Source organism: Acidithiobacillus sp. AC3, from assembly GCF_050261095.1.
In the GTDB taxonomy this organism is placed as follows: Bacteria; Pseudomonadota; Gammaproteobacteria; order Acidithiobacillales; family Acidithiobacillaceae; genus Igneacidithiobacillus; species Igneacidithiobacillus copahuensis.
In genome coordinates this window covers 896054-953724 of record NZ_CP189838.1, presented here as the reverse complement: position 1 = coordinate 953724, position 57671 = coordinate 896054, and the positions used below count along the sequence as shown (strand labels likewise).

Here is a 57671-nt window from a genome sequence, read left to right as displayed (position 1 = left end):
GCAGCATGGGGAGCACTCCGCGCTCCCGCCAGATCTCGGCATAATGCCGAAATTGCAGCAGGCGCTCTTCGCGCAGGCGATCATCGTGCTGCAAGGCAGCAAGTTCTGACCAATCGAGACCGAGGAGCGAGGTAGCCAGAGCGGTGCCCACTGCCTGCTCATCGTCGTATGCCAGACAAGCCGTAAGCAATCGTTCCAGATCTGTGGCTTCCGGACTTTCGTATACCGACTGTTGCTCAGAGAGATAGACGCTGGCTACCCCGCGCTGGCGCAAAGCCGCACGCAGCACGTCTGCCTCCGTGCGACTATTGACGAGCACGGCAAGATCAGCGGGCTCCAACGCCCGCGCGCCTGACAAGGAACGAAACCCCGCCTGCCCGCTGCGCCCGGCCAACAACAGGGCGACAATCCGTTCGGCACAGGCAACGGCCATACAATCGGTATATTCGCCCTTTTTCCCTGCCGCGTCCTCCGCCAGAACGGCAAATTGCAGAGCGGGAGTCTCTTCTTCCGTCCAAAAAAACTCCTCCTGCTGCCCCGCAGCTTCTACGGGCAGATAGGGGACTGGATTTTCCTCTCCCTGACGCAGACCGAATACGCCCTGCGGGTGTCGCTCTTCCAGGGTCAGAAAGAAGGTATTCAGGGCCGTTACTAGCTGCTCGCTGGAGCGATAATTGCAGCCGAGACGATAAATTTCCGCGCCGCAGTCCTGCTGAGCGCGCAGATAGGTTTGCAGATCGCCGCCGCGAAAGCGGTAGATGGACTGCTTGGGATCACCAATGAGCAGGAGCCCGCCCTCTGCTTCCGCGCTCCCGTAAATGCTATCCAGAATGGCATATTGGTAGGGATCGGTATCCTGAAATTCGTCTACCAGGGCCCAAGGATATTGCTTGCCCAAATGCTCGGCGAGAACCTTTCCGACCTCCCCTTGCAGGGCATTGCGTAACCGCCGCAGGATCCCCTGAAAGTCGATCTGTCCCTGCTCCTGCAATTGCTGCTTGCGCTCATCCAGCCACCCCAAGGCATGGGTAAGCAGCGCCGCCCGGGTCTCTTCGCGCTGTCTTTCCAGGGTATCCTTGTAGGTGTGCAGCTCTTCGATCAGCAGCAGCGCCGGATGGCAAAGCTGCGCGTTGTCGCGAGCGACTTCCTGCATCCCCGCCAGACTCAGGCGCTGCCACGCCGAATTCGTCAGAGAGGGAGCAGCCAGATCCTGCTCTGCCGTCCAAGATCGTAGAATAGCGAGCCAGTTGCGATAATACCGGGACTGGAACTTCTTTCCGTCAACCTGCTTGCTGGCACTCAACTCGTCCAGCCAATTCTCCAGGGGGTCCAGTTGCTCCGCCAAGCGCTCGCGCAAGGATGCCAACTCGCTTGTGGCATTTTCCCAAAGGCGATGCAGCAGGACCGCGGGTTCCTCTCCGGGGACAAAGCCTTCGCTTTTATCGAGGTATTCCTGCAGCACGCCAAGGAGTTTCTCGGGATCGAGGAGCTCCTTCCCGCAACGCCGTAGTTCCTGCATCTCGGGGTAGGGCAAGGGATGCAGAAAGAGGCGCAGATAATCCTGCAGCAGTTCGCCAAGTCGCGTCTGAGCGTCGGTCAACACCTGCAGCGCAAAATCATTGCCCATGGCAAAGGCGTACTCTTGCAGAACCCGTTGTGCCCAGGCATGGATGGTGTAAATGGCTGCCTGGTCCATCCCTTCCGCGGCGCCATCGAGAAGGCGGGCCAGGCTCGGCCAGGCTTCTTGCGGATAACTCTCCCGTAACTCCTGCAGGAATGCGTCGGCGTTGTCGCTCTGCCCGGCAAAGAATCCTGCGGCCTCGTGCAGGCGGCGGCGAATGCGGGCGCGTAATTCGAGGGTGGCGGCATTGGTGAAAGTCATCACCAGAATCTCTTCCGGCAGGAAGGGACGGGCACAGGCATGGCCCAGCACCAGGCGCAGGTAGAGGGCGGCAATGGTGTAGGTCTTGCCGGTGCCGGCGCTGGCCTCGATCAGGCGTCGTCCAGCATGCAACGGAAAGGAGAGAGGATCGAGGAGGTCGCCGCCGCTCACGCCTTGCCGTCTCCCTGCTTGCGTAGCTCCGCGCCACGTTCCACGGCATCTTGCAGAGGCCGGAGAAACCGCCGGCAAAGCTCTGTCAGTTCCGCGGCGTCGTCTGCCAGCGGCGGCTGGGGCCAGACCCGTCGCACCTCTTCGTCCTTTTGCACGAGATCTGCATGTTGCCGGCGAACGAATTGGAGATCGATCGGCCCCTCCGCGTCCCCTTGCCAAGCTGCGGCCAGCAGGGGCAGCAGCAAGGGCAGCGGTCGCCGCCGCGCCTCCAGCGCGAGCTCGACGAGCTCCGCGAGATGCGCGCGCGCCCAGGCGGGCTCCATCGGCGCAAGAAGAATATCGCTATTGTCCCTGGCCAGGAGATGGGTGCTGACGGCCCAGCCATCGGTATGCAACGCTAAATGCTCGATCCAGTGCGGCCAGACTTTTGCCCATTCGATATTCTTGCCCCTGCCGATCTTGCTGGCCGACCAACGCAGCAGGGCATGCGCACCTTCGGCACTGCGACGCAGACCGCCAATCTCTCCTACCAGCTCCGTACCGGCGTGCTGCAGGCACAGACCCTGGGGTGGAAGCGCGTCTGCATACTGTGCCGCAAGTGCGAGATAGCGCTGCAGAGACTGTTCCAGGTCGTGTGCCAATTCTTCACCAAGCAAGCGGCCAACGGCTCCGGCAGGCAGGTCACCACGCCGCGACTGGCGCAACAACTGGCGCTGGAGGACCGCCATGGCGCCACCGGCATCCACTTCCTCCTGCTGCACCGCCGCGATCAGCTCGCTGCGGATTTGCCATTGCTGCAGGGAATCCAGGGCGAAGGGCTCACAGTCCTCGGCGATTTGTTCATCGCTGTCGCGCAGACGGACACCCAGCCCCTGCTGCAAGAAATACCGCGCGGGTCTTTTTCCCAACTCCTGCAGTTCGCGTAGGGTCAGATAGCGCCGTTCCGCGACCGGTAAGACCGTTTCTGGCGCTGGCACGGAGTCAGACTCCCACCATTCCCGCGCAAAGGTGAAGTACGAGGTATTTTCGCCGAGATACTGCTGACTGAAGGCCTGCAGGGGATAGCTGGTCGTCAGTGCCGCCAGCAGGTCTTTGCCATGCAACTCCTCACCACTTTGTTCCGCCCGCCAGACCCGTGCCAGGTGGTCACGCAGCTGCGCCACCAGAACGGAGGGCGGCTCCTCGCTATCGTCGCGCGGGCTGCGTCCCGACCAGAAGATCTGCAGTGCGTCGCGGGCGGACAGCAAGGCTTCGAGAAAGAGATAGCGATCATCTTCCCGCCGCGAGCGGTCGCCCGGGCGATAATCACCACGCAAGAGGTCGAATGCCGCCGGTATTTGCCGCCGCGGGTAGTCTTTCTCGTTCATCCCCAGCAGGTAGATCCGGCGGAAAGGGATGGCACGCATGGGCATCAGGGTGGCAAAGGTGAGACCACCGGAAAAGAAGGCGGAGCCGCGCGTTGCCTTGACAGCGATGGCGGCACGCCAGGCCTCGCCAACAATTTCAAGGGAGAGCGGCACCGTAAGGTCCGCTCCCGCGCAGTCTTCGACCCATGCCTGCAGAGCCCCTTGCGCCAGCAACAGTTCTTGCTCTTCCTCTCCTTGTGCTGCAAAAAAAACGGCCAGCAGTTCCTCCAGTTTGCCCTGCCAGATTTTCGGCGTGGCGGGGGTCTGCAGGCGCGTCTGCCACTGGGAAATGCTTGCCAACAACTCGATGAAAGGAGCGAGACGCGCTGCCGCATCCACCGGCAGATAACTGGGTTCCAGCTCAGCGCAGGCCTCGCCATGGGCCACAGCATAGCCAAGCAGGAGACGCTGGAGCGCAAACCACCAGGTGTGCGCTCCCTGCCCTTCCCGCCCCAGGCCCAGATTTTGCCGCTGGATATCGTCCAGCCCCCAACGGGCACCGGCGGTCTGCAGCCAGGAGCGCAGGAGGGGAACATCTTCGACGTCGATGCCAAAGCGCCGACGCAGGGCGGCGACCTCGAGCAGGTCCCAGAGCATGCTGGCGGGCAGTCGCGACTGCGGCAACCCAAGCAGCAGGTCCAAGGCGTGGAGGAGCGAGTTTTGCTGTACGGCTGGGGCATCGACAATGTGGTAGGGCAAATGCCGCGGGTCCGAGCCCAGATAGCGGCCAAAGACCGCATCGATGCGCGCCGCATAGGTATCCAGCTCCGGTACCATGATCAGGATGTCACGGGGACGCAGGCTGGCGTCCAGGCGCAGGGCTTCGAGAATCTGATCCTGCAGGACCTCGAGTTCTCGTAAGGGACCATGTGCCACATGAAAACGCAGGGAATCGTCGTGGGTGAGATCGATGGGCGGCCACAGCTTGCGACTTTCCGATGCCGGGCGCAGGAAAAGGATGTCATCCTGCAACTGCTGCAGGAGGGTGCGCGTTGCGCCGGGCCGGAACAGTTCGATACGTTCGTCCATCACCTGCAACTGCAGCTCGCTGGCGGTCATTTCCAAGGCGGCAAGATAGTCTCGACCGGTCTTGCCCCAGGCAGCCAGGAGCGGATGTCCATGTTCGATCGCGGCGTTGGCGTCCGCCACCTGGCGCGCACGCTTGCGGCCGCGCGCTTCTCGGCGCAGCAGATCATGCCCGGTAACGATGTCCCCCCAATAATAGGAACACGGATCAAGCACCAAGATCAGTACCGGCAAATGCTCCGCCAGTGCGGCCAGGGCAAAGAGGGTCTGCTGTGGCAGGGAAGAGATGCCGAAGACGACAAGACGCTGCGGCAATTCCGGCCAGGTTTCTGACTCCGCCAAACGATGGACGAATCGTTGGTGAATCTGGCCGCGCGATTCTCCGGGGCTTGCAGCTGCCTGCAGATCGGCGAGCAGAGCGCGCCAGAGTTGCGCCTGCCAGCGCTGCTGAGCAGGCAGAGGACGCGCCCGACCATCAGGACCGGGCAAGCTGTCGCGGCCAGCCTCCCAGGCCACCAGCCAGTCGGCGCGATAGACCTGGTACTGATCGTAGAGATCCGCCACCCGTTCGGCCAACTGAAAGCGCCTTCGCCCTTCCGGATCCCTCTGCAAATAGCGATGCAGCGGTGCATACACGGGATCGTGCAGCTCTGCCAACAGGCGAAAAAGTCGCCAACGCAGCCGCTCCTTGTCGAACGGCGAAGCGTCTGGAACTGCATCGCGTCCCAGCACGGCGCGGTAGGCTCGCCACAGAAACTGCGCTGGCAACAGGAAATCCAGACCCGCGGCAATCCCCTCGGCGGCAAAGCCCAACTTCAGCCACTCCGCCACCCCATTACTTTGCACCAGGATCGTCTCGCGGCTGAGGGGCGACAGGGGATGCTGGCTACACCATTGCACCAACAAGTCACGCAGATCCTCCGCGCGCTGACTATGGACGAGGGTGAGCTGAGGCGCTGCCATGTTATGAGTCAGCGACCCGTTTACCCATCAGGCTCGGCCAGGCGGCACGCAGATATTCGATCATACTCCACAAGGTCATCGCCGCCGCGAGCAGGAGCAGGGCTATGCCTATGTCGCGGGCGGCAATCCCCCAGGCCACCGGCCCCGCATACAACAGGAATACGATGGCTAGCATTTGCAAAGTCGCCTTGACCTTTCCCAGCCAGGATACGGAAACCTTCTTGCGCTCACCGAGCTCCGCCATCCACTCGCGCAACGCCGAGATGGTGATCTCCCGGCCCACAATGATGCTGGTGAGGATGCCCGCAAGGATCGCCGGCATCTCGCCACTGGCGCAAATCAGGATCAGGGCAGTGGCGACCATGAGCTTGTCGGCCACCGGATCGAGGAAGGTGCCAAAGGGCGAAACGCCGTTATAACGACGCGCGAGGTAGCCGTCCGCCCAGTCGGTGAGGGCGGCAAAAGCAAAAATGGCGGTCGCTCCGTAACTGCGCTCCGTGCCCCCCAGGAAAAACAGCAGGACGAAGACCGGGATGAGCAACACCCGCAGCATCGTCAGAAAATTGGGCAAACGCGCCATCATGGCCGGGCCCCCGGATGGAAATGGTCATAGATCCTTTCAGCAAGTTCGCGGCGAATCCCTTCTACCCGCTGCAGGTCATCGACCCCCGCATCACGAATACCCCGCAATCCGCCAAAACGCCGCAACAAGGCGCTACGCCGTTTGGGCCCAATACCGTCGATCACATCGAGCTCCGACTCCTGGCGTGCCTTCGCCCGCCGTGCGCGGTGGCCGGTAATGGCAAAACGATGTGCCTCATCACGAATCTCCTGAATGACCAGGAGAGCGGGATCATCGGCGGCAAGTTGCCGCGGCGCCGACCATTGCGGTGCATGCAGCGACTCCAGACCAGGGCGGCGACTGGTACCCTTGGACACACCACAGAGCTGAACACTGTCGATCCCCAGCTCGGCGAGCGCCGCCACAGCGCGCGCCAATTGTGCTGGTCCGCCATCGATGAAGACGATGTCGGGCAGGCTTTGGCCTTCGTCCTGCAGCCGCGCGTAGCGGCGCAAGACTGCCTGCTCCATGGCGGCATAGTCATCTCCCGGGGTGATCCCTTTGATGTTGAAACGGCGATAGGCGTCCTTGCGAGCGCCATCGGCATCGAAGACCACGCAGGAGGCCGTGGCCGCCTCGCCGCGGGTATGGCTGATATCGAAACATTCCAGACGCTGTGGGGGTTCTTCCAGAGCAAAGAGCTCCTGCAGGAGTTGCATGCGCCGCTGCCCCTGGCCAGCCTGCTGCGCCCGGGCGCGCAGGGCGAGGCGCGCGTTGGTTTCCGCCATCTGCATCCAGCGCTTGCGCGGGCCCCGTTGCGGCTGATCGATGAGCACCTTGCGCCCGGCGAGCTCGCTCAGTGCCTCCTGCAAGGCGGCGGCGCCCCGCGGCAGCAGATTGAGCAGCAGATTGCCCGGGATTTCCCGATCGGCGTAGTACTGTCCGAGAAAGGCGGCCATCATTTCCGGCCCACGCACGCCTTCGGCATGCCTGGGGAAGAGCGAGCGCCCCCCGAGCTGTCTGCCGTGACGCAAGAAGCTGAGATAGATGCACCACTGGCCATTTTCCTCGACGGCGGCCAGCACATCAAAATCCCCACCGCCAGACTGGGCGACGTACTGCCGCTCCTGCATCTTCGACAGCGCAGCTACTTGATCCCGCAGGCGCGCTGCCTCTTCGAAGGCCAGATTTTCGGCGGCGGTCTGCATGCGCTGCTGCAAGCCCTGCAAAACCTCATCACTGCGCCCCTGCAGAAACTGCAATGTGGCCCTGACATCCGCCGCGTAGTCCTCCTGACGGATATGCCCAACGCAAGGGCCACTGCAGCGGCGAATCTGATAGTGCAGACAGGCCCGGCTGCGGTTGCTGAAAACGCTGTCCTCACAGGTACGCAGGCGAAAGGCCTTCTGCAGCAACACCATGCTCTCGCGTAAAGAGCTGACCGCGGGATAGGGACCAAAGTAGTGACCTTTGGCCCGCTGCGCACCGCGGTGAAAACCCATGCGCGGAAACGCAGTATGGGTCTCGATCAGCAGGTACGGATAGCTCTTGTCGTCCCGCAGAAGGATGTTATAGGGCGGATGGTGACGCTTGATGAGCTGCGCCTCGAGGACCAGGGCCTCGGTTTCGGTATGGGTGTGAATGACTTCCACCCGCTCTACCTGCTGGAGCATGGCCTGGGTCTTGGGACTGTGGCGATTCTTGTGGAAATAAGAACTGACCCGACGCTTGAGGTTACGCGCCTTGCCCACATAGAGGATCTGCCCAGCGCCGGAAAACATTTGGTAAATGCCGGGGCCAGCGCTCAGCTGGCGCAAAAAGTCTGCGAGGACGAAGGGTTGCTCCGCCTCCCGCAGCAGCGTGGCCTCTTCCGACTCAGTCGGACTGGGTTTCATCGAGACGGCGCAAGTAGTCCCAAGTGTAGATACCGGTTCCATGTCCATCACTGAAGTGTAGCTGCACGGCATAATTACCGACAGGTTGGATATCCACGAGATTGACATCCTCTTTCCCGGTAATGACCTGTGCCTGATCTGGCGTATGCCCCTTACACTCGGCACAGGGGCACTCGACACGTAGGTGTTCAAAGGTCAGACGACTGGTGTGACCGTCGCCCCACTCAATCTCCATCACCTTGCTGAGCATGAGGGGACGAATTTCGATGGGCTGGGTACGCGCTGACATGAGGGCCTCGCTGGTCAGAATAATGGCCCTAGGGTACAATCCGCGCCCAGCAAAGGGAATGCCTTACAGGACTGCACATGAAAATCTCCGCTTTCGATATCCGCCCCGGCAACATCCTCGAATACGAGAAGGGCCTGTGGCGCGTACTCAAGACTGACTTCGTCAAGCCCGGCAAGGGTGGCGCCTTTGTGCAGGCGGAGATGAAAAACATCGAGACCGGCACCAAGACCAACCAGCGCTTCCGCTCGGAAGAAAAGATGGAAAAGGCCGTGGTCGAACCGCGCAAGATGCAGTACCTCTATAACGATGGTACTGGCTATGTTTTCATGGATAACGAAAGCTTCGAGCAGATGACCCTGAGCGAGGATCTGCTGGAAGGCCAGACTGGCTACCTGTTGCCCAATACCGAGATCCAGGTCAACCTGCACAACGAGCGGCCGATTGGCGTCGAGCTGCCTCCCGTCGTCATTTTAGAAGTGGTTGAAGCCGAGCCCGCCATCAAGGGGCAGACCGCCACTGGCTCCTACAAGCCGGCGCGCATGGAAACCGGTATCACCGTGCAGGTACCGCAGTTCGTCAACAATGGCGAAAAGATCCGCGTCAATACTGTGGACGGCACCTATATCGACCGCGCCTGAACGAGGCGGGGTTCCGACAACAGAAAGCCCGCCATTGGCGGGCTTTCTGCTTTCACGACTGCGGCTGCGGCAGGCGGCTCAGTTCGCCTTGGCAGGAATCACCCAGACAAAGACTTCGTTCTTACCTACCAGGCCAAGGTTCCGCCGTGCCAAGCCGGCAACCGCACCAGAATCATTTTGCAGACTGAGGACTTCGGCGGCGAGCTTGTCGTTCCGTTTTTCCAGTCTCTGTGCATCGCTCTGGCGCTGTTCCACCTGCGCATGCAGTTGCGCTACCGACCACCAACTACCGGCGCCGAACCACAGGAAATACTGCAGGCCCAGCAGGACCGCCAGCAGGAGCCAATCGACACGACTTAGCCCGCCGATGCGGGAAACCGCAGCGCGAGCCGAATCCAGAGAAGCATCCCAAACGACGGCCATGACATCCTTTGCTACAAAAAATTACAGAGTTGAATACAGTATTAGTCCAGATTGTAAAAAGCTGCAAGGCCCGGGAAGCGTGCGGCATCGGCAAGTTCTTCTTCGATGCGCAGCAGGCGGTTGTATTTAGCCACCCGATCGGTGCGCGACAGGGAGCCTGTCTTGATCTGCCCACAACCAGTGGCCACCGCCAGATCCGCCAGCGTAGTGTCTTCGGTTTCACCGGAACGATGCGACACGATGGCGGTGTAGCAGTGCGTCTTGGCCATTTCGATGGCCGCCAGAGTCTCGGTCAGGGTGCCGATCTGATTGAGCTTGATCAGGATACTGTTACCCACGCCGCGATCGATGCCCTCCCGCAGGATGCTGGTATTGGTGACGAAAATATCATCACCGACCAGCTGCAGGCGATCCCCCAAGCGGTCGGTGAGCTGCACCCAACCTTCCCAGTCGTTTTGATCCATACCATCTTCAATACTCAGGATGGGATAACGGTCGACCAAATCATTGAGGTAATCGACAAACTGGCCACTGTCCAGCGAGCGGCCTTCACTGCTCAGATGATAGTGCCCGTCGCGGAAAAATTCGCTGGATGCCGCGTCCATACCCAGCCAGATATCCTCACCGGGGGTATATCCGGCCTGACTGATGGCCTCGACGAGCAGTTCCAGAGCCGCCTCGTTGGAGGGCAGGTTGGGGGCAAAGCCGCCCTCATCCCCGACGGTGGTCGCCAGGCCCCGACCATGCAGCACCGCCTTCAGCCGATGGAAGACCTCGACGCCCATCTGCAGGGCCTCAGAAAACGACTCCGCACCCGCGGGAATAAGCATGAATTCCTGCATATCGATGGCATTGTCGGCATGGGCGCCGCCATTGATGACATTCATCATCGGTACCGGCAACTGGATCGGTCCCAGGCCTCCCATATAGCGATACAAGGGCAGTCCCAAGGAGCGCGCTGCGGCATGGGCGCAGGCGAGGGAGACGCTGAGGATCGCATTGGCACCCAGGCGCGATTTGTTGGCCGTGCCATCCAGGGCACAGAGCTCGGCATCGAGTTCCGCCTGATTCTCTACCTCCATGCCGAGAAGAAGATCCTGGATTTCGCCATTGACGTTCTCGACCGCCTTGCGCACCCCCTTGCCGCCAAAACGCTCGCCACCGTCACGCAGCTCGACGGCCTCGCGCTCGCCGGTGGAGGCGCCGCTCGGCACAATGGCACGACCCATGGCACCATTTTCCAGGGTTACTTCGGCTTCGACAGTGGGATTGCCACGGGAATCGAGCACTTCTCGGGCATGGATCTGGACGATGGCGGTCATGGTAGTAACTCCTCAGGATGGTCTTCAGGGAAATCTTGCGCTTTGACGACGTGATCGATTTGTTGCAGTACCCGCAGGAGTGCTTCCATCTGCCCCAAAGGCCAGGCATTAGGACCATCGGAGAGGGCACAGCGCGGGTCCGGGTGGGTTTCCATGAACAGGCCGGAAACGCCCGCCGCCACGGCTGCCCGCGCCAGTACCGGTACGAATTCCCGCTGCCCGCCCGAGCGGTCACCCTGCCCCCCCGGCAGCTGTACCGAGTGGGTGGCATCGAAGACCACCGGGCACCCGGTCTGACGCATCACCGCCAACGATCGCATGTCAGAAACCAGATTATTGTACCCAAAACTGACGCCGCGCTCACAGACGAGGATGTCCTCGTTGCCGGTTGCCTTGGCCTTAGTCACCACATTGGCCATATCCCAAGGGGCCAGAAACTGACCTTTCTTGATGTTGACGGGCTTGCCCGCCGCAGCGACCGCCTGGATGAAATCGGTCTGACGACAGAGGAAGGCAGGGGTCTGCAGCACGTCCACCGCCTGGGCGACCGCTGCTACATCTTCCTTCTCGTGCACGTCGGTGAGCACGGGCACACCGATCTCAGTACGCACTTTTTGCAGAATCCGCAGCCCTTCCTCCATTCCCGGTCCGCGAAAGCTGCCACCCGAAGAGCGATTGGCCTTGTCGTAGGAGCTTTTGTAGATGAGATGAATGCCGAGACGATCGCAAATTTCTCGCAAGGATCTAGCACTGCGCAGCGCCAAGTCCTCGCTCTCGATGGCGCAGGGTCCGGCAATCAAAAAAAACGGCTCGCGCAGCCCTACCGGAAATCCCAACAGTTTCATCAGCGGCCCCCCTGGGTACGGTAACTCTGTGCGGCACTGACAAAGGCATCGAAGAGCGGATGACCTTCGCGTGGATTACTGGTGAATTCCGGATGAAATTGACACCCCAGAAACCAGGGATGATCCGGCAATTCGACTACTTCTACCAACGCACCATCGGCAGAGAACCCGGAAAAGCGCAGACCTGCCTTCTGCAATGGCGCCAGATAGCGATTGTTGAACTCGAAGCGATGGCGATGCCGCTCTTCGATTTCCCGGCGGCCATAGGCGCGTTCGGCCAAGCTGTCCGCTTCGAGCCGGCAAACCTGCGCTCCCAGACGCATCGTCCCGCCCAGGTTGCCGCCGGCCTCGCGATAGGTCACCTGTCCATCGGGATCGGTCCATCCTTGCATCAAGGTGATAACTGGTTCCGGGGTATTGGGATCGAGTTCGGTACTGTTGGCATGGGACAGCCCAGCACAGTGGCGGGCGAATTCGACGACGGCCAACTGCATGCCCAGACAGATCCCGAGGTAGGGAATCCGCTGTTCGCGCGCGTGGCGAATGGCGCGGATTTTTCCTTCCGTGCCACGTCCGCCAAAGCCGCCTGGCACGAGAATGGCATCGGCATCCGCCAGACACTCCGGCCCCCTTTCTTCGATTTCTTCCGCATCCACAAAGAGAAAGCGGATCTTGCGCCGGGCTCGCAGCCCCGCATGTAACAACGCTTCGGAAAGCGATTTGTAGGACTCCGTCAGCCCGACGTACTTGCCGACCAGCGCAATGCACAACTCTCCCTGCGGGTGTTCCATGGCATCGATGATGCCTTCCCAGACCGATAGATCCGGCTGCTGGGCAGGCAAATGCAGATCTTCCACCACCAGCTCGTCCAGCCCCTGGGCATGGAAAAGCAGCGGGATGCGATAGATGCTGTCGGTATCGATGGCGGAGATCACGGCGCGATCGGGCAGGTTGGAAAAGAGCGCAATCTTGGCGCGATGATCTTCCGGAATGGGGCGATCGGCGCGACAGAGCAGCACGTCGGGCTGAATGCCGATGGCGCGCAGCTCGCGCACGGAATGCTGGGTCGGCTTGGTCTTCATCTCCCCCGCCGAGGGCAGGTAAGGAACCAGGGTCAGGTGCAGGAAGATGGTATTGCCCCGCCCTTCTTCTACCGCCATCTGCCGGATGGCCTCCAGGAAGGGTTGCGACTCGATATCTCCCACCGTGCCGCCAATCTCCACCAGGGCGACATCCGCCCCTTCCGCGCCCAGGCGAATGCGGCGCTTGATCTCATCGGTGATGTGCGGAATGACCTGCACCGTGCGACCCAGATAGTCGCCGCGACGTTCTTTCTCGATGACCGTCTGGTAGACCAGACCGGTGGTGAAATTATTGCGCTTGCTCATACGCGCGGAGAGGAAGCGCTCGTAGTGGCCCAGGTCGAGGTCGGTTTCCGCCCCATCCGCGGTCACAAAAACCTCGCCATGCTGGAAGGGGCTCATGGTACCCGGATCGACATTGATGTATGGGTCGAGCTTGAGCATGGTCACCCGCAGGCCACGCGCTTCCAGCAATGCCCCCAGGGCCGCGCCCGCCGCACCCTTACCGAGAGAGGAGACGACCCCGCCGGTGACAAAAATATACTTGGTCATCGTGCCCCTCAGTCGCTCTGCAAAAACGCCTGCATGGTAGCCAAATCCGGCCAGACAAACAACGTCGCGACCGGCATCTGGACGCCATCATGTCCAGGGGCGAAGCGGGATAGAAGGCCTCGCCCCGGTGGATTGCGCTACTTCAAGCTGGCCATATCGATGACGAAGCGATATTTCACGTCGCTTTTCAACATACGCTCGTAGGCCGTGTTGACATAGTCCATGGGAATGACCTCGATGTCGGAGCCAATCCCATGCTCGGCGCAGAAATCGAGCATTTCCTGGGTCTCGGCGATGCCGCCGATGAGGGAGCCAGCGAGACTGCGACGCTTGAAGATCAGGCTCGCAACCTCTGGCGACGGATGTGGATGTTCCGGCACACCGACCAGGGTCATGGTGCCATCACGCTTCAGCAGTTGCAAAAAGCCATTGATATCATGGGGCGCTGCCACGGTGTTGAGAATGAAATCAAAGCGGTTTGCCTGCTTCGCCATCTGCTGGGCATCTTTGGAGATGACGACTTCATCGGCGCCCAGGCGCTTGGCATCCTCCATCTTACCCGGCGAGGTAGTGAACAAGACAACATGCGCTCCCATGGCATGAGCGAGTTTAACCCCCATGTGCCCCAGTCCCCCCAGACCAACGATGCCGACGGTCATCCCCGGTCCTACTTTCCAATGCCGCAATGGCGAATAGGTAGTGATGCCAGCACAGAGCAATGGCGCCACACTCGCCAGATCTTTCTCGTTGTGGGAAATTTTCAGGACGAAGGACTCCTTCACCACGATGCGCTGGGAATATCCTCCATAGGTATTCTCGCCGCCGAAAACCGGTCCATTGTAGGTGCCGGTAAAACCATTCTCACAATATTGTTCTTCACCCTCATGGCAAGAACTGCAGTGGCCACAACTGTCGACCATACAGCCTACCCCCGCCAGCTCGCCCACCTTGAACTTGCTGACGGCACTACCCACTGCCGTTACCCGACCAACGATTTCATGCCCAGGGACCGAGGGATAGAGGGTGTTATGCCACTCGTTGCGCGCGGTGTGCAGGTCGGAATGACAGACCCCGCAGTAGAGGATATCGATCTGCACATCCTCGGGACCAGGTTCGCGGCGATCCAGCTGAAAGGGGGCCAATGGGGTATCAGCGGCTTGAGCAGCGTAGGCTTTGACAGAACTCATGAGCATCTCCTTATAAATACCAACCGGTCGGTAGATTATAGGATAAACGCAGTGCCCTGGCAAAACCGCTAAAACCCTACAGCGCCTCTAAAGTATCTAAACAGAAGCTTCCACGCGACCAAGCGGGCAATTTTCGGGGCCGCTTATGCAGCAGCGACCCAGTTTTCCACCAGCAGTCCCGGATAGTCCCGGAAATCAGCCTCGTTGTTGGTAACCAGGGTAGCCCCCAAGCTAAGCGCATGGGCGGCAATGAGGCGATCGAGGGCATCACGACGGCGGTTTGGAATGGCCGCACGGAGAAATCCATAAGCCACGGATGCCTCTTCCTCAAAAGACACGATGGGGACACGGCTCACAATCAAACTCAGAATCTTTTCATCATGCGCCCGGTTGGCGGGCTGCATCTCGATACCTGCCCGCAATTCGGCATAGGTCACCGCCGACATGACCGCCTCTCCCTGTTCAAGCGTCTGAAATCGGGAAAGCAGGGAGGCTGGGCGTCGCTTGGCGAGATAAATGCAGATATTGGTGTCGAGCATGTACAGCATCGATCAATCCGGTTTTTCTGCGGTCTGATCGAAATCTCCCCAATCGCGTTCTTTTTGTTCGTGGAATTCTCGACCTCCTGCCATAAAATCCGGGCTGAACATCGCAAAAATGTCCGGCAAATCTGCCAAGGTCTTCTTTTCCAAAGGTTTAATCACCAAGGTGTTACCAACTCGCTCGATTTCCACTTCCTGGCTCGCCTCGACAATCGCTAGTTCCTTGGGAATCCGAATGGCCAGAGAGTTTCCACTCTTGAATACGCGGGTCTGCATGATGACCTCCTGAGCAATGTGTATACAGGATATACCGCGTGCGCAACTCCTTCAATCCACAGCCCCTTGCCCCAGCCGGTGTCCGACAAAAGTTTGTTGGCGAGTATTGCCGATGCTGGCGAACTTGCGCCATTGCACGCAAGAATTAAATGGAACGACCGAGCGCGAAACGGCTCAGATGACCGCCGTCGCCTCAGGCCCGAAGAGGCGGGCCTGCAACTGGTGGATCTGGTCGCGCAGGCGCGCTGCCTCCTCAAACTCCAGGTTGCGCGCGTGACGGTACATCTGCTCTTCCAGACCCTTGATCTGCTTCGCCAGCTTTTGCGGATCATCGGTTGCATAGGTGGCAACCGGCTCGGCAGCCTTGGCACGGCCCTTGCCGCTGCGGTGATAGACCCCCTCGATGATATCGGCAACGGGCTTATGGATGCCCTTGGGGGTGATGCCATGTTGGGTATTGAAGGCGAGCTGCTTCTCGCGCCGGCGTTCGGTTTCACGAATCGCCCGCTCCATGGAGCCGGTGACGACATCGGCGTAGAGGATGGCGCGCCCATGCAGGTTGCGCGCGGCGCGGCCGATGGTCTGCACCAGGGAGCGTTCGGAACGCAGAAAACCCTCCTTGTCGGCGTCGAGGATAGCCACCAAAGCCACCTCGGGCATGTCGAGCCCTTCCCGCAACAAGTTGATGCCAATCAATACATCAAAGACCCCGGCGCGCAGATCGCGAATGATCTCCACCCGCTCCACGGTCTCGATATCGGAATGCAGATAGCGACACTGGATGCCCAAATCATGCAAATAATCGGTCAGGTCCTCGGCCATACGCTTGGTGAGGGTAGTGACGAGAATGCGCCAGCCACTGGCGATCACCTGGTGGATCTCGCTCACCAGATCGTCCACCTGCCCCTGTGCTGGCCGCACCTCCACCTCGGGATCGACCAGCCCCGTGGGGCGCACCACTTGTTCGACAACGGCACTGGAGTGTTCCAGCTCGTAAGGGCCGGGCGTCGCGGAGATAAAAACGGTCTGCGGCATGAGGCGCTCGAACTCCGCAAACATCAGCGGTCGGTTATCGAGCGCCGAGGGGAGGCGAAAACCATATTCGACTAGGGTTTCCTTGCGCGAACGATCGCCCTTATACATGCCACCGAACTGCGGTACCGTCACATGAGATTCGTCCATGAACAGCAATGCATTCTCCGGCATATAGTCCATCAACGTCGGCGGGGGCTCCCCCGGCGCGCGTCCGGAAAGGTAGCGGGAATAGTTTTCGATACCCGAGCAGTAACCCAATTCTGCCATCATCTCCAGGTCGAAGCGGGTGCGCTGTTCCAGACGCTGCGCCTCCACCAGCTTGTTGGCCTCGCGCAGGGTTTCCAGACGCTCCCGTAACTCGTCCTTGATGTGTTCGATGGCCGCAAGAATGGTCTCGCGCGGCGTCACATAGTGGCTTTTCGGATAGACGGTGTAGCGCGCCAAACGGGTGATGGTCTTGCCGGTCAGGGGATCGAAGAGGGAAACGCGCTCGATCTCGTCGCCAAAGAGCTCCACCCGCACCGCCTCGTCTTCGCTCTCGGCCGGCCAGATATCGATGACATCGCCATGCACCCGAAAGGTACTGCGTTTAAGCTCCAGAGGATCACGACTGTATTGCATGTCAGCGAGACGCCGCAGGATGGCGCGCTGCTCCATCTGGTCGCCCTCCCGCAGATGCAGAATCATGCGGTGATACGCAGCTGGATCCCCCAGACCATAGATGGCGGATACGGTGGCAACGATGATCACATCCGGCCGTTCGAGCAGGGCCTTGGTCGCCGACAGGCGCATCTGCTCGATATGATCGTTGATCGAGGCGTCCTTCTCGATGAAGGTATCAGAGGACGGCACATAGGCCTCGGGCTGATAGTAATCGTAATAACTGACGAAATATTCGACGGCATTATGGGGGAAGAAGGCGCGCAGCTCGGCGTAGAGCTGTGCCGCCAGGGTCTTGTTCGGGGCCATGACGATGGCCGGCCGCTGCGTCTGCGCGATCACGTTGGCCATGGTGAAGGTCTTACCGGAGCCGGTCACCCCGAGCAGGGTCTGGAAGAATTCCCCGGCCTGCAGCCCCTGTACCAGCCCTGCGATGGCCTTGGGTTGATCGCCTTGGGGGGGAAAGAGGCTTTCCAGTACCATTTGCCGTTTTTCCATCTCGCCCTCGCTCTACCAGAAGCATCAAGCTTAGTCCGAGTTGCAGATGGGCGGAAGGGCGCTGATTCTCTAGTTCCGTGCTCGCGCCACGTCCCTAGTGTACATAAAAACTCTGCAGCCGAGCCTCGATGATCTTCGGATTCTCGCCCTCGGCTACCGCCACGAGTCCTTCGATCGTCATTTCCCGTAGATAACTGCGTTCGTGGACGATCCCTTTGATTTTGTTGGATACCGGCAAAAAAAAGATATTGGCCGAGCCGACACCGTAGATGGTGGCAACGAAGGCGGTGGCGATGCCGGCACCGAGCTTGGCCGGATCGGCAAGATTTTCCATGACGTGAATGAGTCCAAGGACGGCGCCGAGAATACCGATGGTGGGCGAGTAGCCTCCCGCAGATTCGAAGACCTTGGCTGCCTGCCGTTCGATGGCTTCCCGTGCCTCCAGCTCGACCAGCAGGGTATCACGAATTTTCTGCGGCTCAGTACCATCGACGAGCATTTGCAAGCCTTTGCGCAGAAAGGGATCGGCGACGCTGTCCAGGCTCCCTTCCAGGGCAAGCAAACCATTTTTTCGTGCCGTATGACTCCACTCCACCAATTGCTCGATCAAGGGTTGCGGATCGATAGCCGGCGCCTTCAGCACCCAGGGTAACATCTTGAGCGAGCGCACAAAGACCGGCAATTTGTACTGGATCATCACGGCACCGGTCGTCCCGCCAATGACAATGCAGAAGGCCGTGAGCTGGATGATGGAGGCAAGATTCCCGCCATCGAGAAACTGACCCAGCAGGATCCCGCCGATGGCAACCAGCACACCAATGATGGTAAGGAAATCCATCACGCCTCCTCACGCCAGTCGATGAGCGACGAACGCAGGCGCAAGACGGCCTGGCGCAGGATCTGGGACACCCGCGACTCGGTGAGATCCAGGACCTTGCCGATCTCGCGCAAGGTCAGATCTTCCTGGTAGTAGAGCGCCATGACCAGCCGTTCCCGCTCCGGCAGACGAGCAATCGCATGCTCCAGATCGCGCTGAAAATGCTGGGCGCTCAGAATCTCGGGGAGATCTTCGCCGTCATCACGCAAATGCTGCGCCACAAAGCTCTCGTTGTCGCTGGACAAATCCTCCAGATACAGTAACTGCCCGCCGCCATCGCGCAGGGCTTCCTGATACTCTTTCAGGGTCCAACCCAGATCTTCGGCCAGTTCTTCCTCGCTCACCGCGCGCCCGAGGCGCTGCTCCAGGCGCGCCATCCCTTTGGCAATCTTCTGCTCCCGCTGGCGCGCACGCCGAGGCAACCAGTCCTGCTCGCGCAGCTCATCCAGCATCGCCCCGCGAATACGGATCGCGGCGTAACTCTGGAAGGCCGCATCGTTGGCACTGCCCTCTTTTTGCTCCAGGGCATCAAGCAGACCCATTAGACCCGCCTGTACCAGATCTCCGAGATCGACGCTGGGAGGCAGCCGCACCAGCAGACGCTGTGCAATCCGCTGCACCAGGGGCAGATACTCTGCCACCTGCGCGCTACGCGTTGCACTGTCGATGATGCGGTCTGACATTCACGGTTGTCCGGCGGGGCCTTCCTCAAGCAAAAGGCGGGAGGAAAACAGATTTGCTGACGTTCCCGTCACCTGCCTGGGACTCGGCCAGGCGAGAATGGAATCAGCAAGGATACGAAAGGCCTTCGCCGCACCACTATCGGGAAAACGTAGCAGGAGCGGCTGCTGGGTGCGCACTGCGCTACGCAGGTACTGGTCCATAGGGATCGTTCCGGCGTGCCGAAGGTGGATTTCCAGGTACTGCCGTGCGACTGCGGCAAGGCGCGAGAAGAGCTTTTCGCCCTCGGTGGCGTCGCGGACCATATTGGTGACCACCGAAAAATCCCGCAAACCGTAGTCTCGACGTAACACCTTCATGAAGGCATAAGCGTCGGTGATGGATGCCGGCTCGTTGGTGACAACGACGAGGACGTGGTCAGCGGCCCGCGAAAAGCGTAAAACGTCTGGGCCAATCCCCGCAGCAAGGTCCAGGATCAGGTAATCGTAGCTTCGCTCCAAGGCGGCAAGGGCATCGAGCAGGCCAGACTGTTGTCGGACATCCAGATTGGCCATGTCCGCGATACCGCTGGCAGCAGGCAGCACTTCGATCCCCTCAGGACCCGAAAGGATGATCTCTGCCAGGGTCTTTTCTCCGGCCAGAACATGGGCAAGGTGATAACGCGGACTCAATCCCAGGAGGACATCCACATTACCCAGACCAAGATCCGCGTCGAAGAGGATCGTGCGCTTTCTGCGCGCCGCAAACGCCAGCGCCAGGTTGACGGCAAGGTTGCTCTTGCCAACCCCGCCCTTGCCACTGGCGATCGCCAAAACCCTGGCTGCCCCGCCCTGCATCCGCCGCAATCCGTCCGCCTGATCTCCGTAGTCTTGCATCGCCATTGGTGGCTCCATTATTTCACGCTTCATGATACCGACTGTTGCCACCGGCGGCGAGGGCGCCCGTAGCCAGCCCCATGGCATCCGCCAGGAAATCCCAGGTAACGGGCTGAATATCCTCAGGGACCTTTTGCCCATCACTAAGATAGGCGAGAGGCAGTTTTCTTGCCGCCAGCCACTCCAGCACCGCGCCACAGGCGGGTGCCTCGTCGAGCTTGCTCAGTATTGCTGCCGTGAGAGAGAGCTTGGCGTAGGGCTGCAATACCTGATCGAGACTCTGCTGGGCGAGACTTGCGGGTAGCAACAGCAAACGTCGCAGATTGTCGCCCAGCGCATCGAGCCACTGCAGTTGCTCGTTGAGACGCTCGTCACGCGGGCTGAGGCCCATGGTATCGATGAAAATCCAGCGCCTGCCCCGATGCTTCTGCAGAGCGGACAAGAGATCCTGCGGGCCGCGCAAGACCTCTACCGGCACCCCGAGGATCTTTGCGTAGATGTTGAGCTGCTCCACCCCCGCAATGCGGTAGGTATCACTGGTGAACAGGGCGACCGTCTCCGGACCATAGCGCAAGACCTGCTGCGCAGCGAGCTTGGCCACACTGGTTGTCTTGCCCGCCCCGGTCGGGCCAAGCAGCGCAATGATGCCGGCATCACCCAGGGGATCGGACAACGCGCCGATCTGCTCCTGCAGGACATGAATCATCCCTTCGCGCGCCCCCAACTCTGCTGCCGCACGTTCCAGCTGCGACAACAGCGCTGCGTGAAAACCAAGACCCTGCAAACGCGCCCGATCGAGAGCAGGAGGCGCCACACTATTGGCGACGGGCTGACGGCCCCAGCGCTTCTCGACGAGGGCACGCAATGCTTGCAATTCTTGCCGGACTGGTTCCGGTTTCTGCACTGCTCTCGTCTCTGTCTCCGTCTGCTCAGTCGCGGCCTGATCAATGACCGGCTTCTGCGGCTTGGCGGTGGCGGCGGCCATCAGCTCGGCTTCATCAAAGTCGATGGCGGCGACGATCTCCACCCCGTCGGCGAGATTGCGATTGGAGAGTATGACGGCGTCTGGCCCCAGGGCCTGTCGTATTTGTGTCAGGACCTCGCGCGTCGTGCTACCTTGGAATCTGCGCATCTTCATCGTCCATTCATCCTTTCAGAGCCATCAAGCGCCTAGAGTACCGACCACTCGGATGCGCTTGTTATCGGGAATCTCGCCATAAGAAAGCACCCGCAGGCGTGGCGCCGAGCGGGCCAGGAAGCGAGCCAGGAAACCGCGCAAGGGTCCCATGGCCAAAAGCACCGGCTGCATCCCATTCGCCTCCATCTGTTGCATCAACGTCCCCGCCTTTTCCAATACCTTCTGCGCCAAGCCCGGTTCGATCTGTTCACTCTGACCGTGTTCACTACTATTACGAAGACTATCATGCAATAACTGTTCCAGCGTTGCATCAAGAACCGCGACCGGCAGCTCGTTCTGCCCCGCAAACAGGTTCTGCACAATGTAAGGACCTAAGGCCTGACGAACGGCGGCAGTCAAGGCGTCGACATCCTGACTCTCGGCGGCATGTTCCGCCAAGGTTTCGACGATCGTCCGCAAGTCGCGGATCGGCACGGATTCCCGTAGCAGGTTCTGCAGGATCTTCTTGAACCTGTCGACCGAGAGGAGTTTGGGAATGACATCTTCAACCAGTTTGGGGGAACGAACGGCCAGATGGGAGAGCAGCCCCTCGACCTCCTCGCGCCCCAGGAGCTCGGCCGCCCGCTGCTGCAGCACCTGATGCAGATGGGTGGCGATCACGGTGGCTGGGTCCACAACGGTGTAGCCCAGGGCTACCGCCTTGTCACGGCTCTGGGCGTCGATCCACACCGCCGGCAAGCCAAAACTCGGGTCACGGGTGGGGGTGCCCTCGAGGGGGCCGAGGACATTACCTGGGTCGATGGCGAGAAGCAGATCCGGCAGGACCTCACCACTCGCTACCTCCACTCCACGGATGGTGATGCGATACAAGGTCGGGCGCAATTCGAGGTTATCACGCACATGTACCGCCGGCACGAGAAAGCCGAAGTCCTGCGCATATTTTTTGCGCACCCCGCGAATACGCGCCAGTAATTCGCCGCCACTTCCCTTGTCGACCAACGGAATCAGGCGGTAGCCTAGCTCCAGGCCGAGAGGGTCGACCGGTTCGACGCTATCCCAATTGACCTCCTCCGGCTCGCTTGCCGACGGCGGCGGACTCTCCACTTCCTTGGGGCGCTGACGCCGCCGCCACCACGCGTAGCCGCCGAGGACCAGTGCGGCACCGAGGAAGGGAATATGCGGCATACCGGGAATCAGCCCGAGCAGGGCAAAGATGATGGCCACGACGATCAGTGCCTCATCATTGCGCAGCAGTTCGCCCAGCAGTTGGCTACCCAGGTCAGTGCCGGTATTGACGGTACTGACGACAATGCCAGCGGCGATCGAAATGACCAGGGCCGGAATCTGCGCCACGAGGGCATCGCCGATACTGAGCAGGGTATAGTCGTGCGCAGCGGTGCTCAGCGACAGCCCATGCTGCCAGACGCCGATAATCAGGCCACCGATGAGGTTGATGAACAAAATCAGGATGGCAGCGATGGCATCACCGCGCACGAATTTACTGGCACCATCCATGGCACCGAAGAAGTCTGCCTCCTGGGCAATCTCCTGGCGTCGCCGTTGCGCCTCCTGCTGATCGATCAGGCCGGCGTTGAGGTCCGCGTCGATGGCCATTTGCTTGCCCGGCATGGCGTCCAGGGTAAAGCGGGCACTCACTTCCGCGATCCGCCCGGCACCCTTGGTAATCACCACGAAGTTGATGATGACCAGGATGGCGAAAACGATGATGCCAACGGCGTAATCGCCCCCTACAACAAACTGGCCAAAAGATTCGATGACGACACCGGCGGCGCCCGTACCATTCTGCCCGTGCAGCAGGATAATCCGGGCCGCGGCGACATTCAGGGATAGGCGCAGCAGGGTCGTCAATAACAATGCCGTGGGAAAGGCAGAGAACTCCAGAGGCTTGGTCATGTAGAGACTGACCAGCAGGATGATCAGGCCCAGGCTGATGTTGAAGGTGAAAAAGATATCGAGGAGAAAGGTCGGCAGGGGAATGATCAGCATCGCCAGGATCATGATCACCAGGATTGGCGCCGCCAGGGTGTGCCAGTTGATCCGGCGCAGTAAGCGCAGAATGCTATCCATCACTTATTTCCCTCCCTGATCGAGTTCGGCCGGGACTGACCATTGCTGCGGCAGTTCGGGCATCTTCCCAGGACGGGCGACCCGTAGCTGATAGAGATAGGCCAACAGTTCGGCCACCGCCCGGTAGAGGGTGGCCGGGATCTGCTGCTCCAACTCCACGTGGTGATACAAGGCACGCGCCAAGGGTGGCGCCTCGACCAGGGGGATCCCATGCGCGCGTGCAATTTCCCGGATTTTTGCCGCCACGACATCGGCGCCCTTGGCGAGCAGGACCGGCGCAATGTCCTTACCCTCCTCGTAGCGGAGAGCCACCGCAAAGTGGGTGGGGTTAGTGACCACCACACTGGCCTTGGGTACCGCCGCCATCATGCGCCGCCGCGCCATCTCCCGTTGCAGGCTACGGATCCTGCGCTTGACCTCGGGATTGCCCTCCTGCTCTTTCATCTCGTCCTTGACCTCTTGTTCGGTCATTTTGAGTTTTTCGTTGTAGGACCAAAGCTGAAATGGCACATCAAAGGCAACGATCAGCAGGGTACTGCCGGCCATGAAGACAAAGAGCAGGCCAAGCATGGCGAAGAGATGATGAATGGCAACCTGCGGGCTCTCGTGGATCAATCCCAGCAGGGCGCGACGCTGCGCGTAGACCAGGGTCACGCCAATGCCGCCAATCACCAGTGCCTTGAGCAGCGCCTTGACGAGCTCCAGCAGTGCATGCTTGGAAACCATACGTTGCAGCCCCGTCAGCGGATTGAGATGGGAAAAATCAGGCACCAAAGCCTTGCCACTGAAGTTCCAGCCCCCCAGAACCATCCCGGAAAAGAGCACGACCAGCACCAGAATCAACAAAAACGGCAGCAGCCATTCCAGGGCGAAGGTGGTCATCTGTACCAGTTGGCGCAACATATCGCGTTCGTTCAGCATCACCGCAGGCGACAAGTGCAATCCGGCCCGCAGAAAGTCGCTACTGGCAGAGGACAAACGCGCCCCAAAAAAGTAAAACAATACCGCCGCTGCGAGCAAAACCGCACTGGTGGAAAGCTCGCGGGAGCGCGGCACCTGCCCTTTCCGCCGCGCCTCCTCGATGCGTTTTCCGGTCGGCTGTTGGTTGCGCTCCTGCCCGCTCTCTTCGGCCATCGTTCAACCTCGCGCCGCTTGTAGCAATACCTGACCGCTGAGGTGCAAAGAGATCTGCAGCAGTTGTCGCACCAGCATCTGCATGGCCGGCATCAACAAAGCCAGGGCAATAAATCCCACGACAATCAACAACGGAAAACCGATGACAAAGAGATTGAGCTGTGGTGCCAGCTTGCTCAACACCCCCAAAGCGATATTGATCAACAACAGCGCCCCCAGCACCGGCGCCGCAATTGCCAGCCCCAGGGAAAAAACCATAGCGCCCGCCGCTGCCAGGCTGTGCCAGGCATCTGCGTGGAGAACGATCTGATCACTTACCGGAAAAATCGTGAAACTGCGATCGAGCACCACCAGCGTCAGCAATTGCCCATTCAGGGCCATGAAAAGCAACAGAACAACAAGATTCAAAAAATTCGAGAGAGTGGGGATCTCCACGCCCGTCTGCGGATCAAAAAAGGTGCTGAAGCCGAGCCCCATCTGCAGACTGATGACCGATCCGGCAAACTGTACTGCACTGAAAATCAGGGTCACGGCAAAGCCAATACTGACACCGATAAGGATCTGTTCGATCAGCAAGAGTAATCCCCCGCCGCTCAAAAAATCCACTGGCGGCATGGCCGGCAAGGCCGGCGCCAGCGCCACACTGAGCAGCACGGCCAGACCAACCCGTACCTGAATGGGGATTTGCGTCGCACTGAATACCGGCGCGGTACTGAGAAAGGCCAGAATCCGCACGAAAGGCCAGAAAAAAGCGCCGATCCAGTGTTCTATCTGCAGGCTGCTGATGCTGATCATTGGCTGATCAATTGCGGAATCTGCTGAAACAGATGCGTGGTGTAGCTCATCATCAGTTGCAGCATCCACGGTCCCGCGATCACCCCCACGAGGGCAAGCACAAGGACCTTGGGCACAAAGCTCAGAGTCATTTCATTGATCTGCGTTGCTGCCTGAAAAATGCTCACCAATACCCCAACCACCAGGGCGACGCCAAGCAGGGGAAGAGACAGCCAGAGTGCGGTCCAAATTGCATGCTCAGCCACAGTAATGACACTACCCGGACTCATTTTCGCCTCCTTCCTAGTGCACGAAGCTTTGCACCAGAGAGCCAATGACCAGATCCCAGCCATTGACCAGAACAAACAGCATCAATTTGAAGGGAAAGGATACGGTCACCGGCGATAACATCATCATTCCCAGAGACATCAACACTGCTGCCACCACCAGATCGATGATGACGAAAGGGATAAAAATCAAAAATCCGATCTGAAATCCTGTTTTTAATTCCGAGGTAATAAAGGCAGGGATCAGCAGATCCATGGGCGTATCGTCCGGCGCACGCAATTGCTTATGACCCGACAATTTCACGAACAATGCCAGGTCATCCGGCCGCGTTTGTGCCAACATGAAGGTGCGCAGCGGGCCTTCGGAACGGTCCATCGCTTGACTCAAACTGATTTGATTATTCGCCAGCGGCTGCAATGCCTCGGTATTCAGCTTTTGAAACACCGGCGCCATCACAAAAAAGGTCAGGAACAGCGCCAGTCCCACCATCACCTGAGAAGGTGGCATCTGGGTGGAGCCCAGGGCCTGTTTGAGCAGAGAAAGTACGATGATGATGCGGGTGAAGGCCGTCATCATGAGCAGCATGGCGGGCAGAAACACCAGCACCGACATGAAGAGCAGCGTCTGGATGCTCAGACTGTAGTCGGTACCACCACCAGCCGTGGGCGTTGCCGTCACCCCCGGCATTCCGGCCGCAAAGCTCGGGCTGGCTAGGAGGAGCCCTCCGAGGAGGAGCCCGCTGCTGAGGAGGACCGTTTTTCCCCTGCGGATCTTGCTTGCTGATTCTGCCATTGCTCTTGCTTACGCCTCTCCATTGCTTGCCGCAGCCAGCCGGAAAAGGCCGGACTGCCGGAATCCACGGGCAGCGGTTCTAGGAGAGTATGCAGGAGGGTGATCCCGGCCGGCGTCGCTCCCAGCAGTAATTGCTGCTTGCCGACCTCCACTAGCAAGAGGCGTTCCCGCGTGCCGAGGGGAAGCGATGCCAAGACCCGCATAGGGCTACCCGAGACACCGGCAACGCCGGGTTGCAGACGACGAAAGAGCCAGATCAAGGCGAAAAATACCAGTAATACGAGGATCAGGGCGGCGATCAGGCGCAGGATTGCCCAAGGGGAAAAGACTGCAGGACCCGTCTGCGCAGCAAACGCCGGGAGCGGGGCAAGCAGCAGCACAAGAAGCAGATGACGAAGTCTTGACAGCTGCAATGACGAATCCTTGACAGGGCGCTGCTGCTTCAACGGAGCTTCTTCGCGCGCTCGGCGGGACTGATGATATCGGTCAGCCGGATGCCAAATTTATCATTGACCAGGACCACCTCGCCTTGGGCAATCAGATAGCCGTTCACCAGCACATCCATCGGCTCACCCGCCAGACGCTCGAGTTCCACTACCGATCCCTGCGCCAGCTGCAGGAGATTGCGGATCTGAATCTTGGTGTGCCCGAGTTCGACGGAAAGCGTGACGGGGATGTCGAGAATCATATCGAGGTTATCGATCTTTTCCGCTGTGCCCGCGTCCTGTAGGGGCGGCATGGAGACCGGCCTTGCGGCAGCGGGATCTGTTGCCGTTTTTTTGCCAGTATCTGACCCCTGGTCAACCGCCGCCTCGCCCGGCATGGACGCAACCGCCTCCTGCTCTGCCAGGGCTGCCGACCAGTCTGCCATGATGTCGTCAGCAGCACTCTGACCCGAGGGATCCTTATCGCTTTCGGCCATCTTTATTTCTCCCACGCCGCCATGGCGTTCAAGCCTTCTTCTGTTTCCGGTGTCAGGCCATGATCAAACTGAATGGCATATTTTTCGCCATGTATGCCATAACGACCAGAAAACACCGGAATGCCATCCACTCGTGCCACGAGTTGCTCAGGCATATCAATCGGAATCACGTCACCGTCGCGTAATTGCAAGACCTGTCCCAGTGTCAATTTCTTACGGACGAATTCAATCTCCAAATTCAGCTCGGCTTCCTGCAATTCGCTGTTGAGCGATTGGATCCAGCGTTTATCGACTTCCGAGCGGTCCGCCATGGTACCTGCGGTAAGCTGGTCACGCACCGGCTCGACCATACCGTAAGGCAGACACACCTGCAGAGATCCGGAGCCCGATTCGAGCTCCACATGGAACTCCGTGGTAATGACCACCTCCGTTGGAGTGGCAATATTGACAAATTGCGGATTCACTTCGGACCGCTGCGGCTCCGGCGCCAAATCAATGACCGGTTTCCATGCGGTTTTAAAGTCTTGCAGCGCCATTCCCAATAACTTATTGATGATTCTGGATTCCAAGGGGGTAAAATCCCTGCCTTCGATACGCGCATGAAAACGCCCATCCCCGCCAAAATAATTGTCGATAATGGAAAAGATCAGGCGTGGATCAAAGACAAAAAGACAACTGCCCCGCAAGGGCTTCAGGGAAACGATATTGATATTGCTGGGCACCACCAGACTGCGAATGAACTCACTGTATTTCACCAGCTTCACCGCGCCAATGGAGATTTCTGCGCTGCGACGCAAAAAATTGAATAAACTGACCCGCCACAGTCGGGCAAAGCGTTCGTTCATCACCTCCAGGGTCGGCATGCGTCCCCGCACAATACGATCCTGATTGGCCAGATCGTAGGGACGGATTCCGCCTTCCTCAGGCACATCTCCCGGGGACAGGTCGACCTCACCCTCATTCATACCCTGAAAGAGCGCGTCCACCTCGTCCTGACTCAAGATTTGCTGACTCATACGCGAGCGCCTACACGAAAGTGCTCAACAGGCCCTGATGCGTCATCCGCGTCGGCGCTGCGGACAGCACAGGGGCGACGGCATCCGTCGAGCCGTCATCGGCATCGCTGGCTCCGCGCTCATTGCGCCGCTCGCCCGCGGTACCTGACCAACCGGAGCCCACACTTGCCTGACCAAGATTCAGGCCCATGGCAGCAAAATTTTGCTGCAGTTGCGGTACCGCTGCCGAGATCGCCGCGCGAACGTCGGCGTGGGCTGATAAAAATACCGCGGAAGCCTGCCCGTTCTGCCCCAGCTCCAGCTGTACCACCAGGGGGCCAAGGTGTTCTGGATGGAGGTGAATGACGGCCTGCTGCACACCGCCCTGGGCCATCCATTGCACCCCCTGGGCAAGCGCTTGCCCCCAGGCAGGCTGCTCCTCCAGCGATGGCGAAAGCTGCACCTGCGCCGGAGTCGCTACGCTGCCTGCGAGCTGGGGCATCTGCAGGATGCCAAACAGGGAGTTGCTGTCGGACAGGGGGCTATTCGTCAGATCTACTTTCGCCTTTGCCAGTTCTGCTGTACCCGTCGTTGTTCCCGTCAGGGAATCCGTGGTCAGCGCCGTCTTCAGCAGCGGTCGAAACAGCTCGCTGGCAGTGGCAATATCGCTTTGATTCAATCCCGAGAAGGCCTGATCGGAACGCAGGGTGCCGTTGCTCTGCAGGTCTTGCAGCAATCGACCGCTCGGCGTCGCCCGATCCTCCCCTTTGGCCTTTTCGGCCTGCGGGGGCAGCATCGGAGGATTTACCGGCGCGAGCAAAATCGGCAGAGGCGTGTCGCCACTGGCCGCGTTCCTGGAATCCTTGCCATCTTTTACATCCTTTTTTGCTGCGGCATCCGACAGTAGCGACATAGGGTTCACCGGCGACATCTGCACTGCCGGGGTCTTCGGCGCGGAAGATCCCTCTACGCTGCGGCCTACAACAGGCACCCCAGACGGATTCGCCGGCAGACCGTGCAAATCCGCCCCATCAACCGGCGCGCGCGTCGGCTCGGCAGGCGCATGCCGATCCTTACTGTGTGCTTCTGTCCCAGTCTTTTGCTTGGGTGCCGCGGCCTGCAAGGAGGTTCCTGTTTGCTGAGCCGCTCCGGGATCCTCCTTCCCGGTTGACTGACTTGTGGCGTCGCTGCGTGTGAGCACCGGCGCGCCCTGTGCATTGCCTGCACCCTGACCCGCATCAGCACCTTTCTCGGACTGCTGCGACAAGACCTGGGCAAAGCCAGAAGCGCTATCTCCCGGGTTCGTTTCCGCCTTGGCACTGACCGCCACGGCCTGCTCTGGGGCTGCCAGCCCCCCTACAGGTAGCATACTCATACGCCAATCTCCGCTATCAATGCCAAGTCTCAAGCAAAAAACGATCCAATCAAAACCCCACACGCATCTGCACTGCGCGCAACGCCCAGTCATCCATCTCCTTCTGTGCCTTTTTCAATTCTGCCAATTGTCGGTCGTGGTCCAGACGTTGCAAAAGGTGAGAAAAACCCCGTTCCCTGGCCTTGGCCTGCTGCCATTGCTCCTGCAAGTGCTGCAGGCGCTGCTCTTGCTCCCGGATCAACCGCCCCTGCTGCTGCAGCACGGTCGTCAATTGCTGCAAGAAGCCGCGCCAACGCAGAATATCGCCTCCGGCAATCCCCGCGCTTTCCCGTGCGGCAGACTCTTGCCGGTACTGGTCCAGATATCCCTGCAGCAAGGCATACTTTTCCCGCAACTGGTTGAGCATCTGGCGTTGCGCGAGCAGTGAGCGACGCAGGTCCTGTTCCCGCATACCGGCCATGTCCTGCAGGTAGCGAATGGTTTGCTCGCGGCTCATGCCTCAGGCCCCATCGCCCGCGGACCCTCGTCGAGGAGCGACGTCAATTCCTGCTGCGCCTGGGCCAAGGAGACCGACTCGAACTGATCCTGGCAGAGAAATTTTTCGATCTGCGGATACAACTGCACGGCTTGATCCAGCACCGGGTCCATCCCCGGGGCATAGGCGCCCACGGCAATGAGATCCCGTTGCTCGCGATAGCGACCATAGAGGCGCTTCAAACGCTGCATCGCCTGTACCTGACGTGCCGGGCTGATGTTGGGCATGACCCGGCTGATGGAGGATTCCAGATCAATCGCCGGATAGTGCCCCTGTTCCGCCAATGCGCGCGACAAGACGATATGCCCATCGAGAACTGCACGGGCATTGTCGGCGATGGGGTCTTGCTGGTCATCTCCCTCCATCAGCACCGTATAGAAGGCGGTAATGCTCCCGCCCCCGGCATCACCGTTTCCTGCCCGCTCTACCAGGGCAGGCAAGCGGGCGAATACCGAAGGCGGATAACCGCGCACCGCCGGCGGCTCACCCACCGCCAGCGCAATCTCGCGCTGGGCCATCGCATAGCGCGTCAGCGAGTCCATCAGGAGCAGCACATGCTGTCCACGCTCACGATAATACTCGGCAATCGCAGTGCTGAGATGCGCGCCCCGAATGCGCGTCAGGGCGGGGGCGTCTGCGGGCGCGGCGACCACCACGGCTCGCCGCCGGCCTTCCTCCCCAAGGATCTCGTCGATGAATTCCTTTACCTCACGTCCGCGCTCCCCAATCAAGCCGACAACGATGACATCGGCATCGGTGTTGCGTGCCATCATGCCGAGCAGCACACTCTTGCCCACCCCGCTCCCGGCAAAAAGCCCCATGCGCGCGCCACGACCAACGGTGAAAAGGGCGTTGATCGCACGCACGCCCACATCCAGAGGCTGACGGATCGGAGTTCGATTCAGCGGATTGATGGCTTTCCCGGTGAGGGAGACCGGCTCCGCGTCGGCTAGTGGCCCCTTGCCGTCAAGCGGCAATCCCTGGCCATCGACGACCCGCCCGAGCATGGCCGGACTGGCAACCCCCTGCGCCTCCCCCGCCAGGGGCTGGACGCGCGCGCCAGGAGCGACACCGTGTAGATCACCGGCAGCCATCAACTGCAAACGCCCATCCTGAAACCCCACGACCTCAGCGTCTACCGCACGGCCATTGGCTGCCCGCACCTGACAACGTGTACCAATGCCAGCGCTCAGCCCTTCGGCCTCCAGGACCAGACCGACGATCCGCAGCAAGCGACCACCAGGCAACAAGGGTGGCAACGTCTCTGGCAGGCGTTTGCGCAATTGCAGGAGATGGGCCTCCCAGCGCTCCTGGGTCAGTGCTTCCATCCTCAGGCCTCGATCCCGGCAAACAGCGTGTCCAATATCTGCCGCCAACGCGTCGCGAGGCGCAGGTCGAGCTCCGTCGCAGACGCCTCAGAACGCTCCCGCCAGCGGCGGTCGGGACGCAGGGAATCCGTATCCAGGCCCGCCTGCACGACCAGCGAACCCCGCTCCAGTGCTTCGTCCGGCGCCAGAGTAACACCCGCATCGACCAGCTCGGGGAGTTGCTCTTCGACCAGCGCAGAATCCTGTGGATGCAAGCGCAAGACCACTGCCCCATCGGCGATTGGCACACTGGCCAACGCCTCCCGCAGCAGCGGCAGGATCTGCTCGGGATGTGTCTGCAGCTCCTGGCGGATCACCTGCCTTGCCAATTCCAGGGCCAAGGCAAGCAAGGCCTGTTCCACGCCATCGCTGAGCCGCTCAACAGGCATGGCCAGTTGCTCTACAAGTTGCCGAAAGATCTGGATGTCCTTTCGGGCCGCTGCCAAGCCCTCCTCACGCCCGGCGGCGTAGCCTTCCTCCCGCCCACGCTGTCGCCCCTCTTCTTCCGCCTGCGCAACCAGCTGTTGCAGGGCTTCTGCCGTCGGCAGACGCAAGCCCTGCGGCTCGACTTCCTCGCCCGCCTCCTCGGCCGGAGGGTTTTCTTCTACCTCCTGCGCACTCGCAGCTGCGGCGATACCGTGCATTTGCGGCATGCGCCAGGCACGCAAATTCGCAATAGTTTCCCGCTGGATGATGTCGGCGTCGGTGGCGGTCATTTACAGCAGCTCCTCGCCACCACCACTCAGGTTGATCTGACCCGCGGCATCGAGACGCTGCGCCACCTGCAGAATGGCCTTTTGCGCAGCCTCGACCTCGCTCAGACGCACGGGCCCCTTGGCCTCCAGGTCGTCCCGTAACATTTCCGCGGCACGTTTGGACATATTGGCAAAAAAGCTCTCGCGCAGAGGACCCGGAGCCCCCTTCAGGGCAACGACGAGACCATCAGATGGCACTTCGCGCAAGAGGACCTGCAAGCTGCGATCGTCCAGCTTGGCAAGGTCGTCAAAGACAAACATCTTTTCCTGCACCTTTTCCGCCAATTCCGGTTCGGATTCGCGAATCTGGTCCAAAATGCTGCCGGAGCGACTGCTTTCCAGCCGGTTGAGAATCTCGGCCGCCGCCTTGGGTCCACCCAGAGTCGCGACCTGCAAAGATTGGGAGTCGCCGGAAATCTGCTCCTCCAGGATCTCATTGAGCTCGCGAATGGCCCCCGGCTGCACGGTTTCCAGGCTGGCAAGACGCATCATCGCCTCGCCAACGGTGCGTTCGGGCAGAAAATGGATCACCTCACTCGCCTGCTCGGGTTCCATATAGGCGAGGATCATGGCGAGCACCTGCGGGTGCTCCAGCTTGATCAGATCAGCGACCGAACGGGCATCCATCCACTTCAGATTTTCCAGACCATTGGCCTCGCCACCATGCAGGATGCGGTCGATGATCGAACCCGCCTTATCACCTAAGGCCTTGGTGAGCATGCCACGAATGTATTGATCGCTGCCGACCCCCAAGGATGTCTGGTGCTCCAGACGGGCGCGAAAATCCGAGAGTACCGTGCGTGCCTGATCGGTGCTGACCTGCGCCATCTTTGCCATCATGGCACCTAGCTTTTGCACCTCCCGCGGGCCGAGGTGGCGCATCACTTCTGCAGCCTCATCCTCGCCCAGACTGAGCAGAAGAATGGCACTGCGCTCGATGCCATTCAGATCAGCTTCGCTGCTCACCGTTCAACCATTCCTTTACTACCTGCGCGGCCCGGGCGGGATCCTGCATCACCAGTTGCCGCGCGACGTATAGATCTGCCTTGAGGGGGTCTGCCGGCAGTTCGATCTCTTCTTCAGCCCCGGCCCAGACGGGTCCTGTTTGGGTTCCCGGGGTGGCTCCCTGCTGTCCGGGCGGCTGCTCTCCGTGCGCCGATGCCAGCGCGGCAGCTTGCGCCCGCTCCTGGCGGTCACGCAGCAGGTGCAAGACCGGCTTGATGAGACCCAGGAAGAGCAGGAAAGCGAGGAGCAGGATGGCCAGATAGCGCAGGGCACCGTGCGCCAGGCTGAGGAACCAGGTCTGTTGCCACCACGGCAGAGTGGCGTTCATCTGACTACCGGCAAAAGGCATCTGCACGACTTTTACGGAGTCACCGCGCTTGGCATCGTAACCAATAGCTTCCTCCACCAACTGCTGGATCTGCTGGATCTGCGCCGGCGCGAGGGCAGAAAACTGCTTTCCATCGCCACCCGGCAGCGGCTTTTCATCGATCAATACGGCGACGGAAACCCGCTTGACGCTGCCGACGGGGCTGACGGTGTGGACGATGGTTTTATCGACATCGTAATTGGTGGTCGTGTCGTTGCTGCTCTGGGTGGGCGCGAGACTCTTCAGAGTGGGGGCCAGCGCAATCAGTCCCGCCGGCGAGAGCGTGGAAACCACTGGCGCGGTGAGGGGTGCAATCGCCACCCCCGGTGGTTGATTGGAGAGCGCCCCCGGGACGCCATAGGGCCCTTCGCCACCGTTGCTGCTGCTACTGTGGGTCTGCTGGCTGAGGACCTGATTCTTGCCGTAGGTGACCGAGCTGCTCTCGCTTTTGGCAAAGTCGATATTCGCCGACACCGCAACATGCACGGCATTGCTCCCCACAATCGGGGAAATGATCGCCTCGATACGCTTTTGATATTGCGCATCGACGGCCTGCTGGTAGGCAAACTGCGCCGGCTGCAGCCCCAGAGACGAGCTGGCATCACTGCTCAACAGGTTGCCATGCTGGTCGACTACCGTGACATTTTTGTCTTCCAGACCCGGTACGCTGGCCGCAACCAAGTGGACGATCCCCGCCACCTGAGCGGCAGAAAGTTGCCGTCCAGGATACATCGTCAGCATGACCGATGCCGTCGGCTTCTGCTCCTGGTCCAGAAAGACCGATGGCTTGGGAATGGCCAGTTGCACCCGTGCGTGCTCAACTTCTCCCAGGGAGGAGATGGTGCGTTCGAGCGAGCCCTCGAGGGCGCGCTGATAATTGACGTGCTCAACAAAATCACTGGTGCCCATGGGTTCGTGATCGAGCAGTTCGAAACCTACCGCATCGCCATGTGGCAAGCCCTCTGCCGCCAGCTTCATCCGCGTGCTGTACACCACATCACTAGGGACGGTAATGACCGTACCCCCATCGGTAATACGAAAGGGAACATTCAGCTTCTGTAACTGAGCGATGACCTGCCCACCATCACGATCGGAAAGCCCGGCATAGAGGACCTGATAGTTGCCAGACCCATGCCAGAACGCCGCGACGAGGAGCACGGCAACGACAGCGGCAAGCACCACCAGAAAGGCGAAACGACGATTGGCTGGCATCTCCTGCCAGCGTTGTTGCCACTGGCGCGGATCAAGACGCGCGGCAGAAGGATTCAGGGCTTGTTCGGCCATGGGACATCAACCCTGCGCGCTCAGGCAGAAATATTCATGATGTCCTGGTAGGCAGAAACAAGCTTGTTGCGTACCTGGAGCATGGTCTGAAAGGAGAGATCGGCCTTCTGCGAGGCAACCATCACCTGACTTAGGCTCACCTGCGGATCACCGCTGGCAAACTGATTCTGAAGTGTACTTGCGGACTGCTGCTGGGCATTGACGCCGTCCACCATCTGTTTGAGCGTATCGGCAAATTCTCCCACTCCACCACTGTTCGAAGTGTTGTTTTTCAGGCCCTGCGCCTGCTCGCTCAGGGCACGCAGTTGGCTCAGCAAACCATCCAGCGAATCTATACTGCTCATGACCATATCCTTCCTGGGAATGCTTTCCCAAAATGAAGCAATATCCAGGCCAAACTATCCAAGGTCGAAACCCGCCTCCCGCAAGCGCTGCAGTTTGTGGCGCAGGGTACGCGCACTGATTCCCAACAAACGCGCCGCTTCACCACGCGAACCTCCGCTTTTTGCGAGAGCATCGGCAATCAACTCTCGCTCATAGTGCCCCTTTTGCTCCCCCAATGCCAATTCTGCAACAGATGTCTGTTCCTCGATTGCCGTCCCGTTTTCTGCCATCTCACCCGGCAGATCCAGGTCCCGCGCCTGTATTTCGTCACCTTCCGCTAAAATCAAGGCACGTTGCAGCGCATTTTGCAGCTCGCGCACGTTGCCCGGCCAGTCATGCGCGAGGAGGGCCTGTTCCGCAGTCGGCGACAACGTCCGCGAGCGCAGCCCGAGGGCAGTTACCGCCTGCCCCAGGAGATAGCGGGCCAGTGGGATTATGTCTTCGCGCCGCTCGCGTAGGGCGGGGATCTGTAACGGCACCACCTGCAATCGGTAATAAAGGTCGGCACGGAACTGTCCGCTTTTTACTGCCTCCCCGAGGTCGCGATTGCTCGTCGCAATGACACGGATATCCAGGGAAATCGTGCGTTGTCCGCCGACCCGCTCCAGCTCTCGCTCCTGCAATACGCGCAGCAGCTTGGCCTGCAGGGCAAGGGGCATTTCCGTCACCTCGTCGAGCAACAGGGTGCCATTCTGCGCCTGCTCGAATTTTCCCGCACTCGCCTGCGTCGCGCCGGTGAAGGCACCTTTTTCGTGGCCAAAGAGTGTCGCCTCCAGCAAGGTTTCGGGGATGGCAGCACAATTCACGGCAACGAAGGGACCTTTGGCGCGGGCACTGTGCTGATGGAGATAGCGCGCCAGCACCTCCTTCCCGACACCACTCTCGCCCGTCAACAAGACGGTGGCGTCACTCTGCGCCACTTTCTCTGCGCGCTCCAGACAACGCCGCATACTCGGTGCCTCGGCAATCAGCTGCTTATCGTCGCCAGCGCGAGGCAGGAGATGCTTTTGCAGCTTCGCCTGCAGGCTTTCCATCTCGAAGGGCTTCACCAGATAGTCCACCGCCCCGCCCTGCAGTGCCCGCACCGCCTCTTCGATCGTTCCCCAGGCGGTCATCATCAGCACTGGCGGGGCTTGGCGGCGCTCACGCAGGGCCGCCAGGAGACCATAGCCATCCAGCCGCGGCATTTGCACATCGCTAAGGATGAGATCGGCGGGGAAATTTGCCAACTGCGTCAGGGCCGCCTCGCCATCGCTGGCATGACGAAGGAGATACCCAAGATCACTCAGGGCCTCCTGTAATACCTCAGCGAAATCCGGGTCATCCTCGACCAATAGAATGCGGAATGCCATGCGCTTTTCGTTCATCCTGACTCCGAGCGACTGACCAACGGATCGGGGAGCGCAGCGAAAGGCACGCGCAGTACAAAGCAGGCGCCGGGCCGATTGTCCTCGACATGGAGATCGCCGCCCATGCCCGTGACGAAGTTGCGCGCAATACTCAAACCCAATCCCGTGCCCTCGCGTCGACCACTCACAAAAGGCTGAAAAATCCGCTCGCGTTCCGCTTCGGCGACCCCCGGGCCAGAGTCCATGACCCGCAGAATCCAGAAATTGCCGCTGCGTGTGCCCAGGGCATGTACGGTAGTCGAAGCAGGCGCAAAATGCAGGGCATTCTGCAGTAGATTGCCGATGACGCTGACCCAGACGTCTGCGCTGCCTGTCAAAATCCAGTCATCCTCTCCGAGCCGCAGATCGAGATCGACATTTTTTTGACGATACAAGGGCGCGAATACCCGCTCCAATCCTGCTCCGAGATCTGCCATGCGCACGCTGCTGTCCTCAGCCGGCAGGCTGCCACGCAAAAACTGCAGCATGGCGTCGATGACCCCCTGCAAATGCCGCAATCGATCCAATGCCCGTTGCTGCTGGCGCGCAAAATGTTCGGCATCCCGCTCCGGCCGCAATTGGCCGACCGCGAGCAGCGCCGTCGCCAGCGGCGTACGCAGTTGGTGCGCGAGGCCCGCCATTGTCTCCCCCAAGGCTGCCAGACGCTCGCGTCGCTGACTGGCGGCTTCGCGGGCACGGGCTGCGGTCACATCCTGCAAGAGCAGAATTTTCCCACCTTCGCCGGGTAGCGGCGTGACGGCAATGGCTAGGCGCCGGCGTTCAGACCCAATCGCCAACAGACACTCCGCGCCCCCCTCCTGAATTGCCAACCCGGGCAATTCCGGCCAGGTCCAGCCCAGCTCCCGAGTCTCCAGCAGTCGCTCTGCGGCGGGGTTCATCTGCAGAATCTGCCCTTGCGAATCGAGCAGTAATACCGCCCCGGGCAGCATTTCCAGCAGCATTGCCAGACGCTGGCCCAGGGTCTCCTTGGCCTGCAGTTCTTCGCGCAGGCGCTGGTTGGCGGCGGCCAACTCACCGTTGAGGCGATGTACCTCCGCCTGCAAGGTGCCATAGGCGTCACTCAGCTCGCGCGAAGCGTTGTTGAAGAGTTCAAAGGCCTCCAGCAGGCGGGCGGCGTCTTGCGGATCTGGATTGCCCGGCACCAAGGCGTCACTCCCTGCCGGGCTGTATGGCATATTTACGTAGCTTCTCCACCAAAGTCGTGCGCCGCAGCCCCAGTCGTTCGGCGGCCCGCGCTACCACTTGATCGCAGAGATCCAGGGCCTGCAGGATCAGATTCCGCTCGATCTCTTCCAGATAGTTTTTGAGATCAAAAGGACCATCCGGCAGACGATGCGCTTCCTCGCCAAATTCCGCGACCGGCAGCGGCTCCTCTGGCTCCATCGCCCAAACTGTCCGCAAGGCATCGCTTTCCGCTTCGGCATTCCTGCCACTTTCCCAAATGTGCCGCGGCAAATCCGAGAGCTGCACCTCCTCTCCAGTGCGGAGGATGCTGAGTCGTTCGACCAGATTCCGCAGCTCCAGCACATTGCCGGGCCAACAATGCTCGAGCAAGACCTGCTTTACTTCCGGGGACAAACGAAAAGGCGCGAAACCCTCTTCGTGCCGCTGTGCCAAAAAATGTTCCAGCAGCAAAAAAAGATCGTCGCCGCGTCGGCGCAGAGGTGGCAATTCCACCGGAAAAACATTCAGGCGGTAATAGAGATCCTCCCGAAACAGACCGTCGCGAATGCGCGCCTCCAGATCGCGGTGCGTCGCAGCAATGATGCGTACATCGGCATCCCGCGCCTTGCTGCCACCCACGCGCTCATATTGATGTTCTTGTAGAACGCGCAGCAACTTCACCTGCATTGGCGGGGTCATTTCCGCAACTTCATCGAGAAAGAGCGTGCCGCCCTCCGCCAGCTCGAAACGCCCCTTGCGGGTCAGCAAGGCGCCGGTGAACGCCCCTTTTTCATGACCGAACAGCTCACTTTCCATCAACTCGGGGGGAATCGCACCACAGTTGATCGCCACAAAGGGGCCGGCGGCGCGGGCGGAGTGCTGGTGCAAGCACTGGGCAACCACCTCCTTGCCCGTTCCCGACTCGCCCAGGATCAATACCGTGCTGTCCGTTGCGGCAACCTTACTCAGGAGCCGAGTGACAATGCACAGGGCCTCACTGTGGCCAATCAGACCACAGCTTTCGCGCGACAAGGCACGGCGATCGGCAGGGTTCTGCGGCGCAGTGGTTTCGACAAGGCTTTCCATCATTCCTTTCTCGTTTTGCGATCCATTCTGCTCCCGCGCAATCTGGCAACCTCACGCCGATGATGTCGGAAGATTAGTCGATCCAGCATTTCTTGCACGCCAGGGCTCAGGCGAAACAAGAAACGCCACCGCGGCGGCACAGAATCCGTGACCATTTGTTCGAAGCCCGCGCTGGGCAGGCGCAGGGGCATCGCCAGGCGCGGATGCAAAAAAACTTCCACCAGCGTCGGAGAATCGGCAGGTCGCCAGTCGTCGTCTGGGGTAATCTGCAGTGAATCGCTGCGGAGTTCACAGGGATATGCAGCCGGCAACGGCTCTTGCGCGCGGATTCCAGCGCTGAGCAAGGTGAGTAAGAGATCGGTCTTGATTTGCAGCTGCGTCAGGACCGAGCGATCGTCTTCGTCGGTGTTGCCAGTTTCTTCATCCCATACCAGGAGGGCACGCAACAAGACACGATTATCGCCCATGAAGTCCGCGAATTCTTCTTCCTGTCCCGACCACGAGCGAATCGCAACGGGTAATTTGGCGGTTATGGCTACCCCAGGTCCATCCACGTTTCTCTCTCCATTTTGGAGAGAGCATAGAGCCTCAACCGCGTTCGAGCAAACCTCGCCAGCCGTCACGCAGGTCTTCGAGTATGGGCCGGCAACTCGCCAGGGCATCGAGGTCGTCAAAGATGTTTGCCAGGGCGAGTTTTTCCAGGACGAATCGATACAGACTTTCCAGATTGGTAGCGATTTCCCCGCCTCGCTCGTGATCGACACTCGCGAGCAGATGTGCCGTCAATTGATACGCCTTGTCCATGGCCTCCGCCTTTTCTGCGATCCGCTTTTCCCGAATCGCCAGATCGGCGCGCCGCAGATATTCGAGAATCCCTTCCAACCCCATCAGGACCAGACGGTCGGAGGAGATCCCCTGCTGACCTACCTGCCGGTAGGCCTGTACTGCGTTCATTACCGCTGCCATACCCTAACCCCTCGATGTTCAGGAAGAAGAACTACTGCTGGAAGAACTGGAAGAACCGCTGTTGTAGAAGGCATTGAGATACTGACTGGTGGACTGCAGCGTGGACAGTTGCGACTGCATGGCGGCGAATTGCTGGGTGAGCAAGGCGGTCTGATTACTTGCCGATTGCTGTAGGGTCGCAATCTGAGCATTCAGACCGCTGATGGTCGAGTTGATACCATTCTGCGCTGCCGTGATGAAGCCGTTCTGCGAGCTCAATGCCTGGCTCAGCAGGCTGTTCATCTGCTGATAGAGTCCCTGGCTCAGAGACACCGTGCCCAGATTGCCGGTATCGCTGCCCAGAATCTTCACTTGCAGGCCCAGGGCATTGCCCGGCCCGGTCACGGTCAGGTTCTGTCCACTGCCGCTCGCCAACTGCCCGTTGATGGTCCCCGCCACATCCGTACCCGAGGCTGCCAGCGTACTGGTACCAATGCCGGTCCCACCAGATGCCACGTTGGAGACCACCGTAAAGCTCTGCGCCGACCCATACCCTGCCGACTGCAATTCCAGCTTTCCGTTATCGTTGCTAGAGGTGATTCCCGTCATGCCACTTTGCTGCAGGGTCGCATTGATGGTATTGACCACGGCACTGAGGCTGCTGCCAGAACTCAGGGAAACCACGACAGACTGTGCTCCGGAGCCAAAGGTCAGGCTCTCACTTTGCGCCAATCCGCCGCTGGGAAAGGCGGAACTGGAAAGAATTTCCGCCTGACTGGCAGCCTGGGAGACATTGATTGCATAGGTACCAGCCACCGTGGAACCGCTGGCGCCAACATACTGCACGCTGCTGTTGCTGGTCTGCCCGGTCTGGCCAAAGAGCCCCACCACGTCCTGATAATCCGCGTTCAGCGCCGTTTGCAAGGTACCGGTATTGAGGTTGATGGTGCCACTGCTGCTCAAGCCCAGGCCGACAGAACCCAGCGAATTGTAACTGGCACCGGAACTCAGGCCGACCGCGGGATTGCTGATCAGATTGAGGAGTTGAGTACGTAGGCCATTGACTGCGGCATTCCCGAGTAGAGGCCCCCCAGAACCCGCCTGGGCATTATAGGCGGTGAGTGTATTGATAGTACCCATGGTTTTGTTGAAGGCGCTCACGAAGCTTTGCACCGTCGTTACGAAGCCGGTATTACTGGCGCTCACCTGCAAGGTGGTGCTGCCACTGCTGGCCTGCAACAGATTAAGACTTACTCCAGGGATTGCACCGGAGATGGTATTGCTGCTGCTGGTCACCGGCAGACCATTGATGCTGACGCCTGCGTTTTGCGCCGCCTGACTCTGGGTCATCCCGCCAGAAGCACCGCTGCTGTAGCTCAGGCTCGCAAGGGATCCTGTCGCCCCACTTACGGATACGGTAAAAAACTGATTGGCGCCAGTATTGGTGCCAGTCAGGGTCAAACGATAGCCGGTGCCGTCATAAATCACTCCGGCATTGACACCCGCGTTGGCACCATTGATCGCTTGCGCAATGCCATCCAAGGTATCGTTATTGCTGTTGATGGCAATACTTTGGACCGCACCGCTGCCCACCTGGATTTGCAGGGTACCGGTACCCACCCCGCTGCTGGTACTCGCAAAATTATTGGAGTACACGCTCTGCGCCTGGGCGAGAACGATATTACTGAGGTTGTAGCTTCCCTGCTGAGCATTGGCGCTGGCAGTAGCTGACGCCAGAGAGGTATTAGCGACTGTGGCACTGCGATTATTGGTGCTGCCGATGTTCTGCAACGCCCCCAGGGCCGACTGCAGGCTGGAAAGACTGCTCTGCAAGGTGCCCCAAGCACTCAACGTAGTCTGCTGCGTCTGTTGCTGATTCTGTAGGAGCGTGATGGGCGCCTGATAGGCAGCGCTGAGATTGGTGATCAGACTCTGTACATCGATGCCACTCACCAGACCAGAAAGGGATGTCGACATTGCCTTCTCCTACGCCTTGCTCTGCAATAGCAAACCCATTGGGTTTTCAGAATCTGCCGCCTTTGTCACCTGATCGGCGGGAACGTAATACGAAAAAAATACTTGTTTGGTTACGGTGTCCGATAATTTGATCAGGACCTGATTGGGATGATTGCCATTCGGGTCCAGTCCTGCTTCCAATGAAAATGATGACTGCGACTTCGCCACTTTGTCCTGCAATTTTTGAATCGACTGCTGGAGCTGCTCTGCCGAAACCGGGCTAGAGGAATGCCCCTCCTGCGGCGCGGCAATCGGTGTACTGGTTGTCGAAGAAGAGGTACCTGCGCCAGCTACGGGAGCAGACGAAATTCCGGCCTCTTTGGCCACACTACTGATCTGCACTGCACTGATCTGGGCGTTTAGGGTTGGACTGTCCATGGCTTACACCTCTTTGCCAACTGCGTTAGCAGCCAGTAAAACCTCCCGGGCGTCCCCGGGAGGCGAGACTGCCAGACCTTACGGCAAGAGCTTGAGGTAGCTCTGCTGCAAGGAGTTTTCCTGCGCCAGGGTCGAGATACCGGCCTGCTGCAGGATCTGGTACTTGGTCAACTGCGACGTTGCCTGGGCAATATTCGCATCCTGTACCGTCGACTGCGCCGACTGCAGATTGGTCGCTGTCGTCTGGTCATTGCTGACCGATGCCTGCACCCGATTCTGAATGGCACCCAGAGCACCATTCTGCTGGTTCAGGTAGTTGATGGCCTGATCGATGATGCCAATAGCCTGCTGCGCACCCGCTGCCGTACTGACGTTGATGCTCGCCACCTGCGAACCACCAGCACCCGAGGATAGCGATGCGGCAGCACTGCTGAAGCCAATCAAGGAACCACTGCCAATCGAGTAGGAGCTTGCCGATTCAAATTGAACTGCGCCCTGGATTAGAAAATTAGCGCCACCACTGGTGATTGCATTTCCTACAGAGGAGGCAGTGCTACCGCTGACCGCCTGCAGCGAACCCGTCGATCCAGAGGCAAGACCCGCACCGGAGAGTGCGCCGCCACTGGTCAGCCCCGCCGAGATGTTGATGTTGTTGCCATTACTATTGGTCAACACCAGTTCAGCCTTGCCACTCACCACTTGGGTGCTGGCAGACGTACCGGTAATGGCAGCCTGATTGTTGATGGCCGTCACCAGCGCACTCAAATCGGGCTGACCATTACTACCATTGGTCACGTCAGCAGAAATATTCACCGCATTGGTGGGGCTACCGCTGCTGCCATTGCTCAGAGTGAAGGTATAGGTACCCGTGGTTGCCGTTAAGGCCACACTCGTATAGCCCTGCGCGGTCACACCGGTCTGGCTCGATACGGCATTCACCGCGGCAGCGATATTGGCCGCCGACTCACCAGTACTATTCACCGAAACGGATGCCGTCCCAACACTGCCAACAATGCTTAGGCTGCCCGAAGCAAAATTACCCGCGCCACCCGAACTGACGGTAAATGCGCCACCTGCCGCATAGCCACCATTAACGTAACTGCCATCAGTAGAGTACACAGTACCAGAGGCAGTCGCTGCGTAATTTCCCATCGCATTGGTCTGGGTGTTGCCCACCGCCACATTGATGATCTGGTTACTGTTGGCACCCACCTGGAAGGCCGCGCCGGCAAAGGTACCGTCCAGAATGTTCTGGCCGTTGAACTGGGTCTGGGTGGCGATGGTCTGCACCTGGGCCAGCAACTGGCTCACAACGCCCTGCAGGGCCTGCCGATCCGAGGTGGTGTTGGAGGCGTTGGCCGCCTGCACCGCTGTGGTCCGAATCTGCTGCAACAGACTGGTCTGGTTCTGGATGGCACCAGTAGCCGTCTGGATCAGGGAAACACCCTGGTTGCCATTGGAAACCGCCTGATTCAGGCCGTTGATCTGGGTCTGAAAACGCTGGGCAATGGCATAGCCAGCGGGGTTGTCTTGCGGGCCATTGATGCTCTTGCCCGTGGACAACTGCTGCAGATAGGTATTCAGGCTGCCCTGGGTGCCGTTGAGGGCATTGAGGGTACTCAATGCACCTGCGTTGGTATTGATGATTCCTGCAATAGCCATGAGAAAACTCCTTTCTTAGGGGAAAATTTGGCGTCCATGCCAATGTGAGATCCACCTCACAGTTCTCTTAACGACACACTGCAGAAAAACTTGAATACGGTTCGTGGCAACCTTGAGCAACGTGGCCAGCGCGGCTAGAGTGATTTCTTGAACGAGCCGACTGGAAGGGAGGAAAACATGAGCGTGCAAGAGGAGCATCGCTGCTTGCCAGAAGCCGAATACCTTGCCGCGGAGGCGGCGGCCCCCTACAAAAGCGAATACGTGGCGGGTGAGATCTTTGCCATGGCCGGCGCCAGCGAGCGGCACAACATTATTGCTGGAAATATATTTTTCCATCTGCGGGCCATCACCCGCGGACAGCCCTGTCGCGCCTTCATGGCCGATATGAAGCTGCGGGTATCTACCCGCTCTGCCTATTACTACCCCGACGCCATGCTGGTCTGTGATCCCGAAGATGATCATCCGCAGTACAAAACCTCCCCCTGTCTGCTCGCCGAAGTCCAGTCCCCCGCTACCGCAGCCATCGACGAGCGGGAAAAATGGCTGGCCTACCGGGATATTCCCAGCCTGCAGTACTATCTGCTGGTGGATTCCGAAAAGATCCATGCCCGCCTGCTCAGTCGTGAGGGACAGGTCTGGCGTGAGCAGATCCTGGACCCCGAGGATGCCGTTTCCCTGCGCTGCGGCGGCTTATCGATTACCCTCTCCCTCGACGACTTCTATGAAGACAGTGGACTGATCTGAGTAGGTCAGGATCAGGGCAGCCACGCGGCAAGCCAGTCATCCAGGCGGTTTTCGAGCAGCCAATGAGCGCGCACCTGTTCCCGTAGACGGTCCCCCATCTCCGCCAGTGCCTGCCGGTCTGCGACGGCTTCGCGGATGGCCCTGACCCAGTCGCGATAGCGGTTACTCACCCGTACTACTGGAAAATCCCCCTGGTAGGGATATACATCGGAACAGACCACGGGATAACCGAGAATTCCATATTCCAGGAGCCGCAGATGGCTCTTTGCCTCGTTGAAGGGATTGTCTTCCAGCGGCGCGATGGCGAGATCCAGATCCAGGCTGGCGAGCTTGGCCGGATACTGCGGCAGAGGCACCCCGGTATGAAACTCCCGGACATAAGGCTTGAGTGCGTCCGGACAAAGCCCAAAAAAGATCCAGTCCACTTCTTCGGCGAGGTCGCGCACCACGTCCGCCACCATTTCGAGGTCACCGGTGTGCCCCACCCCACCAGCCCAGCCCACGCGCGGTTTATCATTGCCGCGGCGCTGTGCCTGTAGCGAACCCCAAACGGCATCCTCGATACAATTGGGTTGTACCCGGACCTCATCGCTGAAGCCCTTGTAGGCTTGTGCGAGCGGTTCCGTTGCCACCACCAGCCGGTTACATAGCCCCGCCGCCTTGCGGAAGCGTTTGGCGATGTCTTTGTGAATATGCGCCTTGTGCAGGCTCTTGACCGGCAGATTGGTGATCAAGTCGTCGATCTCGAAGACGCGGAAGGCCCCGCTCAAGGCCTTGTGTCGCTCCAGCGCCTCGATCTGCGGCCACTCCATCTGTCGCTGCAAAACAATACTGTCGGGCTGCATCCGTTCCATTTCGGCAGGCTCGAAGATACGCATGGTTTCCCAACCCTGCGTCCGCCCTGCCCGGTTGAGCGCGCGCATCGGCGCGATGATGCGATACTCGCCGCAGCCTTCGCGATCCGCCGGATGCACCAGAATGCGCGGCCGCGGGCGCCAGCCGGGATCCCAGGTCAGGGCCGCCTCACTTTCGATGAGAAAGTCCGTACTCGCCAGGCTCAACTGGAGGTTATAAGCAGGGTCAGCAGCGATCTGCGGGAGCCATTTCCGATAGAAGGCCATTTTCTCGCCGGCAAAGCGTTTTTCTTTTTCCGGACTGGGCTTTTTCTCCACTTCGCCGCGCTGACTGGCGGAACCCTCGTGCATCAGGATGGCCCATGGGGTGAAAACGATTTTTTTGCCGAGTTCCCGGACTTTCAGACAAAGATCGATATCATTGTAAGAAACCTGGAATTTCTCATCATCCAGACCGCCAGCCTGCTGATATAGTTCTTTGGAGAGCAACAGGCAGGCGCCAGTCACTGCCGAGAGGTCTTGGGTGAGCATCGCCCGCCCGTAGTAACCTCGGTATTCTGCCGCTTGTCCGATGAAGGCGTGCTCCGCCGGGCCTTTCATTCCCAAAATGACGCCAGCGTGCTGAATCTTGCCATCGGGGAACAGTAATTTGGCACCAACGATACCGACTTCCGGCCGCAAGGCCTGACTGACCATTTCGTCCAGCCAGTCCTCATGCAGGGCTGCCGTGTCATTGTTGAGCAGCAGCAGATAGTCGCCGCGTGCTTGTTCCACCGCCCGGTTGTTCATCGCCGAGAAATTGAAGGCGCCAGGGTGCCGCAGTACCCGGAGGCGTCCGCCCAGACTTTCTTCCTGCGCCTCCAGCAACTGCAGATAGTTTCTGGTTTCCTCGTCGTCACTGTCGTTGTCCACGAGCAGAATTTCGTAGTGGGGGTAGCGCGTCTTCTCGATGATCGATTCCACGCAGCGTTGCAAAATGCCCAGCTGATTGCGTGTCGGGATGATGATCGAGACGGTGGGAGTTGCCGTCAGGGGATAGCGCACCCGGGTCGAGGGCGGGAATGGTCCCGGCAGGACCTCCGCGGCAATCTGCAAACGCTGCAGGTGACGCTCCAGCGCGGTCTTGCTCGCCGCCAGAATCTCCTCGATGGACTGATTGCAGTGTCCGCCTCCCTGCAAGCGGTGATAAAGGACGGCGGGAATATGTCCAATACCGGCATCTCCCACCCGTTCCCAGGCGCGTAATACAAGATCGTAGTCCTCCGCCCCATCCGCCGCGGGATCAAAGCCGCCCAGAGCCTCAAAGATCTCCTTCCTGATGACAAGCAAGCCCCCCACATAAGGCAGACTGCGCAGATAATCGATATTGAAATCCGGCTTGCAATGCGGGTTGGTATGCTGCCCGTCTGCCGTCAGCGAGTCTTCGTCGGTATAGAGCAGCTGCCATTCGGGGTGTGTGGTTATAGCCTGCTGGATGCGGAAAATCGCGTCCGGTGCCAGCTCGTCCCCGGCATCGAGCAAAGCGATCCACTCAGCGCGGCTGGCAAGGAGCTTGTCGTTGACGCCGGCAAGCCAGTTTTCGCTTGCGGGCGGAAGTTCCAGCAGCTCCGCCCGCTCCCACTGTGTCTCGACACTGACGATCGTGGCCTGCGCAGAACGGGAGGGATGCAACAACAAGGCAAGCGCAATATGTGGCGACGGCTGGCCCGAAGCCTTCTGGGCCTGCGATACTTCCTCGGCCCAGCGAACTTCCAGCGGTAGCCAACGAGATTCGGAGGCCCAGGACTGAAAATACTTTGAAAATAGGCTGTTGTTTGATGAACCCTCACTACCAAGGCAATTGACAGGAGATAATGGTTGAGGTCGGAGAACAAACCCCAACCGCGTACCCTGTTGTCGCAGATAGGACCACGTGCCGAGAGCGAGCTCTTGAATACTCTGCTGACGTTGAGATTGTCCCGGGTGGATTCGAAGTCTCGCCAAAGGTTCTGCTACGTACGCAAGATCGCCTCGGGAGAGCAGGTGCATGGCAAAGCAGACATCGCCGGCTCCGACGCAGCTACGCCCGAACAGGTTCATCACATGGGGTTCGTCAATCGCCAGCGCATCGCTGCGCCGGAACATCATGCAGGTTGGTTCACCCAGTAGATTGCCGTGCACGAGGAGATGGCCGATCACTTCGGTGCCACGTAGACGGCCCGTCACCAACGACAGGGGTGGCAGAAGGGTCTCATCAAGGAGCTGACCTGCTGCATCGATCGGAAGACGTCGAACGGCGGCAAGCCGAACGCCTGGATGAGCGCGCCAAGCCTCGACAAGCCGTTCTACTGCCTCTGGCGCAAGCAGATCATCGTCATACAGCGGTTTGATAAAAGTCCCGCGAGCGACGAGACGTATGCCTTCGGTTAGGTTCACGCCTTCGCTCAGTGACTCGGCATTGCGTCGATAAGTCAATCGAGGTTCTTGTTTTATGTAGTTCTCGCAAACTTTCGCGACAGCATCGGTAGGGCAGTCGTCGAGGACGAGAACCTCAGTATGCGGGTAGGTTTGCGCCAAGGCGCTGTCGAGGCAGGCGGCGAGGAAATCGGCGCGGAACGCCGGGATCACGATGGACACCAAAGGTTTCTCATCTATGGCATCCACAGGCCGAGCGAACTCCATGATCAGCGTCGATTCGAGGCGGGTCTCCAGTCCGGACAGATGGGGGTCGGTACTCTCGTTGATCTTGACACGCTGCGGTTGCTCAAGGCCAGCCCAACTTGCCAGACGCGTCAATTCTTCTTCGTCGACAAGCCATTTATGTCCCCATTCGCGCATCGCTATGTTGAGACATTCAGCGCGGGTTCTGATCCACTGGTACCCATACTTTTCAAGCCACGGCTGACGCCAATTGTTCTCAGCGTATTGTGAAACGGTCTCTTCAAGATCTGGGGTTGCAATCCGTACCCGCCTGCCTGGCTTCAGAACTCGGCGACATTCCCTAAGAAAATTCAGAATATCCTTCTGGTCGAGATGCTCGATGAAATGCTCGCTGTAAATGCCATCGACCGTGGCATCGGCATACGGCAGGCCCTGTGTAACATCGCATTGAATATCGCCGCCAGGTTCCAAATCGATATTGATGAAGCCTGGTAGTTTTACCCTGCCACATCCGATATTCAGATATAGAGGAGATGTCATAGTCAGCTGTCCCTAGTACTAAATAAATCGTGTGATCAAAGAGGAGTCCTGATTCAGGAAGAAAATCTGGCCACAAAGCCACATCACCGCACCACCCGGCCACCCGAACCCTTCAGCGCCGACCTGTCCCTGCCGCCCGCGAGACCTCCTCCAGCCACCCCATCCCCCGGGCGGCATCGCTCGCATCAAACACCAGATCCCTGGCAATTTCCTCGCCTTCCATATATTGGCGCAACTCTGCCGCAATGTCGGCGTAGAGGTTGGCAAAGGCCTCCACGAACCCAGAAGGGTGCCCGGCCTTGAAGCGGTTATATCGCGGCTCGCGAGCTGTGAGCGCCTCGGAGGAACCACGGTCCATCATGTAATGGTGGCCATCGTTGTCGGCCCAGCGCAGGATTTCAGGTTCCATCTGGTACCACTCGGCACTGGCTAGCCGCCCATAGACCCGGATGCGCAGGCCATTACGATGCCCGAGAGCTGTTTTGCCCCACCAGGCCATCACCCGCAGGTCGCCTTGATAGCGGGCCAAGCAGTAAACATTGTCGATGATGCCAGGAAACGGCCCATAGCTTGCCTGATCTCCAGTCACGCTCACGGGTTGCCTTCGGTCGGTCAGAAAATCCACCAGATGATGCACATGCACGCCTAGGTCGAGGGAGACAGTGGGAATGCCGGGGTCATGTAGCCGCCACTCCTGTGGCTTGGCGCCTCGGCGAAGATAGCCTTCTTGAGGCATTTCAATGTGGATTTGTTGCAGCTCGCCCAGCACGCCGGCGCGGATCATCCGGCGCAGTTCCCGCACCATGGGGTAGCCGGAGTAGTTATAGGTCACCGCCAGATAACCGCCAGTTTCCCGCATCTTGGCGTCGATGCGCCAGCAGTCGGCGCTGGATGCCGCCAGTGCCTTTTCGCAGATCACCGGGTAGCCAGCGTCCAAAAAAGCCAGCACGATGTCGGCGTGGGTTGGTGTGGGGGTGAGGATAACCACAGCGTCGAGGTTACCCTGCTCGCCGCGCACTAGCTCCTGCCAGCTTGTCCAGGTTCGCTCGGCTGCCACCCCATAGGTTTGGGCTGTTGCCCGATTCGGCCCCTCATCACGGCTGAAACAGCCGGCAACCACCCGGAAATGTCCGTCTAGACGGCTCGCGTTGAAGTGGGTGTAGCCCACGGCGGAGTTGAGGCCACCGCCGATGAAGCCCAGTCGGAGGGGTTGCATGGGTGTGTTCATTAGTCAAAGAACCTGATGGTTTCCGACCAGCTCTGGGTGTAGTGGCGCAGGTGCAGCCGGTAGTCGGGATGGATGGACAAAAGGTAATCGGGGATATCGAGAAAATCCCAGGCGGAGTGGTAGACCGATATGGCCAGCTTGGGCCGTAGATTCTGGATGTGTTTGCGGCAGCCGGCCAGGGCTTCACGGATTGCTGATTGAAAGCTCCAAGGGTCGGGCCTGAAGACAGGATTAAAGCCAAAATTCATTTTCTTCCACGCTGTAGAGTTGCCGTTGACGGGCCGCCTGAAAGACGCGCTCCAGCGCTACCGGGCTGTCGTGGCGGGTAAACAGCAGGCCGATGCGGCTGAACGGACTGGGCTGGAGGCGGTCGCCCGCCCGGGCCAAGGGGATGAAATTGACGATGTCCAGCGGCTGGTGGAAACGCAGCCCGCCCAGGGATGTGACTGCGGGCACCGACAGGGTATGACGCATGATCCAGCGCTGCTGGGGCGGCGTGGTCGACAGGGCAAGGGGTCGCCCCAGAAACGGCATGGCGTAAAGCGCGGCGTAGGGCACGCCGGCGCTGTGCTCGATGAGCAGACTATAAAGATCCCCCGGGCAGCGTCGGGTGATTTCGATGAGCCAGTGCCGGTCATGGGTGGCGATAAACTGGGTGTGTATCAGCCCATCGGCAAGCCCCAGGGTTCGGGCCATCTTCCGGATGTCCTCCCGAATGCGCTCAAGCATGGTCTGGTCGAAGTTGTTGATCAGCCGGCTGGTGTCCACCACGAATGGGTTGGCGCTTCCGTGCTCCTCGACGATGAAATCCACCAAAATGTCGCCGTGGTACAGAAAGGCCGAATGGCTGTAGAGTTGGCCGCTCACGAACGCTTCGATAACGTACTGGCTGCTAGCCGAGGCCGCCACTGCCCGGGCAATGGCTTCGGGCAGAGCACCGTGCTGATCGGCATGAACCACGCTGACGCCCCGCCCGCTGAAGGCGTCCGCCGGTTTGACGATGACCGGCCATGTGTTGATCTCGTCGGCATCGACAAACTGCCGGGGAGTCGCCAAGTCATATTCTCTGGCAAAGCGGCGAAAAAAGGCTTTCTGGTTGATGGTTTCAGTGGTGGCTACTGGCTCGATGCCGGGAAAACGGCGATACCGTTCGCTCACCACGGCGCAGGCAAGGTAGCTGCGGTCGTTGCAGCCCGGCACCAGAAAGTCTATGGCCAGCCGATCTACCAGCTCGGCCAGAATGCCAGGTTGGCTGTAATCCACCTGAACGTAATTGGACGCACTGCGCGCCAGAAAATCAGCGGGATTACTGCCCACCACATGTACATCGTAACCCTCGGCTAGCAGCCAGCGATAGATGGGCGCAGCCGCTACGTTGGTGTCGACCAGCAGCACACGACTCATGGTTGATCCGCCAGCAATCGTCCGGGATGATAAAACATCGCAAAAATGTTCATCAGGCATGCGACGCGATGAGGGCGACAATGTCCTCGACGGTCTGGTGATCGAGCGCCGGGAAGATGGGGAGGCAGAGCACCTGCGCGGCCATTTGTGTGGCTATGGGCAGATTATCACGCCGCGCCGAGGGATATCCACGATACATTGGGAAATCCGAAATCAGTGGATAAAAGTAACGGCGCGCGTGATAGCCATGTGTTTTCAGCTTGTCGTAGAGCGCGTCGCGCGTGAGCGGATACTCGGGCCCTACGAGCACGGGGAAGTAGCCGTGATTACGGATCGTTTCTCCGTTGTCGGGCACACAGCGTATGCCGGGTACCGCCGACAGCAGGCTTCGGTATTGCGCGTCCAGGGCGGCTCGCCGCGAAATGGCCTCGTCGATGTAATGGAGTTGCAGCAGGCCCAGCGCAGCATTGAACTCGCTCATCTTGCCATTGATGCCCGGGGCCACGACGGTCGTTTCATCGACGAATCCGAAATTCTTAAGGTGGTCGATGCGCTGCTTGGTCTTCGCGTCGGGGCAAACGATGGCGCCGCCTTCGAAAGTCGAAAAGGTCTTGGTCGCATGAAAACTCAATACAGACAGATCACCATGCCGCAGGATGCTGCCACCTGTGTCCTCAACCCCGAAGGCGTGCGCGGCGTCATAGATCACCTTGAGGTTGTAGATGTCAGCAATATGTTGGATGGCCTCGACGTCGCAGGGATGACCGTAGCAGTGAACGGGCAGAATCGCCGTCGTCTGCGGCGTGATGGCGGCTTCGATTTTCGAGGGATCGAGATTCAGGGATTTCGGATCGATATCCACGAAGATCGGTTTGATGCCATTCCATAGCAGCGAATGCGACGTGGCAACGAAGGAGTAGGGCGTGGTGATCACTTCTCCGGTGATCCGGAGCGCCTGCAGCGCCGTCACGAGCGCCAGCGTGCCGTTGGTGAACAGGGCCACATGTTCGACCCCGAGGTGCTCGCACAGCGCACGTTCAAACTGGACATGAAACGGGCCGCCGTTGGTCAAGATTTTGTTATCCCAGATCTGCTGGAGGTAAGGCAGGAATTCTTCCAGCGGCGGCAAAAAGGGCCGGGTGACAAAAACGTTGTGATCAGATTCTACAGAAATGGGATCTACGGCCAGCATGGGTAGTGCGCTCATGAAATATAATTAAACAAACTCAACCCCTGAACCTGCACAAAGGCCTTCTGTGCAGCCTGCAGAGCGGTGGAGCTTTCCTGGAACTGGGTAATCACCTGGGGGTAGCTGATGTCGGACAGGCTACTTTGGGTGGTCTGGAACTGCGTGGTGAGGCTGCTGTTCAGGGAGCTGACCGATTGCGCTTCCTGCAGATTGGAACCGATCTGCGCCTGCACGCTGAGGATCTGCGTTTGTGCTTGACTGAGATTCTGCAAGACATTGCTGATGCCCTGCGCGCGTTTGGCATTGGCGCCCGGGGAACCACTCCCCGCCTGAAAGGCCTGGATCAGATCACTGAAGGTCTGGAAGAGACTTTGCGGCTTGGATGCCGCCAGGGTAAAACTCTGGGTCTGGCCATTGGCGGGCTGTCCCTGGGCCTGCACCGAGGCCATGGGGCTGCCCCCTGGGCCCGGGATGTTGATGCTTTGCCCGGGCGTGTAGACACCGGAGCTGACCACCCCGGAAGCCGTCAGACCCCCGCCGCTACTGGCGGTTCCGCTGCTCACGGTGTAGCTCAGGGCACCACTGGCGTTGGCGCTGATGCTCACCTGGTACTCCGCACCCTGCGCCACAAAGGCATTGTTGGCCGCGCTCTGATCGGTCACAGCGCCGGGCCCCAAGGTCACCGTCCCTGAGCCCGCAGCATAGTTGCCGCTATCCGGTGTCACCGAAAAGGTACCATTACCACCAGGGATATCCATAAAGATCTGATTCCCGGCCTGCGATGCCGGCAGATTCAGGGACGGCCCAATCTGCAGGGTCTGCTGACTGCTGTCGCCCTGATACAGCACCGTATTGTTGCCCTGTAGGGCAAAGGGCTGCTGATCGGTGCTGGAGCCGCCATAGATGTATTGGCCGTTGCCATTCTGCGTATTGGCGAGCTGCACCAACTGCTGCAGGTTGCCCTGCATGGTGCTGATGGCGTTCTGCAGATCGTTGGAGTTGACGGTGGCATTATTCATCTGCACGGCAAGCTGCTGGACCTGATTCATGAGCGTGCTCACACTCTGCAAACTGCTCGAACTCAACTGCAGGTTCTGCTGCGCGTACTGATTACTCTGCTGATAGCTCTGCAGATTGGCGATACGCGCGCCCAGATTGAGGGATTGCGAGTAGGCGGTTGGGTTATCGGCAGGATTGGTCAGGGCATTGCCCGTGGAGAGCTGCTGACTGAGCTGATTCAGCGTGCTCTGCTGCTGCAGCATGCCACTCAAGCCGGCCTGAAAGATCTGTTGTGTACTGACGCGCATCTTGCTTCTCCCGTCACAACGCCTGGATCAGAGACTGAAACAGGGTGTTCCCTACCGAAATCGCTTTGGCCGCAGCCTGATAGGCCTGCTGATACAGAATGAGATTGGCCGCTTCCTGATCCAGATTCACCCCGGAATACGACTGCTGCGCCGACTGTGCCTGACTGAGCACACTGGCCTGCGCCTGCGCCTGATTCTGCGCCTGATTGGCCTGCGTGGTCACCTGGGTCAGAAGCTGTGCCGCCTGCGCATTGGCATTGTTCGTGCCGCCGTCGAAAATGCCCTGCGTCGCCAAAGAGGCCATGGCCTGCGCATTGCCATTGCTGCCCGCGCCACCGGGGCTGATGGTAATGCTATCTCCCTTGCCCACTAGAGTGCCGGAAAGCACCATCTGATAATAGCCACCCGGCGGGTCGTTGGGATAGGCAATATCAATGGCCGTCCCCGAACTTCCCAACGCCACCGTACCACTGGCCAAGGTGCTGCCATTGGCGGTAATGGTGAACGCGGCGGAGCCACTGCTGGCACCATTGCTGAACTGCAGCTCTGCGGTCCCCGACATAGGGAAGCCGAGTCCATTCACCACCACTGCACCCGCGCCGCTACTACTGACATACTGGCCGGCGGACAGGGCCATGTTGCCCAGGTTAGAGTTGACCAAAGCACCGCTAGTCACAACGCCAGGACTACCCACATACGGGCTGGCGGCGGCAATCTGGCTGGGGTCGCTCATCACCGTCTGCATCCCAGTGGCGCCCAGGCGCGTCGGCTCCACCAAAAACCGATCGCCCTGGGCAACCGTACCCGACACCTGGACCTGAAAGCCTTTGCCAAAGTCGAGGGTCGTGACACCACCGCTGCTGACCGTTCCCGAGCTCGTGCCTACCATCGCCCCGGTACTCGCGTTGCTCAGTTGCCAAACACCACTGGCACCCTTGCTTAGTACGTAGTCGCTGCCGGTCAGATTGCCGATATTGGTGATGGTCCCCTGCAGCACAGCGCCCGATGCCCCACTGCTGTTGCTGCTATTGGCAAAGATCTGCACGCCACCCGTCTGAAAAATGGCGGTACCGGAGCTTCCCTGCAGATTCAGTCCTTGCGCCTGCTGCCCATTCACTTGCGCAGCGATACCATCGGCCAGCAAACCGAGGCCGTTCTCGGCTGGCTGTAGGGATTGGGAACGCAGCTGCAACAGACCACCCAGGATTCCGCCGCTCAGGTTTTTCGTGATGTCGGCGCTACCCTGTGCGCCCTCGTAGGCGACATCCAAATTTTGCTGATTGTACGGGCTCGGCTGGGTCTTCAGGGAAAAGGCCGTGGACCCGGCAACCAGCGTCTGCCCATTGGAAAGAAAGACATTGATCTGGCTGTTGTTCTGACGAACGACCTGGACTCCCACCTGGGTATTCAGCTCGGTCAGCAACTGGTCGCGCTGATCCAGAAGGTCATTGGGAGTGCCATTACCCAAGCCCGCGGAGTTGGCAATCTGCTGGTTCAACTGGGCGATTTGGGTGCTCAGCTGATTGATACTGGATACACTCTGCTGCATCTGCTGATTGATGCCTTGACCAATCTGATCGAGCTGCTGCCCGAGGGACTGAAAGGTATTGCTCAGGGTCTGCGCATCACCCAACATCGCCTGGCGCGAAGGGATATCGCTGGGGTTGGCGGCGACCTGCGTCACCCCGGAGAAAAACTGCTGAATTTGCGTACTCACGCTACCACTACTGAGCACGCCCAAGATCTGCTGCAAGCCCTGCGACAGGGTCGCGGCGCCACTGGAACCCGCACTTGCCGACCACACCTGCCCCTGCAGGAAGCTGCTGTACACCCGCTGCACGTCGGTAATCTGAGTGCCATTCCCGTAGAACTGACCGCCCAGGTAGCTGGGGGTGGTGGTCGATTGGATGACGTTTTCTTGGCTATAGCCCGGAGTGTTGACGTTGGCGATGTTGTTACCCGTCACCTGCAGGGCCTGCTGTGCCGCCTGCAAACCACTCAGCGAGGTATTGATCAGACCGGAAACACCCGACATCTTACGCACTCCCCAAGGAATGACCGCGCCCAATGCGGTCGGCAAAGCTCTCACTGGAAGACTGGGTCTGCGGCTCCAGCCGCGCGCGGATCTCCGCCATCCCGACCCGCAGGGCATGTTCAAAGGCGGCAACGACCTCCTGCAATTCCAGTACCGCCGCCTGCAGGGCAGGGCTGGCTTCCCGGGCTCCGGCTGCTGCCCGTAACTCCAGCAGGCGTGCGAACAATTCCTGCTGCTCTGCCAGGCTGGCGGTATCACTGGGCGTTCCGGCCTGCAGCGCGGCCCGTGCCTGCCCCAGCACCGTCGTCAGACGTTGCAGGGTCTGCAGTTCTTCGCGTTCGCTGGCTTCCATGCCCATCTCCGTCACTTCATACTCCTATAAACGTCACACAGCTGGCAAAACTCAAGGGGTGAGCCCCGTGCCGGCCAAGGCCGCCTGCATCACCGGCCCTTGCGCAAGCGCGGTGATCTTGGCGGCGTAATTGGGATCAGTCGCATAACCGCCGTTCTGCAACGCCTCGGCAAAACCGGCGATATTGCCACCCTGCCCCAGGGCCGCGCGATAGCGGGGACTGTTCAACAGCAGTTGCGTATAGTTTGCCACACTCGCGGCAACATTCTGGTACGCCCGAAAGCTCGCGTCCTCTACCGTGTTCACACCATCGACAAATTCATGGGTGAGATTCTGCAGGGCGCTCCCGCTCCAGCCTCCACCCGCCTTGATACCGAAGAGATTGTCGCCGGGCGCGTGCGCCCCCCAGCCGGTCTCCAGTGCCGCCTGGGCGAGGATGGCAACCGGCGAAACATCCAGTTGCACCGCTGCCTGCCGCACCGCAGGCAAAATGCTCTGCACAAAGGCCTTGGCCCGCTGCAGCAAACTCTGACCGGGCTGACTCCAGTTGGGCATGCTGGCGCTCTGGGTATTGGCCGTCGGTGCTGCCGGAATCGTTACGGGAGTGTTCTCTGCCTCGGCCTTGGCCGCAGTTTTCGCGTCCCAATGCAGGTGGTAGCGGGTGGCGATCTCCTGTGCCAGGGTACTCGCCAGACCAATGCCACGCCCCTGCGCCACCGTTTGCGCGATCTGCTGGGTGAACAGCGACTGAAACATCGGCCCGCTGCTCTTGCCGAGCAGATCCGAACCAAAAGTAGTCTTACTCATCGAAGAGAGCATCTCATCAAGCAGCATCGCCTCAAACTGCTTGGCCGTAGCCAGGATGGCGGCAGGATTTTTGTCTTTGGCTTCCTGATGCAGCTGCTGCAACTGGGCAAAATTCAGGGCATTGCTGCTGGCTGCGCCGGCGCCGCGAGCGTTCAGATTGACCGCTTGGGCCTGCGCTTGCAAAGAAATGCCTGAGCTGCTGCCCATCAGATCACCTCGAGCTGGGCATGCAGCGCACCCGCCGCCTTCATCGCCTGCAGAATGGCAATCAGGTCTGTGGGGGTGGCGCCAACCGCATTCAGCGCCCGCACCACCGACTCCAGACTCACTCCTGGCTCAAACATCAACAATTTGGCCTGCGGTTGTTTGATTTTGACATCGGCCTGCGGCACAACCGCGGTCTGTCCCGCTCCCAAAGGGTTGGGCTGACTCACCAGATACTTCTGCGAAATGGTGACCGAGAGATTGCCATGCGCCACCGCGCAACTGCCGAGCGTGACATTTTGCCCCAGCACCACCGTACCGCTGCGCGCATCGATCACCACCTTGGCCACCGGGGTTTCTGGATCCACCTGCAGATTCTCAATCAGTGCCAGAAAGTTGACGCGTTGCCCCGGATCGCTCGGCGCCCGGACCTCGACCACCCCGGCATTGAGAGCCTGTGCGGTGCCAGCGCCAAGACTGCGGTTGATGGCATCGACGATGCGCGCCGCCGTGGTGAAACTGGGGGTGTGCAAGTCGAGCTGGAGCGGTCCGCCGTTGTCGAAGCCACTGGCCACCGCCCGTTCGACATTGGCACCGTTGGGGATGGTGCCTGCGGTGGTGATGTTCACCTGCGCCGAGGCACCGTTGCTACTCGCACCAAAACCACTGACGATGATATTCCCTTGGGCGACGGCATAGGTTTGCCCATCCGCACCCTTCAATGGCGTCATCAGCAGGGTGCCACCCGCAAGGCTGGAGGCATTGCCCACCGCCGAGACGGTGACATTGATGGTCTGCCCCGGCTGGGCAAAGGGCG

Annotated in this window: 52 protein-coding genes and 1 pseudogene (2 of these 53 running past the window's edge); 2 read left to right on the top strand and 51 right to left on the bottom strand. The window is 59.7% G+C overall.

The genetic code is table 11. From position 1 onward, the window contains the following. The 5 genes in view from recB to ACQAYK_RS04890 are tightly spaced (at most 1 nt apart) and all read right to left on the bottom strand, a layout consistent with a single transcriptional unit that may run on beyond the window. Nucleotides 1–2053, bottom strand: partial view of an exodeoxyribonuclease V subunit beta gene (gene recB, locus ACQAYK_RS04910; RefSeq protein ID WP_483168003.1) — the 5' portion only. Its footprint begins 1526 nt before the window's first position; the window shows 2053 of its 3579 coding nt (coding positions 1–2053); it begins with the start codon at nucleotides 2051–2053; its stop codon lies off the left edge, out of view. Continuing rightward, nucleotides 2050–5448 carry an exodeoxyribonuclease V subunit gamma gene (recC, locus tag ACQAYK_RS04905; protein WP_255790181.1) on the bottom strand — a complete coding sequence of 1133 codons (3399 nt, stop codon included), beginning with the start codon at nucleotides 5446–5448 and terminating at the stop codon, nucleotides 2050–2052. Before recC ends, recB begins: the two co-directional genes overlap by 4 nt. 1 nt (nucleotide 5449) lies before the next feature. After that, nucleotides 5450–6031 (bottom strand): CDP-diacylglycerol--glycerol-3-phosphate 3-phosphatidyltransferase, encoded by a 582-nt coding sequence (gene pgsA, locus ACQAYK_RS04900; RefSeq protein ID WP_215871932.1) that lies wholly within the window; start codon nucleotides 6029–6031, stop codon nucleotides 5450–5452. Continuing rightward, on the bottom strand, nucleotides 6028–7905 hold the full coding sequence (uvrC, locus tag ACQAYK_RS04895; RefSeq protein ID WP_255790179.1) for an excinuclease ABC subunit UvrC: 1878 nt from the start codon (nucleotides 7903–7905) through the stop codon (nucleotides 6028–6030). The genes pgsA and uvrC overlap by 4 nt, the downstream gene beginning before the upstream one ends. Next, a complete protein-coding gene (locus tag ACQAYK_RS04890) occupies nucleotides 7886–8194 on the bottom strand; it encodes a gamma-butyrobetaine hydroxylase family protein (RefSeq protein WP_215871934.1) in 309 nt (102 codons plus the stop codon). The genes uvrC and ACQAYK_RS04890 overlap by 20 nt, the downstream gene beginning before the upstream one ends. 77 nt (nucleotides 8195–8271) lie before the next feature. On the opposite strand from ACQAYK_RS04890, the gene efp reads away from it, so the two are divergent. Beyond that, nucleotides 8272–8832, top strand: a complete 561-nt coding sequence (gene efp, locus ACQAYK_RS04885; protein ID WP_215871935.1) for an elongation factor P — start codon at nucleotides 8272–8274, stop codon at nucleotides 8830–8832. Between the two features lie 78 nt (nucleotides 8833–8910). On the opposite strand, the gene ACQAYK_RS04880 is transcribed toward efp, so the two are convergent. The 35 genes from ACQAYK_RS04880 to ACQAYK_RS04710 form a co-directional block, all read right to left on the bottom strand. Then, the gene (locus ACQAYK_RS04880; protein ID WP_215871936.1) at nucleotides 8911–9255 is read right to left on the bottom strand and encodes an FtsB family cell division protein; all 345 of its coding nucleotides are present in this window, start codon (nucleotides 9253–9255) and stop codon (nucleotides 8911–8913) included. 41 nt (nucleotides 9256–9296) lie between these two features. Beyond that, entirely contained in the window at nucleotides 9297–10577 is a 1281-nt protein-coding gene (gene eno / locus ACQAYK_RS04875) for a phosphopyruvate hydratase (RefSeq protein ID WP_483168002.1), read from the bottom strand. Continuing rightward, a complete protein-coding gene (kdsA, locus tag ACQAYK_RS04870) occupies nucleotides 10574–11422 on the bottom strand; it encodes a 3-deoxy-8-phosphooctulonate synthase (RefSeq protein WP_215871938.1) in 849 nt (282 codons plus the stop codon). Before kdsA ends, eno begins: the two co-directional genes overlap by 4 nt. Continuing rightward, complete coding sequence (locus ACQAYK_RS04865) at nucleotides 11422–13056, bottom strand: CTP synthase (RefSeq protein WP_215871939.1); 1635 nt, start codon at nucleotides 13054–13056, stop codon at nucleotides 11422–11424. Before ACQAYK_RS04865 ends, kdsA begins: the two co-directional genes overlap by 1 nt. Before the next feature lie 137 nt (nucleotides 13057–13193). Continuing rightward, nucleotides 13194–14243 (bottom strand): NAD(P)-dependent alcohol dehydrogenase, encoded by a 1050-nt coding sequence (locus ACQAYK_RS04860; protein ID WP_215871940.1) that lies wholly within the window; start codon nucleotides 14241–14243, stop codon nucleotides 13194–13196. Nucleotides 14244–14386: 143 nt separating this feature from the next. Beyond that, nucleotides 14387–14791, bottom strand: coding sequence for a type II toxin-antitoxin system VapC family toxin (locus ACQAYK_RS04855; protein WP_215871941.1), 405 nt, complete (start codon nucleotides 14789–14791; stop codon nucleotides 14387–14389). 3 nt (nucleotides 14792–14794) lie between these two features. Continuing rightward, nucleotides 14795–15061, bottom strand: a complete 267-nt coding sequence (locus tag ACQAYK_RS04850) for an antitoxin (protein WP_215871942.1) — start codon at nucleotides 15059–15061, stop codon at nucleotides 14795–14797. A 174-nt stretch (nucleotides 15062–15235) separates the two neighbouring features. Next, nucleotides 15236–17254 carry an excinuclease ABC subunit UvrB gene (uvrB, locus tag ACQAYK_RS04845; protein WP_215871943.1) on the bottom strand — a complete coding sequence of 673 codons (2019 nt, stop codon included), beginning with the start codon at nucleotides 17252–17254 and terminating at the stop codon, nucleotides 15236–15238. 94 nt (nucleotides 17255–17348) lie between these two features. Next, nucleotides 17349–18092 (bottom strand): flagellar motor protein, encoded by a 744-nt coding sequence (locus ACQAYK_RS04840; RefSeq protein WP_215871944.1) that lies wholly within the window; start codon nucleotides 18090–18092, stop codon nucleotides 17349–17351. Beyond that, nucleotides 18092–18814: an RNA polymerase sigma factor FliA gene (fliA, locus tag ACQAYK_RS04835; RefSeq protein WP_215871945.1), complete on the bottom strand. Its 723-nt coding sequence runs from the start codon at nucleotides 18812–18814 to the stop codon at nucleotides 18092–18094. Before fliA ends, ACQAYK_RS04840 begins: the two co-directional genes overlap by 1 nt. Next, nucleotides 18815–19693: a MinD/ParA family protein gene (locus tag ACQAYK_RS04830; protein ID WP_215871946.1), complete on the bottom strand. Its 879-nt coding sequence runs from the start codon at nucleotides 19691–19693 to the stop codon at nucleotides 18815–18817. A gap of 16 nt (nucleotides 19694–19709) precedes the next feature. After that, entirely contained in the window at nucleotides 19710–20825 is a 1116-nt protein-coding gene (gene flhF / locus ACQAYK_RS04825) for a flagellar biosynthesis GTPase FlhF (RefSeq protein WP_215871947.1), read from the bottom strand. A 24-nt stretch (nucleotides 20826–20849) separates the two neighbouring features. Next, a complete protein-coding gene (gene flhA / locus ACQAYK_RS04820; protein WP_215885396.1) occupies nucleotides 20850–22913 on the bottom strand; it encodes a flagellar biosynthesis protein FlhA in 2064 nt (687 codons plus the stop codon). Between the two features lie 3 nt (nucleotides 22914–22916). Then, the gene (gene flhB, locus ACQAYK_RS04815) at nucleotides 22917–24047 is read right to left on the bottom strand and encodes a flagellar biosynthesis protein FlhB (RefSeq protein WP_215871948.1); all 1131 of its coding nucleotides are present in this window, start codon (nucleotides 24045–24047) and stop codon (nucleotides 22917–22919) included. 3 nt (nucleotides 24048–24050) lie between these two features. Next, nucleotides 24051–24842, bottom strand: coding sequence for a flagellar biosynthetic protein FliR (gene fliR / locus ACQAYK_RS04810; RefSeq protein ID WP_483168001.1), 792 nt, complete (start codon nucleotides 24840–24842; stop codon nucleotides 24051–24053). Beyond that, nucleotides 24839–25111, bottom strand: coding sequence for a flagellar biosynthesis protein FliQ (fliQ, locus tag ACQAYK_RS04805; RefSeq protein WP_215871950.1), 273 nt, complete (start codon nucleotides 25109–25111; stop codon nucleotides 24839–24841). Before fliQ ends, fliR begins: the two co-directional genes overlap by 4 nt. Nucleotides 25112–25124: 13 nt before the next feature. Further along, complete coding sequence (gene fliP, locus ACQAYK_RS04800) at nucleotides 25125–25901, bottom strand: flagellar type III secretion system pore protein FliP (protein ID WP_483168000.1); 777 nt, start codon at nucleotides 25899–25901, stop codon at nucleotides 25125–25127. Beyond that, on the bottom strand, nucleotides 25820–26314 hold the full coding sequence (gene fliO, locus ACQAYK_RS04795; RefSeq protein WP_483167999.1) for a flagellar biosynthetic protein FliO: 495 nt from the start codon (nucleotides 26312–26314) through the stop codon (nucleotides 25820–25822). Before fliO ends, fliP begins: the two co-directional genes overlap by 82 nt. A 29-nt stretch (nucleotides 26315–26343) precedes the next feature. Beyond that, entirely contained in the window at nucleotides 26344–26823 is a 480-nt protein-coding gene (gene fliN / locus ACQAYK_RS04790; RefSeq protein WP_483167998.1) for a flagellar motor switch protein FliN, read from the bottom strand. Nucleotides 26824–26825: 2 nt separating this feature from the next. Next, entirely contained in the window at nucleotides 26826–27839 is a 1014-nt protein-coding gene (fliM, locus tag ACQAYK_RS04785) for a flagellar motor switch protein FliM (protein WP_483167997.1), read from the bottom strand. A gap of 10 nt (nucleotides 27840–27849) precedes the next feature. Continuing rightward, nucleotides 27850–29193: a flagellar hook-length control protein FliK gene (locus ACQAYK_RS04780; RefSeq protein WP_483167996.1), complete on the bottom strand. Its 1344-nt coding sequence runs from the start codon at nucleotides 29191–29193 to the stop codon at nucleotides 27850–27852. Between the two features lie 49 nt (nucleotides 29194–29242). After that, nucleotides 29243–29689, bottom strand: coding sequence for a flagellar export protein FliJ (gene fliJ / locus ACQAYK_RS04775; protein ID WP_483167995.1), 447 nt, complete (start codon nucleotides 29687–29689; stop codon nucleotides 29243–29245). Beyond that, nucleotides 29686–31056 carry a flagellar protein export ATPase FliI gene (gene fliI, locus ACQAYK_RS04770; protein WP_483167994.1) on the bottom strand — a complete coding sequence of 457 codons (1371 nt, stop codon included), beginning with the start codon at nucleotides 31054–31056 and terminating at the stop codon, nucleotides 29686–29688. Before fliI ends, fliJ begins: the two co-directional genes overlap by 4 nt. Nucleotides 31057–31058: 2 nt before the next feature. Continuing rightward, nucleotides 31059–31811: a FliH/SctL family protein gene (locus ACQAYK_RS04765; protein WP_483167993.1), complete on the bottom strand. Its 753-nt coding sequence runs from the start codon at nucleotides 31809–31811 to the stop codon at nucleotides 31059–31061. After that, complete coding sequence (gene fliG, locus ACQAYK_RS04760) at nucleotides 31812–32816, bottom strand: flagellar motor switch protein FliG (protein ID WP_483167992.1); 1005 nt, start codon at nucleotides 32814–32816, stop codon at nucleotides 31812–31814. Then, nucleotides 32800–34506 carry a flagellar basal-body MS-ring/collar protein FliF gene (gene fliF / locus ACQAYK_RS04755; RefSeq protein ID WP_483167991.1) on the bottom strand — a complete coding sequence of 569 codons (1707 nt, stop codon included), beginning with the start codon at nucleotides 34504–34506 and terminating at the stop codon, nucleotides 32800–32802. Before fliF ends, fliG begins: the two co-directional genes overlap by 17 nt. A 20-nt stretch (nucleotides 34507–34526) precedes the next feature. Beyond that, nucleotides 34527–34850 (bottom strand): flagellar hook-basal body complex protein FliE, encoded by a 324-nt coding sequence (gene fliE / locus ACQAYK_RS04750; RefSeq protein WP_483167990.1) that lies wholly within the window; start codon nucleotides 34848–34850, stop codon nucleotides 34527–34529. A 54-nt stretch (nucleotides 34851–34904) separates the two neighbouring features. Beyond that, on the bottom strand, nucleotides 34905–36257 hold the full coding sequence (locus ACQAYK_RS04745) for a sigma-54-dependent transcriptional regulator (protein ID WP_483167989.1): 1353 nt from the start codon (nucleotides 36255–36257) through the stop codon (nucleotides 34905–34907). Next, the gene (locus tag ACQAYK_RS04740; protein ID WP_483167988.1) at nucleotides 36254–37474 is read right to left on the bottom strand and encodes a sensor histidine kinase; all 1221 of its coding nucleotides are present in this window, start codon (nucleotides 37472–37474) and stop codon (nucleotides 36254–36256) included. The genes ACQAYK_RS04745 and ACQAYK_RS04740 overlap by 4 nt, the downstream gene beginning before the upstream one ends. Then, nucleotides 37449–38552 (bottom strand): sigma-54 interaction domain-containing protein, encoded by a 1104-nt coding sequence (locus tag ACQAYK_RS04735; RefSeq protein WP_483167987.1) that lies wholly within the window; start codon nucleotides 38550–38552, stop codon nucleotides 37449–37451. The genes ACQAYK_RS04740 and ACQAYK_RS04735 overlap by 26 nt, the downstream gene beginning before the upstream one ends. Beyond that, complete coding sequence (locus tag ACQAYK_RS04730; RefSeq protein ID WP_483167986.1) at nucleotides 38549–39103, bottom strand: PilZ domain-containing protein; 555 nt, start codon at nucleotides 39101–39103, stop codon at nucleotides 38549–38551. The genes ACQAYK_RS04735 and ACQAYK_RS04730 overlap by 4 nt, the downstream gene beginning before the upstream one ends. 34 nt (nucleotides 39104–39137) lie before the next feature. Next, on the bottom strand, nucleotides 39138–39515 hold the full coding sequence (gene fliS / locus ACQAYK_RS04725) for a flagellar export chaperone FliS (protein ID WP_483167985.1): 378 nt from the start codon (nucleotides 39513–39515) through the stop codon (nucleotides 39138–39140). 18 nt (nucleotides 39516–39533) lie between these two features. Beyond that, nucleotides 39534–41471, bottom strand: coding sequence for a flagellar filament capping protein FliD (gene fliD, locus ACQAYK_RS04720; RefSeq protein WP_483167984.1), 1938 nt, complete (start codon nucleotides 41469–41471; stop codon nucleotides 39534–39536). Nucleotides 41472–41480: 9 nt separating this feature from the next. Next, complete coding sequence (locus tag ACQAYK_RS04715; protein WP_483167983.1) at nucleotides 41481–41888, bottom strand: hypothetical protein; 408 nt, start codon at nucleotides 41886–41888, stop codon at nucleotides 41481–41483. A gap of 78 nt (nucleotides 41889–41966) precedes the next feature. Continuing rightward, the gene (locus tag ACQAYK_RS04710; protein ID WP_483167982.1) at nucleotides 41967–43550 is read right to left on the bottom strand and encodes a flagellin N-terminal helical domain-containing protein; all 1584 of its coding nucleotides are present in this window, start codon (nucleotides 43548–43550) and stop codon (nucleotides 41967–41969) included. Between the two features lie 177 nt (nucleotides 43551–43727). On the opposite strand from ACQAYK_RS04710, the gene ACQAYK_RS04705 reads away from it, so the two are divergent. After that, nucleotides 43728–44294: a Uma2 family endonuclease gene (locus tag ACQAYK_RS04705; protein WP_483167981.1), complete on the top strand. Its 567-nt coding sequence runs from the start codon at nucleotides 43728–43730 to the stop codon at nucleotides 44292–44294. A gap of 11 nt (nucleotides 44295–44305) precedes the next feature. Here the strand turns inward: ACQAYK_RS04705 and ACQAYK_RS04700 are convergent, their stop codons facing one another. The 11 genes and pseudogenes from ACQAYK_RS04700 to ACQAYK_RS04650 all read right to left on the bottom strand — a co-directional run. Continuing rightward, nucleotides 44306–47965, bottom strand: coding sequence for a glycosyltransferase (locus ACQAYK_RS04700; protein ID WP_483168023.1), 3660 nt, complete (start codon nucleotides 47963–47965; stop codon nucleotides 44306–44308). A gap of 147 nt (nucleotides 47966–48112) precedes the next feature. After that, nucleotides 48113–48328: pseudogene (locus tag ACQAYK_RS04695) on the bottom strand (class I SAM-dependent methyltransferase); the annotation flags it as partial. Nucleotides 48329–48440: 112 nt separating this feature from the next. Then, the gene (locus ACQAYK_RS04690; RefSeq protein WP_483167980.1) at nucleotides 48441–49544 is read right to left on the bottom strand and encodes a Gfo/Idh/MocA family protein; all 1104 of its coding nucleotides are present in this window, start codon (nucleotides 49542–49544) and stop codon (nucleotides 48441–48443) included. Between the two features lie 11 nt (nucleotides 49545–49555). Continuing rightward, a complete protein-coding gene (locus ACQAYK_RS04685; protein WP_483167979.1) occupies nucleotides 49556–49804 on the bottom strand; it encodes a hypothetical protein in 249 nt (82 codons plus the stop codon). Then, complete coding sequence (locus tag ACQAYK_RS04680; protein WP_483167978.1) at nucleotides 49788–50960, bottom strand: ATP-grasp domain-containing protein; 1173 nt, start codon at nucleotides 50958–50960, stop codon at nucleotides 49788–49790. Before ACQAYK_RS04680 ends, ACQAYK_RS04685 begins: the two co-directional genes overlap by 17 nt. A 52-nt stretch (nucleotides 50961–51012) precedes the next feature. After that, nucleotides 51013–52152, bottom strand: a complete 1140-nt coding sequence (locus tag ACQAYK_RS04675) for a DegT/DnrJ/EryC1/StrS aminotransferase family protein (protein ID WP_483167977.1) — start codon at nucleotides 52150–52152, stop codon at nucleotides 51013–51015. 11 nt (nucleotides 52153–52163) lie between these two features. Beyond that, on the bottom strand, nucleotides 52164–53456 hold the full coding sequence (gene flgL, locus ACQAYK_RS04670; protein WP_483167976.1) for a flagellar hook-associated protein FlgL: 1293 nt from the start codon (nucleotides 53454–53456) through the stop codon (nucleotides 52164–52166). A gap of 13 nt (nucleotides 53457–53469) precedes the next feature. Continuing rightward, entirely contained in the window at nucleotides 53470–55491 is a 2022-nt protein-coding gene (flgK, locus tag ACQAYK_RS04665) for a flagellar hook-associated protein FlgK (RefSeq protein ID WP_483167975.1), read from the bottom strand. A 1-nt stretch (nucleotide 55492) separates the two neighbouring features. Beyond that, nucleotides 55493–55858, bottom strand: a complete 366-nt coding sequence (locus ACQAYK_RS04660; protein ID WP_483167974.1) for a hypothetical protein — start codon at nucleotides 55856–55858, stop codon at nucleotides 55493–55495. Between the two features lie 36 nt (nucleotides 55859–55894). After that, nucleotides 55895–56857, bottom strand: a complete 963-nt coding sequence (gene flgJ / locus ACQAYK_RS04655) for a flagellar assembly peptidoglycan hydrolase FlgJ (protein WP_483167973.1) — start codon at nucleotides 56855–56857, stop codon at nucleotides 55895–55897. Beyond that, on the bottom strand, nucleotides 56857–57671 hold the 3' portion of the coding sequence (locus ACQAYK_RS04650) for a flagellar basal body P-ring protein FlgI (protein WP_483167972.1). The gene runs 313 nt beyond the window's last position; the window shows 815 of its 1128 coding nt (coding positions 314–1128); the start codon falls outside the window, past its right edge; its stop codon occupies nucleotides 56857–56859. Before ACQAYK_RS04650 ends, flgJ begins: the two co-directional genes overlap by 1 nt.

Coding starts and splice junctions, on each gene's coding strand:
- pgsA (WP_215871932.1), bottom strand. CDS start 6,031: ATGATGGCGCGTTTGCCCAATTTTCTGACGATGCTGCGGGTGTTGCTC.
- efp (WP_215871935.1), top strand. CDS start 8,272: ATGAAAATCTCCGCTTTCGATATCCGCCCCGGCAACATCCTCGAATAC.
- eno (WP_483168002.1), bottom strand. CDS start 10,577: ATGACCGCCATCGTCCAGATCCATGCCCGAGAAGTGCTCGATTCCCGT.
- ACQAYK_RS04850 (WP_215871942.1), bottom strand. CDS start 15,061: ATGCAGACCCGCGTATTCAAGAGTGGAAACTCTCTGGCCATTCGGATT.
- ACQAYK_RS04740 (WP_483167988.1), bottom strand. CDS start 37,474: ATGCCATACAGCCCGGCAGGGAGTGACGCCTTGGTGCCGGGCAATCCA.
- ACQAYK_RS04780 (WP_483167996.1), bottom strand. CDS start 29,193: ATGAGTATGCTACCTGTAGGGGGGCTGGCAGCCCCAGAGCAGGCCGTG.
- ACQAYK_RS04710 (WP_483167982.1), bottom strand. CDS start 43,550: ATGGCTATTGCAGGAATCATCAATACCAACGCAGGTGCATTGAGTACC.
- ACQAYK_RS04700 (WP_483168023.1), bottom strand. CDS start 47,965: ATGCGCGAATGGGGACATAAATGGCTTGTCGACGAAGAAGAATTGACG.
- ACQAYK_RS04855 (WP_215871941.1), bottom strand. CDS start 14,791: ATGCTGTACATGCTCGACACCAATATCTGCATTTATCTCGCCAAGCGA.
- ACQAYK_RS04840 (WP_215871944.1), bottom strand. CDS start 18,092: ATGGATTTCCTTACCATCATTGGTGTGCTGGTTGCCATCGGCGGGATC.
- fliM (WP_483167997.1), bottom strand. CDS start 27,839: ATGAGTCAGCAAATCTTGAGTCAGGACGAGGTGGACGCGCTCTTTCAG.
- ACQAYK_RS04830 (WP_215871946.1), bottom strand. CDS start 19,693: ATGGCGATGCAAGACTACGGAGATCAGGCGGACGGATTGCGGCGGATG.
- ACQAYK_RS04765 (WP_483167993.1), bottom strand. CDS start 31,811: ATGACCGCCACCGACGCCGACATCATCCAGCGGGAAACTATTGCGAAT.
- ACQAYK_RS04680 (WP_483167978.1), bottom strand. CDS start 50,960: ATGAGTCGTGTGCTGCTGGTCGACACCAACGTAGCGGCTGCGCCCATC.
- fliI (WP_483167994.1), bottom strand. CDS start 31,056: ATGGAAGCACTGACCCAGGAGCGCTGGGAGGCCCATCTCCTGCAATTG.
- ACQAYK_RS04745 (WP_483167989.1), bottom strand. CDS start 36,257: ATGAACGAAAAGCGCATGGCATTCCGCATTCTATTGGTCGAGGATGAC.
- flhB (WP_215871948.1), bottom strand. CDS start 24,047: ATGGCCGAAGAGAGCGGGCAGGAGCGCAACCAACAGCCGACCGGAAAA.
- ACQAYK_RS04735 (WP_483167987.1), bottom strand. CDS start 38,552: ATGATGGAAAGCCTTGTCGAAACCACTGCGCCGCAGAACCCTGCCGAT.
- flhA (WP_215885396.1), bottom strand. CDS start 22,913: ATGGATAGCATTCTGCGCTTACTGCGCCGGATCAACTGGCACACCCTG.
- fliS (WP_483167985.1), bottom strand. CDS start 39,515: ATGGCAGCGGTAATGAACGCAGTACAGGCCTACCGGCAGGTAGGTCAG.
- uvrC (WP_255790179.1), bottom strand. CDS start 7,905: ATGAAACCCAGTCCGACTGAGTCGGAAGAGGCCACGCTGCTGCGGGAG.
- ACQAYK_RS04865 (WP_215871939.1), bottom strand. CDS start 13,056: ATGACCAAGTATATTTTTGTCACCGGCGGGGTCGTCTCCTCTCTCGGT.
- ACQAYK_RS04705 (WP_483167981.1), top strand. CDS start 43,728: ATGAGCGTGCAAGAGGAGCATCGCTGCTTGCCAGAAGCCGAATACCTT.
- flgL (WP_483167976.1), bottom strand. CDS start 53,456: ATGCGCGTCAGTACACAACAGATCTTTCAGGCCGGCTTGAGTGGCATG.
- ACQAYK_RS04715 (WP_483167983.1), bottom strand. CDS start 41,888: ATGGACAGTCCAACCCTAAACGCCCAGATCAGTGCAGTGCAGATCAGT.
- fliQ (WP_215871950.1), bottom strand. CDS start 25,111: ATGAGTCCGGGTAGTGTCATTACTGTGGCTGAGCATGCAATTTGGACC.
- flhF (WP_215871947.1), bottom strand. CDS start 20,825: ATGAAGATGCGCAGATTCCAAGGTAGCACGACGCGCGAGGTCCTGACA.
- ACQAYK_RS04890 (WP_215871934.1), bottom strand. CDS start 8,194: ATGTCAGCGCGTACCCAGCCCATCGAAATTCGTCCCCTCATGCTCAGC.
- ACQAYK_RS04880 (WP_215871936.1), bottom strand. CDS start 9,255: ATGGCCGTCGTTTGGGATGCTTCTCTGGATTCGGCTCGCGCTGCGGTT.
- fliN (WP_483167998.1), bottom strand. CDS start 26,823: ATGGCCGAAAGCGATAAGGATCCCTCGGGTCAGAGTGCTGCTGACGAC.
- fliE (WP_483167990.1), bottom strand. CDS start 34,850: ATGAGCAGTATAGATTCGCTGGATGGTTTGCTGAGCCAACTGCGTGCC.
- fliF (WP_483167991.1), bottom strand. CDS start 34,506: ATGGCCGAACAAGCCCTGAATCCTTCTGCCGCGCGTCTTGATCCGCGC.
- fliA (WP_215871945.1), bottom strand. CDS start 18,814: ATGTCAGACCGCATCATCGACAGTGCAACGCGTAGCGCGCAGGTGGCA.
- fliR (WP_483168001.1), bottom strand. CDS start 24,842: ATGATCAGCATCAGCAGCCTGCAGATAGAACACTGGATCGGCGCTTTT.
- uvrB (WP_215871943.1), bottom strand. CDS start 17,254: ATGGAAAAACGGCAAATGGTACTGGAAAGCCTCTTTCCCCCCCAAGGC.
- ACQAYK_RS04675 (WP_483167977.1), bottom strand. CDS start 52,152: ATGCTGGCCGTAGATCCCATTTCTGTAGAATCTGATCACAACGTTTTT.
- fliJ (WP_483167995.1), bottom strand. CDS start 29,689: ATGAGCCGCGAGCAAACCATTCGCTACCTGCAGGACATGGCCGGTATG.
- fliP (WP_483168000.1), bottom strand. CDS start 25,901: ATGGCAGAATCAGCAAGCAAGATCCGCAGGGGAAAAACGGTCCTCCTC.
- flgK (WP_483167975.1), bottom strand. CDS start 55,491: ATGTCGGGTGTTTCCGGTCTGATCAATACCTCGCTGAGTGGTTTGCAG.
- ACQAYK_RS04860 (WP_215871940.1), bottom strand. CDS start 14,243: ATGAGTTCTGTCAAAGCCTACGCTGCTCAAGCCGCTGATACCCCATTG.
- fliD (WP_483167984.1), bottom strand. CDS start 41,471: ATGTCGACATCCCTTTCTGGTCTGGTGAGTGGCATCGATGTACAGAGT.
- flgJ (WP_483167973.1), bottom strand. CDS start 56,857: ATGGGCAGCAGCTCAGGCATTTCTTTGCAAGCGCAGGCCCAAGCGGTC.
- ACQAYK_RS04690 (WP_483167980.1), bottom strand. CDS start 49,544: ATGCAACCCCTCCGACTGGGCTTCATCGGCGGTGGCCTCAACTCCGCC.
- recC (WP_255790181.1), bottom strand. CDS start 5,448: ATGGCAGCGCCTCAGCTCACCCTCGTCCATAGTCAGCGCGCGGAGGAT.
- ACQAYK_RS04685 (WP_483167979.1), bottom strand. CDS start 49,804: ATGAATTTTGGCTTTAATCCTGTCTTCAGGCCCGACCCTTGGAGCTTT.
- kdsA (WP_215871938.1), bottom strand. CDS start 11,422: ATGAAACTGTTGGGATTTCCGGTAGGGCTGCGCGAGCCGTTTTTTTTG.